Genomic DNA, 57,671 nt, shown 5'->3' with positions numbered 1-57,671 from the left:
AAAACTCGTTTTTATGGGCACAGGCGAAGCAGTTGTTATGCAAAATGGCGCATTTAACTTATTCTCGATGACAGGGGATCCCGATCCTAACTTTAAAGAATTCACGCTTGACGTTAATGGTGGCAAAGCAGTGCCGCTTGAAGTTGATGTAAGCAAGCTTAAAGGCAAAATTGGCGGCTTACTCGCTTTTAGAGATGACATATTAGTCCCTGCTCAAAACCAAATTGGTCAAATGGGCTTAGCGATAGCCGACGCATTTAACGAGCAAAACAAATTGGGTATGGATGCAACAGGTCAGCTAGGTGGTAATATTTTTAATATACCTACCGTTGGCGCTTATGCGTATCAAGCGAATACTGGTGATGCCGGTATGACTGCAACTGTAGAGCCTGGTAAGGGCAGTGAGCTTCCGGCAAGTGACTTTATTATTACTTATACGAGTGCGACATCGGTTTCTATTCAACCGGTAGATAATAAAGGCGAACCGCTAGGTGACCCATCAGTTGCAGATATCCCAGCTGATGGGATCATAAATGCAGACGATATTCGAAATGCAGTCCCTTATCAAGCGGCAACAGCTACAACACCAGAAGTATTAGCAACGGTAAAAGACTCCTTCGGACTACAATTAAATATAGATACAACCAAAACAGGTAACGTGGGAGATCAGTTTCAAATTAAGCTTAATTCTGACTCGGCTTCTAGCATTACGCTTGCAACAGGGCGCGCAGAAGATTTAGCACTAGCATCGCCTATTCGTACTGCTAACAGTATAGATAATATAGGCACCGCTACTATTTCAGTGGGAGAAGTAACAAGCGTGACATCGGGTGGTTTTACCACCGCTCCCGGTTTGACCAATGGCGGTATTACCCTAGTAAAAACAGGCACTGCAAACGAATATCAAATTTCTGATGAAAATAATACGGCAACAACAATTATTATTCCACCGCCAGGTAATAATGTTTTATCTCAAGCAGGAACGCCATACAGCGATTATGGTTTTGATTTTGACATAGAAGGCACTCCAGCAACAGGCGACACCTTTACACTTGAGTTTAACGAAGGCGGCTTTGATGATAACCGTAATGGTTTAAAATTAGCTGACTTACAGAATGGTGAGTTAGTCCGTTTAAATGTAGAAACAACAGCAACGGCCGACAATCATAAAACGTTCAACCAAGCTTATTCAGGGTTAGTGAGTGATATAGGCGTTATAACTGGTCAAGCAATAACAAGCGGTAGTGCGTTTAATGCATTAGCAGAGCAGTCTGAGGCATGGTACGAATCACTATCGGGTGTAAACCTTGATGAAGAGGCTGCAAATTTACTGCGTTTTCAGCAATCATATTCAGCATCAGCTCAAGTTTTAGCAGCAGCTCAAGAAATTTTTGACACCTTATTAAATGCGGCGAGGTAATTATGCGTTTATCAAATAATTTAATGTACCAAAACAACATAAATAAAATACTCGACAACCAACAAGGTGTTGCAAATGCTCAAGAGCGAGTAACAACTGGTGAAAAGTATTTAACCACCTCAGAAGCGCCAGCTGCTATTTCGCAAGCTATGCTGTATTCAAATAAAATACAAACGAATGAGCAATACACTAAAAATATCGACCAGCTTACCGGCAGGCTAGAAACTGAAGAAAGCGTATTACAAAGCATAAATAGTAATATACAACAAGCGCAAGAGCTCACTATTCAGGCTGGTAATGGTGTTTACACCAAAGACGATTTAAAATCGATTGCATCAGAGCTTAGTGGCATTCAACAAACGTTAGCTAATTTAATGAACACCCGCTCAGAAGACGGGAAATTCATATTTTCAGGCTACCAAGACAGCACGCAGCCTTATCAGCTCGAATCAGGTGAATATAACTATAAAGGCGATCAAGGCCAGCACCAAATAACTATAGCTGAAGGTGTATCAATTAAAGCGAGTGATAACGGCTTTGATACGTTTGAAAAAACAGATGCCAGATTAAATGTACTCGATAATAAAGCAGACATACCAACAACAACACCTACAAATAATATTACTAAAGGCACTGTTTATGTTGATGGCCAAGCCGAGTTCGATAAGTTCCATCAAGCTCAATACAATGCTGATCCAACGACTCCAGTTTCACCTACAGCAAATACTTTTAGTGTAGTCACAACCGCTGGTGCAACAACAAACGATCCAGATACATATGAAATTTTACAAGATGGTATGTCGCTTACCCCGCCTCAAACTGGTGAATTTACAGATGATACAATTGAATTTGCAGGTATGAAAATTCAATTTGAGGGTAATGCTCCAGGGCAACTCGATTTTAGACTTGAAAAACCATATAAAGAAAACGTACTTAATACATTGCAATCACTTATTACAGGTTTAAATGATGGCACACTTGAAGGTGATGACTTTCAGCAAGTACTTGCTGATGGCTTAGTGCAATTACAAAATGCGAGTGAGCAAGTGGTGTTTACCCAAGCAAGTTTAGGCGGGCGTATGAACGCGCTTGAAAGAGTAAGCGATTCAAACTTAGCACTCGATATTCAAAATAAAAGTAATCGCTCTAACTTAGTTGAAGTGGATATGGCAGAAGCTATTAGCGAACTGACTAAACAAGAAACGGCACTGCAAGCATCGCAAGCAACTTTTGGCCGTTTAACAAACCTTTCATTATTCGATTACTTATAAGCAAGTTATAAGTAGATTGTAAGAAGAAATACCTTGCCGCTTTACCCACTTTAAAGCGGCAATAACTATCTATAAAATCGCGGCAAAAACTGGCTACAAAACCGCGGCAAAAAAATGTCACCCCCTTCTAAATAACTTCACTAATTATTTATAATTCAGCAGTTCATGTTTTTACCCTTTAAAACAACAAGTTAAAAATAATTTAAAGTTGGCACAGTAAATGCTTTTCTTGTTGTAAGAAATTATCGAACAGTGGTTCCTGTTAAATCGTGTTGAACCACACTCTGTTTAAACCTAGGAGATGGTAAAATGGCATTAACAGTAAATACTAATGTGTCGTCACTAAACGCACAACGTAACCTTAATAAATCAGGTGAAGGCTTAGCAACTTCGATGGAGCGTTTATCATCAGGTATGCGTATCAATAGCGCAAAAGATGATGCCGCCGGCTTACAAATTTCAAACAGATTAACGTCGCAAATAAATGGCTTAGCCGTTGCTCAGCGTAATGCTAACGATGGTATTTCAATGGCGCAAACCGCTGAAGGCGCTATGCAAGAATCGACTAATATACTACAACGTATGCGAGAGCTTGCCCTGCAATCTGCTAATGGTTCAAATTCAAGTGAAGACCGTGATGCATTGCAAAAAGAAGTGTCTGCCTTACAAGAAGAATTAACTCGAATCTCTGACACTACATCGTTCGGTGGTCAGCAATTATTAGATGGCTCATATGGCACTCGAAATTTTCAGGTTGGCGCGAATGCCAACGAAACAATTTCACTTAGTTTAGCAAGCACAGCAGCAGAAGATATAGGTGGCTTTAAATCACAACTTGAAGGTGCTGTTAACACAGGTTTTGGTGGCGTGTTGCCTGGCGCTACTACACCTGCATCCGCTATAGCAGATTCAACGGTATCATTTACTACAGGTGAGCAAACTACATCGGTCAATATTACAGCTAGCTCGTCGGCACTAGATGCGGCAGCAGCAATAAACGATACAACTAGTGAGCATGGTGTTATAGCTAGAGCATCAACATCAGTAGTTGTGGGGATGGCCTCAACTGCAGGTGATATAGTAAGCTTTAACTTAAATGGCATTCCAATTTCAGGCACTACTGGTGCCACAAACCAATCAGAAATTGCAGATGCGATTAATGCTTCTACAGCTGAAACTGGAGTTGCAGCCTCTCATAATTCGACAACGGGGGCGATTACGTTAACGGATGAGACTGGCGCTGATATTATAATTGACTCATACGCTAATGCTACTGCTGGAAATGATACGGTAACATTAACTGCCGTGGACAGTAATGGTGATTTAAACACCCCTATAACCCTAACAGAAGGTGTTGATGTTGCAGCAAGAATAACTGGTACTTTAAAGTTAACGGCTTCTAAAGAGTTCTCAGTGGCATCGACAGATACAAAAAACTTAGCGGCTACAGCTACTGCTACAGCAAATAATGTCGATACGGTAAATTTAACAACAGAGCTAGGCTCTCAAGATGCAATATCGATAATTGATGGTGCACTTGCTCAAATTGATGAGCAGCGTGCGGGTTTAGGTGCGGTTCAAAACCGTTTTGGTCATACAATTAGTAACCTTGCTAATATTCAAGAAAATGTATCTGCGTCACGTAGTCGTATTCAAGATACAGATTTTGCGACCGAAACTGCACAAATGACTAAAAATCAAATACTCCAACAAGCGGGTACGTCAATACTTTCGCAAGCAAACCAAATACCACAAGCAGCAATTAGTTTATTAGGTGGCTAATTATTTAGTTTACTAGTAACTGTTTATATAAACGCACTTCAACTTGAAGTGCGTTTTTTTGTTTTTTGAGGTAATAAAAATTATTTAGAGCATAACCTTATGCGCTATAAAAATTAATAAGTAACTACTTTTCACTTTAAAACAGTTAGTTATGTTTTATTAAACAAATAAACTAATTTATTTTTAAAATACTCCTAAAGATAATTTACCTCCTGCCGTTAACTTAATCAGTACGGAGCTGAGCATACATTTGTGACAGCTCTTGGTTAAATTAAAATAGCAACATTACGAAAGTAATCAGGAGTTTTATTATGATTTCAGTAAACACAAATGTATCTTCACTAAATGCTCAACGTAACCTATCTCAATCAGGTTCTGACTTAGCAACTTCAATGGAACGTTTATCATCAGGTATGCGTATCAATAGCGCAAAAGATGACGCGGCAGGTATGCAAATCTCAAACCGTTTAACATCGCAAATTAATGGTTTGGGTGTAGCGCAACGTAACGCTAACGATGGTATTTCTATGACGCAAACAGCTGAAGGTGCGATGAGCGAGTCGACTAATATCTTGCAGCGCATGCGTGAACTAGCGCTACAATCAGCCAATGGTTCAAACTCTGACGATGATAGAGCTTCTCTACAAAAAGAAGTATCAGCTTTACAGTCTGAGTTAACCCGTATTTCCGATACAACTTCGTTTGGTGGCCAACAGCTATTAAATGGAGATTTTGGTACTAAACAATTCCAAGTAGGTTCTAATAGTAATGAAACTATTGGTGTCACCCTAAATTCAACCGCAGCTGAAGATATTGGCTTAACGGGTAAGGGTTTTACTTTGGCAGCAATTGCTGGTTTTTCAGGAGCTAGTGAAGCAGCTAAAACATTCGCAGATACTGATTCATTAAGCGTTACTGCTGGCGGTAAGACCAACACTATTGACTTGACTACAGGTATGAGTGCTGCTGATTTAGCTGGCCAATTTAATAGTACCGAAGGGGTGTTTGGTGTTGGTGCAACCACGCAAGTTGCGGTTGGTAATTTCGCAACGGATACCACTGGCGGCGATGTTGTTACTCTAAATGTTTCAGGTGTTGAAATCTCCGCAACAATGGCCGCAGGTGCTGATAATGATGCTCAGGTAACGGCATTAAATGGCGCAATTGATTCCGCAACAATTGAAGAATTGGCAGCGAAAGGCATAACAGCAAGTGTTGACCCGGATAGTGACCTGTTGGTCTTTACCAATACTAGTGGTGAAAACATAGATGTAACAATGGAAATAGCTGAGGGGGGGACTGATACTGGTGGTGCTTCAGGCACAGTTTCTGCCTACGATGGAGCAGATGCATTGGCACTCGGTGCAGTAACAACAGCACCCGCAACAGGTGCTACAGCAAGTAAGACAGCTATTGTAACCGGTCGTTTAGATTTTTCTGATGCAGTATTAGATGTCGATTTTTCTAGTTTGAGTGTTACTGGTGCAGGTACTTTAAATGGCGCTACAACAAGTAATGCAGCGCTTGATACCACCACTAGCTTAACATCAGTGGCAAACCTTGATATTTCAACCGCTGGTGGGTCTCAATCAGCAATTGATGTAATTGATGCTGCACTTAAGAGTATAGATAGCGAACGTGCCGATTTAGGTGCAGTTCAAAATCGCTTTGACCATACTATTAGTAATCTTGCAAATATATCTGAAAACGTATCAGCATCACGTAGCCGTATTCAAGATACCGATTTTGCTACAGAAACAGCGCAAATGACGAAGAATCAAATATTGCAACAAGCAGGTACGTCAATCTTGTCGCAAGCGAACCAGTTACCACAAGCAGCACTTAGCTTATTAGGTTAATAAGTTAAAGTAATAGCTTAATGGTTAGCTAGTACATAAAGTCAGTATTAGTTTTACAATAAAGGAGGTGGCTTTAGCTACCTCCTTTTGTGGTTTAAGGGTTTTAATTGAGCTATTGTTGGTTTAATTAAGTACAAATAGGAATCTGTTATGAATACCATTAATTCCAATGCAGAAGTTACATTACTAACCCCGCTAGCGGGTGAAGATAAAGTAGCTGGCCAAGCAGCTAGTTCGCTAACTGAACGCGCTGTTGACGATGTAAAGCAAGCTGATACACAAAATCAACAACGATTACAGCAAAACCAATACGAAAAAAATAATCAAGAAGTTACTGCTCAGCCGTTAGAGCGTGAACAGCTAGAACAAATGGCGCAACAATTGCAGGACTTTATGGGCGAAATGAACCGTAGTTTGCAATTTAAGGTTGATGAAGATTCAGGTCGTGATGTAATTAAAGTACTCGATAAAGACAGCGGTGAAGTTATCAAGCAGTATCCTTCTGAAGAAGTATTAAGTTTGGTTTCTAAATTGTCGGAATCGGCAGGTATTTTAATTGACCAAACAGTTTAATCGGTAGTTTGCATTACTAATATTGAGTTAGTTTATTTTTGAGTGTTTAAAGGGGTAAGGTATGTCTATTACGTTTAATGGTTTAGGCTCAGGGTTAGCGGTAGCAGACATTGTTGATGCGCTAGTTAATGCTGAACAAGCCCCTGCTGAAGCTCGTTTAAATACTACAGAAGGTAAATTAACAACGGATATTTCTGCTGTTGGTGCATTAAAGTCTGCGCTTGAAAAAGTACAAACATCAATGGAAGCACTGGGTGATAGTGATAACTATCAAAAACGAACTGCATCGGGTAATGATGATTTTATATCAATTAGTTCGGATAAAGACGCTCAGCCTGGTAGTTACAATATAAAAGTAGATGCATTAGCACAAGCTCATAAATTATCTTCCCTCGCATTTGCCGCTGATGAGGCAATTGGAGCTGGCGTAATTACAATCGGTTCTGGTGCAAATAGCTTCTCTACTGTTTTATCGGCTACAAATACATTAGAAGATTTACGCGACCAGATTAACAATGGCCCTTTTACTGGTAGCGATAGTAATGATTCGGTTGTCGCCACTATAATAACTAGTGATACTGGTCAGCATTTAGTACTTACAAGTAAAGAAACTGGCGAAGATAACGCAATTACAATAACCGTACAAGACGATGACGGTAATAATACTGATACAGGCGGGTTATCTCGACTAGCTTATGATGTATCAGACGCAGACCCTGCTAACCACACAACTAATTTAACACAAGTTAATGCTGCTCAAAATGCACAAATAACGATTGATGGCACGTTGACGGTATCAAGCAACACTAATGAATTTAGTAACGTGATTGATGGCGTGGATATAACAGCTAAAAAACCGCATGATACCGATGATGACATAAGCGACATATCAATTACCGAAAATAATAATAATATTAAAACAGGTTTAAATAACTTTATTACAAGTTATAACGAACTGTTAGAGCTCAGCAATAACTTGGGTGCGTCAAGTGAAGCTGGCGCAGGCGTTATGGCTGGTGATTCACTACTTCGTGGCGTTATGTCAAAGCTTCGTAGTGAAATCACTGAATCAGTTGATTTGGGTGATGGCAACTCACTATCGCTTTCGCAGTTAGGTGTAGAAACAGACCGCTACGGTGTTTTAACGCTAAATACAGAAACACTCAATGAAAAAATAGCAAGCGATGTAGATTTAGTGCAGCAGTTTTTTGTAGGTAATGATGACGATGGCTTTGCACAATCGTTTGACGAAAAATTAAGCTTTTACACCGATTCCGACGGTATTATTCAAAACCGTATAGACAGCAAAACAAACCAACTAGACGATTTAGATGACCAGCGCTTGAGTCTTGCCAGTAAAATGGAGTCGCTATCGTCAAGGTTGTATGCTCAATATAATGCGATGGATTTATTAGTGGCAAGCCTTAATAACACCAGTACATATGTTCAAGCTCAGCTGGAAAATATGCCTGGGGTTGTACGAGATAACTCTTAATATATAAATAGCATATAGTTTTAATAGCTAAACCAAAAACATAAAAAAACCGTTATTTATAACGGTTTTTTTATGTTTACTGCTTGAGGTGAATTTTATTTGGCTGCTCTATATGCCTTAATTGCCTTGCCAGATTTTTTTTGTTTAATAATGGCTTTAGATGACTCGTTTTTAGCGCTATTTGCTTTAACTAAAATAGTATTTATACGAAGCTGAATTAATTCTAATTGCTCTGCGCTTGGGCCTTCACTGTTTTCGCACCATTGTTTTAGTTTAGTGTTTAAAGTATCTAAAAAAGGCGGAGCTTCATCTGCATTATTATCATTTACTAATACTTCAATGTTACTAAGCAGTGTTTGTATTTGCTCTGCATGGCTTGTTAGTTGCTGCGAAGATGTTGGCGAGTCCATAATTTAAATTAAACCGCAGGGCTGCGTTGATCTAGCGGAATGTTATTCCAACCTTCTTTAATTTCTTTAACAATACTTGATACTTCAGTAATTGCTTCAATATCGTTGTGTAAGTTAGCTTGAGTTAAACGGCGTTGGCAGTAATCGTAAAGTGCCAATAAATTGTTAGAAATACTAGGGTCTTGCTCTACTTCTAAATTAAGTGCATCTTGCAGAGCACCAAGCAATAAAATGCAAGCTGAAATGTTCTCACCTTTTTTAGCTATTTCTTTGCGCTCAATAAACCCTTTTGTAGCTGCTAAACGGCCGATAATATTACTAAATATAAGGTTTATTTGTTCGTAAGGAGTCATTTCGGCAATACTACTAGCACGAACTTGACCGTATTTTTTTACTGAGATGTGAGCCATGGAAAATCCTAAAATTTAAAACAATAAAATTATGTGAAAGCTAATACAAAGCAATATTAATGCCAAGCATTTTCACTTATTTATGTATCGGCATTTGTAACTTCAACTTAAATTTATAATTGAGTTTATTTACTAACAATAGCATTTTTATTGCCGAGTAAATTAATTTTTAGGGCTAAGTTATAGTTAGGTAATAGTTAAGTAATGGCTAAGTAATAACTAAGTTAAAACTATAACCCATACTTAATGATTAACTATTAAGTATGATTGACTTAACTAGCCCGTCTGTTTTTTGGCGTTTATGTCAAAAAACTGCCGCTATCGCTTGCATCCATGCTGAACTGGCTTACAATTTAACTAATTATACAAATTAGTGAAAGTACGGCTCGCTAAATATGATCTTGATTTTAGATAATAATAACAACCGCGCAATAGGATTAAATGCTTCACTTAGCTTTATTGGTGAAGCTTCTGAGCTATTAAGCGAAGAAAGCTTTGAGCAAGAGTGCAAAAAATATCAGCAACAAGAATGCATGATTATTTTAGGAGCGTTGCAATCACTTGACCACGAAAGCTTAATTAAACGCTATCCAACTCTACCGTTTTTATTAATTGGCGAAACGCTAAAACCACTATTAAGTATAGCTAATGTGGTGGGGCTTATTTGCGAGCCATTTAATCACGAAGTGACAACTCAGTTACTTCATGATTGCCAGCAGTATCAACGTATGCTGCCTAATGAACATAAGCATACTAAACCACATAAAACCTTTGACGGGCTAGTTGGTGAAACAGAGGCCGTAAAAGATGTTCGCTTTTTAATTGAACAAGTGGCAAAAACCGACGCTAATGTTTTAATTTTAGGTGAATCAGGTACTGGTAAAGAAGTGGTTGCCCGTAATGTACACCTGCTTTCAAAGCGTATTAATGGACCGTTTGTACCGGTTAACTGTGGTGCTATTCCGGCTGAACTGCTCGAAAGTGAACTATTTGGCCACGAAAAAGGCGCGTTTACTGGTGCTATATCGGCTCGTAAAGGGCGGTTTGAACTAGCTCAAGGTGGAACGCTATTTTTAGATGAAATAGGTGATATGCCACTGCAAATGCAAGTTAAGTTGCTGCGAGTATTGCAAGAACGCAGCTATGAACGTGTTGGCGGGACAAAGGCTATTCAGGCTGATGTACGCGTTATTGCAGCCACGCATCGTAACCTAGAAACAATGATTGAAGAGGGGAGTTTTAGGGAAGATTTATATTACCGCTTAAATGTATTTCCTATCGAAAACCCATCGCTTAGTGAACGTGCTGATGATATTCCGCTGCTTTTAAAAGAGTTAATGCGCCGTGTTAACGACCAAACAGGTTCTACCGCTAAGTTTACCGAGCGCGCAGTTGAGAGCTTAAAAGAACATGCTTGGCCTGGTAATATTCGTGAGCTTGCTAATTTGGTGGAGCGTATGGTTATTATGTTCCCTGAAAAAGTGGTTGATATTCCTGATTTACCTAACAAATATCGTTACATTGAAGTTGAAGCCTACGAGCCAGAATACCCTGAAGAGTTAATGGAAAAAGATGCCTTTAACGACATATTTAGCACCGGTTTTAGCGATTACGAAAGTGAGCCAGACGCTGAGTTTAACCAAACGGGTAGTGGGCTATTGCCAGATGATGGTATTGAACTTAAAGATTATTTAGCCGAACTTGAAATTAGCTTAATTACCCAAGCGTTAGAGCGCTATGATTACGTTGTAGCTCGCGCTGCAGAGATATTAGGGGTTCGCAGAACAACACTCGTGGAGAAAATGAAAAAGTATAATCTTTCACGAGATTAAGGTTTAAAAGCAGCTGTCAGTGCTTAGTTATAAATTGGCCAAACACAGTAGATAAATAACCCCTCGTTTTGTAGGTGCGGTTTTATACCGCACTTTACTTAAAAAATATTAGCAAGAGCGCGAAGTAAATTCGCACCTACACGGTTTTTACTTTTGTTGTTACGCTAGACTTGCACGCGTGAAAAACAAGACTTTTAATCACTTCTTTTAATCACTTAATTAAAACGTTATTTTACAAAGAGAAAAAACGAGGGTAAATGAGAAGCCATAGTCAACTTACGCTTTACTTATCTAGAGCGCAGCGTCTCTTAACCTCTTTGTGAACAAATTACTTTTATAGCTATAAATCACTTACCCACTAAAAGCCTCAATAATTTCTTCTTTTCTAAAACAATCATTACTGTGATCGTTAACCATACCGCAGGCCTGCATATGAGCGTAAACAGTGGTTGGCCCTAAAAACTTAAATCCCCGTTTTTTTAAGTCTTTAGCAAATGCGGTTGATGCCTTTGTAATTGCTGGGTAGTCCTCAGCGTTATTTAAATTACTTATAATCGGTTTATTACCGACAAACTGCCATTGGTAGTTACTAAAACTTCCAAATTCATTTTGTATTTCTATAAAGCGCTTTGCGTTGTTAACAGTTGCCGCAATTTTTAAGCGATTGCGCACAATACCTTCATTAAGCATTAGTCTCTCAACGTCATCTTGTGTGAATTGGGCTACTTTTTTTACATCAAAATTAGCAAATGCTTTTTTATAACCGCTGCGCTTTTTTAAAATTGTGTACCAGCTTAAGCCTGCTTGCGCTGATTCTAGAGTGATAAATTCAAACAGCTTTGTATCATCATAAAGGGGGACGCCCCATTCTTCATCATGGTAAATAACGTAGTCGGGTTTAGTGGTGTCGAGCCACGGGCAACGGCACTTTATTTGCTCACTCATTATTATTCCTTTTTGCGTGCGTCATTTTTATGTCGCTCAAATTATTGATGTAACTTAATGATAAGTATGTAAATAAATTTTGGTATAAATCGTGCATTTAGACATGTATCTACATCAATTCGAGATTTGATTATGGCCCTTGCTAGCGTGCTAAAACCACAGTTTTTTTCTGCAAATCAGTATAACCCATGTTTACTTCAAGAGGAGTACATTGGTGAATTAAGCGATCTGCGCAAGCAAGCAAGTTGGCTTTCACATTTGGTTGATACCATGCCAGCAGGCGTGGTTGTACTTGATGGCAAAGGCTTGATTGCAAAAGCGAATCAAATAGCGATTGATATGCTTGGCGAGCCACTTGAAGGCGAACGCTGGTTTAATGTTATTCAGCGCTCTTTTAGGCCACATCAAGACGATGGTCACGAAGTGTCTTTAAAAGATGGGCGCTTAATAAAACTTGATATTACCGCTTTAGCCCCAGAGCCTGGGCAACTTATTTTAATGACGGATTTAACCGAAACTCGCCGTTTACAAAAACGTGTTGCACATATGCAGCGATTAAGCGCGCTGGGTAAAATGGTTGCATCATTAGCGCATCAAGTACGTACGCCGCTCTCAGCCGCTATGCTGTACGCTGCTAATTTAGGATCAAAGCGCTTACCCGAAGCATCTCGCGATAACTTTCAAACAAAGTTAATGTCGCGTTTAAAAGATTTAGAAACTCAAGTAAACGACATGCTGTTATTTGCCAAAAGTGGCGATCAGCAAGTTGTTGAGCAAGTTTCAATGCAGCAGCTTTTAACAGAAGTTAAAGCAGGTGCTGATGCGATGGTCGCACTTAATGAAAGTGAGCTGGATGTAAGCTTACCAGAGCCAGATATACAAATAGTCGGTAATAAAACGGCATTGGCCAGTGCTATCCAAAATCTTGTGCACAATAGTATTCAAGTTATTGGCGGCGGTGCAAAAGTAAAAATTAGCGCACAAAGAGATTTAAAAGATTTAGATATGGTTCGTATTAGCGTGAGCGACAATGGCCCAGGTGTTGATTTAAGCCAAAGCGATAAAATTTTTGAACCATTTTTTACTACCAAAAGTCAGGGCACAGGTTTAGGGCTTGCTGTAGTGAGTTCGGTGGCTAGTGCGCACCAAGGCCGTGTTGATGTGACCAATAATACGCAGGGTGGTGCCTGCTTTAGCTTGTTACTGCCTATTAAGGCAAAATCTAAACTAGAGGGTTCATTATGAGTAACACTATTTTAGTTGTTGAAGATGACGCCGGTCTTCGTGAAGCCTTAATAGATACCCTTGAAATGTCGGGTATTGAATGTGTTGCAGCTAACAGTGCTGAGCAAGCAATGTTACTGCTTAAAAAAGATCAATTTTCGCTTGTTGTAAGCGACGTGCAAATGGGCGCAATGAGTGGACTTGATTTACTACGCAGTATTAAATTAAACCACCCTGATTTACCTGTATTGATGATGACGGCGTACGCCACAATTGACGATGCGGTAGAAGCCATGCGCCTAGGTGCAATTGACTACATGGCTAAACCATTTGCACCTGAAGTGCTGTTAAATATGGTGAGCCGTTATTTGCCTGAAAAAGCAAAAGAAACCGACGGACCTATTGTTGCCGACCCAACTAGTATTCAATTATTGGAGCTTGCAAGTAAAGTAGCACGCTCTGATGCAAGTGTAATGGTACTTGGCCCAAGTGGTTCAGGTAAGGAGGTACTTGCTCGTTATATTCATGATAAGTCGAGCCGATGTAATGAGCCATTTGTGGCGATTAACTGCGCGGCTATTCCTGAAAATATGCTCGAAGCCACGTTATTTGGTTACGAAAAAGGGGCTTTTACGGGCGCGATTCAAGCATGTCCGGGTAAGTTTGAGCAAGCACAAGGCGGTACTATTTTACTTGATGAAATTACTGAGATGGACTTAGGGCTACAAGCTAAACTTTTACGCGTACTGCAAGAGCGTGAAGTAGAGCGTTTAGGGGGTCGTAAAACAATCCAGCTCGATGTACGTATTTTGGCAACCAGTAATCGTGATTTAAAAGAAGCTGTGTCTGAAAATCAGTTTAGAGAAGATTTATATTACAGGCTTAATGTTTTTCCACTTATGTGGCGACCATTGAGCCAACGCCCTGGCGATATTATTGTATTGGCTAAGCATTTAATTGAGCGCCATATAAGTAAAAGCAAAGAGCCCATGGCATATTTAGATAAAGCTGCCGAGCAAAAGTTACTGGCTCACGCGTGGCCTGGTAATGTGCGCGAGCTTGATAACGTTATACAACGTGCGCTTATACTGCGAAGTGGCGATACAATAAACGAGCATGCTATTTTTATCGAAAACTTAGTATCTAATAACTTTGTTATGGAGCCATCATTGGCACCAGCGCAAACAGTATCGCCAACAGAATTAGCTCACGCAGATAAAGGCGTTGATAAAAGCACGCTAAGCTCTGCATATTATGATGAAAAATTGCATGCCGAGGATGAGCCCAAACAAGGTTTACTTGCGGCAGATACCGGTAGCTATAAAGATGAGCTTAAAGACAAAGAGCATCGCATTATTTTAGAAACCCTTGCACGTTGCCAAGGCAAGCGTAAAGACGTTGCCGAAACGTTGGGCATAAGCCCACGCACTTTACGTTATAAACTAGCGCAAATGCGCGATTTAGGTATTTCACTTCCTGCATAACCTCCTATAAACCCTGAGTTTGCGCTGCGAACTTAGGGTTGTCAAAACTCTGACTAACACAAACTAAAGTTAACCTATTGTATTTTAATGATTAATTATTTGGCATGCTTTGTGCTTTATTACTTATAAGAGTTCACTGCGTGTCAGAGATAAATTATGAAAATTCAAAACAGTGCTGTATTTCAAGAAATGCAATCAATGGCTTTAGAAGCCGGCCGTAATAATCAAATAAATAAATTGCCGACTCAAGTTCAACCTACTTCTACTTCCCAGTTTGGCGACATGCTAAGTGATGCACTAAATTCAGTGCATGGATTACAACAAGATGCCGCTCAAAAAGTAACAGCAGTTGAGATGGGTGATCGAAGTGTATCGCTTGCTGAGGCGATGATTGCTTCTCAAAAATCGTCAGTTGCTTTTGAGGCTACAGTACAGGTTCGTAATAAACTTGTTGAAGCTTATAAAGAAATCATGAACATGCCTGTTTAATTAGGTAGTGGAGAATTATTGTGGCGCAATCTAACCAATCTACAGACCTAGCACTTGCTGGTGGCGGTATTGACCAAAGTGGTGGTGATGATCAACAAGAACAAAAGTCAGGCTACTTAAGTGCTTTAAATGGTGTTGATGTATTGCGCCAAGTAACATTGGTTATAGCATTGGCTATTTGTTTAGCTATCGCAATTTTCATTATTATTTGGGCTCGTCAGCCAGATATGCGCCCGTTAGGTAAAATGCAAACTGAAGAGCTTATTCAAACGCTCGACTTTTTAGATGCGCAACAAATTGAATATCAACTAGATGGCAACGTTGTATCGGTTGATGAAAGCGAATACCAAAACATTAAATTGTTAATGACCCGCGAAGGGTTAGAGCAAGGGCCAGCGTCGGGCTCTGATATAATTATGCAAGATATGGGCTTTGGTGTAAGCCAACGTTTGGAGCGTGAGCGCCTAAAACATGGTCGTGAACAGCAATTAGCACGCACAATTGAAGAGCTTAACAACATTACTCGCGCCAAAGTATTGTTAGCCATTCCTAAAGAAAACGTATTTGCGCGTAGAGAGAAAAAACCATCAGCAACTGTTGTATTAACGCTTAAGCGTGGTCGCTCACTCGACCGTGAAGAAGTAGATTCTGTTGTTGATATGATTGCCTCGGCAGTACAGGGTTTAGAGCCTATGCGAGTTACTGTTACCGATCAAAATGGTCGATTACTAAATTCAGGTTCGCAAAGCTCATTAGCAGCACGCTCTCGTAAAGAATACGACTTAGAACGTAAGCGCGAACAAGAGTACCTTGAAAAAATAGACAGTATTTTAATACCGGTTGTTGGGCTTGCAAACTATACAGCTCAAGTTGATTTGAGTATGGACTTTAGCTCGATTGAGGAAACTCAAAAGCGTTATAACCCAGACCTACCAGCGGTTAGAAGCGAAACCACATTTGAAGAAAATAACATTGGCGGCCTAGCTGTTGGTATTCCAGGTGCGCTTACAAATCAGCCACCGTTAAACTCGAACATTCCTGAGGTTGCGGGGCAAGGTGGTGCAGGCACTGCTACTTCTCCAACACGCAGCCACAAAGAAGCTACACGTAATTATGAACTCGATACAACCATTTCGCACAAGCGCCAGCAAAGTGGTGTAATACGTAGAATAAGTGTGTCTGTTGCTGTTGACTACATTGCTAAAGTGGGAGAAAACGGTGAAACAACCATGACTCCACGCTCGGTAGAGGCATTGTCAAATATTCGTCGCTTACTACAAGGTGGTGTAGGTTTTGATATGCAACGTGGTGATGCACTTGAAGTCGTAACAGTGCCGTTTGTACGTGAAGAAACAAATTTAGCAATAGAAGTGCCACTGTGGGAACAAGACTGGTTTATGAAAATGGCCCGCCTTGTATTAGGCGCCTTAGTTATCATTGTATTGATAATGGCAGTAGTAAAACCAATGCTTAAACGCTTAATTTACCCAGACGATACACTAGAAGAATACGACGAAGATGCATTAAGTTCGGGCGTAGATATTGGCGACAACACGCTTGATATGCTAAATAAAGACTTTGATTCTGCTTCGGTTGGTTTCTCAAGTGATGGTACACTGCAGTTACCGGATTTACATGGTGACGAAGATTTACTTAAAGCAATTCGTGCCCTTGTAGCTAACGAACCAGAACTATCATCACAAGTAGTCAAAGCGTGGTTAACAGAAGATGACTGATCAAGAACAAAAACAACTCCCGCCAGCCTTTGATGTTGATAAGCTAGATGGGGTAGATAAAGCCGCTATATTACTTTTGAGTTTATCAGAAGAAGATGCCGCGCAAATCCTTAAACACTTAGAACCTAAACAGGTGCAAAAAGTGGGTATGGCGATGGCTGGGTTACAGGACTTATCACAAGCCAAGATTAGCGCTGTACACAACTTGTTTATAGAACAAATTCAAAGCTTTAGTACCATTGGTTTTCAGTCAGAAGACTTTATTAAAAAAGCGCTTACAGCAGCACTTGGTGAAGACAAAGCCGCTAGCCTTATTGACCAAATTGTTATGGGCTCAGGCGCTAAAGGCTTGGATTCATTAAAATGGATGGACTCTAAACAGGTCGCTAGTATTATTCGCAATGAGCATCCACAAATTCAAACTATTGTATTATCGTACTTAGAGCCAGAACAGTCAGCTGAAATTATTTCTCAGTTTCCTGAAAAAGTACGCTTAGATTTAACCATGCGGATTGCAAACCTTGAAGAAGTTCAGCCTGCAGCACTGCAAGAGCTAAACGAAATAATGGAAAAACAATTTGCCGGCCAAGCAGGTGCGCAAGCTGCTAAAATGGGTGGTTTGAAGGCTGCAGCAGATATTTTAAATTACCTTGATACTAACGTTGAAGGGCAGTTAATGGACTCTATTCGTGAGCATGATGAAGAGATGTCGCAGCAAATTCAAGACTTAATGTTTGTGTTTGAAAACTTAATGGATGTTGAAGACCGTGGTATTCAAGCAATCCTACGAGAAGTACAACAAGACGTACTAATGAAAGCAATTAAGGGTGCTGATGATGCACTTAAAGATAAAATACTAGGTAATATGTCTAAGCGTGCAGCCGAAATGCTTGCTGATGATTTAGAAGCAATGGCACCGGTACGTATAAGCGAAGTAGAAGCGGCGCAAAAAGAGATTTTATCGACAGCGCGTCGTTTATCTGACTCGGGTGAAATTCAGCTGGGCGGCGGCGGTGGCGAGGAGTTCCTGTAAACCATGAGCAAACTCAAAGGACGCACACTTCGAGCTGATGAAGCAGATGAGCTACTAAAAAACTGGGCAATACCGGATGTAGCACCAGATGAGAGCAGCTTTGGCAATCGCTCTACAGCTTATGGCACACCGCTTAGTGAGCTGTACAAAAAAGAATTAGCTGAAGAAATGCCAATTGATGAGCCGCAAGAACCAGAACTCCCTGCGCTTACCATGGTTGAGCTTGAACGCATTAGACAAGACGCGTACGAAGAAGGGCTTAAGCAAGGTCATGAGCAAGGCTACATAGACGGTTTTGAAAAAGGCGTTGGCGAAGGTAAAGAAGCAGGCTACAAAGAAGGCTTAGAGCAAGGTAAAACACAAGGCCTTGAAGATGTAAAACCATTAATTGAAGAGCAGTTAACAAGTTTAAAAACCATTTTAGAGGGGTTAACTGCACCGCTAGATAAAGTGGACGAACAAGCCGAGAAGCAATTAGTACAACTTGCTAGCATGTTGGCGGAAGCTGTTATTTATCAAGAAGTAAAAACATCGCCTGATGTAATTTTACATACGTTAAAGCAAAGTATTGATTCACTTAATGCGGAGCAAGAAAAAGTACGAATCCATTTAAACCCCGAAGACTTAGAACTCATAAAAGAGAGCTACGGCGAACAAACCATTATTGATAATAACTGGCAATTAATGGCAGAGCCCACTCTTGAGCGCGGTGGCTGTGAAGTTAAAACAGCGCAATCATCACTCGATATGACCCTTAAAACACGTGTCAAAGAAACGTTGGATAGTTTTTTGCATAATAGTGGTATCTAACTATTTTATTGGCGTGTTATGTCAACTCAACGTGCACCTTTAAGCGAACGCTTATCTCAATATCAACAACATATTAAAACCCCGGCGCCTGCTGTGGCAGGTATTTTAACGCGTGTTGTTGGCCTTACCCTTGAGGCAAGAGGTTTACGTGCACCCGTTGGTAGCCAATGTAAAATAGAAACTATGAACGGCTTTGTAGACGCCGAAATAGTCGGTTTTAACGATCAAACTTTGTACTTAATGCCTAACGACCACATCTCTGGTGTATTACCTGGTGCGCGTGTTATTCCTCAAGTTAATAATTTAGGTTTGCCTGTAGGGATGAGTTTATTAGGCCGCGTGGTGGATGGTTTAGGGCGACCGCTAGATGGCTTAGGTAAAATTAATGCTGAGCATCATTTAAAGTTTGCGCAAAATACTATAAACCCGCTTTCAAGAAGACCAATCACTAAGCCTATGGATGTAGGTGTGCGTGCTATTAACTCGGTTATCACAGTAGGGCAAGGCCAGCGTATGGGCTTATTTGCAGGCTCTGGTGTGGGTAAATCAGTACTTCTCGGTATGATGACCCGAGGTAGCGAAGCCGATGTAATTGTTGTTGGCTTAGTGGGGGAGCGTGGCCGCGAAGTAAAAGAATTTATTGAAGAAATACTCGGTGTAGAAGGGCGTAAACGTTCAGTTGTTGTCGCAGCGCCTGCTGATTCATCACCACTTATGCGTTTAAAAGGCTGTGAGAGCGCCGTAACTATTGCAGAGTATTTTAGAGATCAGGGTTTAAACGTATTATTGTTACTCGATTCGGTAACACGTTATGCAATGGCACAACGTGAAATTGCACTTGCTGTTGGCGAGCCGCCCGCTACAAAGGGTTATCCGCCTTCAGTGTTTGCTAAATTACCTGCGCTGGTGGAGCGTGCTGGTAATGGCGGTGAAGGGCAAGGTTCAATTACTGGCTTTTTTACGGTGTTGAGTGAAGGCGATGATATGCAAGATCCTATTGCTGATGCAGCGCGAGCTATATTAGATGGCCACATTGTACTATCGCGTGATTTAGCTGACAGTGGGCACTATCCCGCTATAGATATTGAAAAGTCGATTTCGCGTGTTATGCCTCAAGTTGTTTCTGAGCCGCATATGCAACAAGCCCGAGTGCTTAAACAAGTGTATTCAATGTATCAACAAAACAAAGACATGATTACTTTAGGCGCTTATCAAAAAGGGACCGATCAAATGCTCGACCAAGCTATAAATATGATGCCAAGAGTGAATGCATTTTTACAACAAGGTATGCGAGATGTCATTAGTTACGATGATGGTCTGCAAGGTCTTGCTCAGTTACTAGGACAAGCATAATGGCCAAAAACAAACTCGATTTATTGCTCAAAATTGAAAATGATAAAGAAGAAAATTTGCGCATGAGTTACTTACAAGCTAATCAAAACTTGCAATCGAATCAACAAAAGCTACAAGGTTTAAACAATTTTAGACTTGAATACTCTCAGCAGTTACACCTAAAAGGTAAGTCGGGTTTATCTAGTGCGGGGTTTGGTCAGTACCATGCTTTTATAGCTAAAATTGAAGAGGCAATTCGCCAACAAGCAAGTACCGTAAATACCGCTAAGCAAGTTGTTACTCAACGTAAAACTCTATGGCTTAAGCAGCAAATTAAAGCTAAAGCAGTTGCCAAACTAATCGAAAATCAAAAACTCAAAGCAAATGCGTTAATAGCTAAAAATGAGCAAAAAATGTTAGATGAATTTTCAGCTAATCAGTTTTTTCAACGTCGTAAAGCTTTGTAATTCAGGCACGTTAATTGCTTTGTTACTTAGTGGAATTCAACTTTTGGCGGTATGCGGTGGCATATTGCCGTAATGGTATTAGGTGATTTATGGCGATGAATAACATTTCGTTTTTAGTTTCTTCTGAAAAAGATTCACTGTTAGCTTTTAAAGACAATAGCTTAGCTAATGGCGGAGAAAATTTAGGCGATGAATTTTTAAGTCAGCTAAACGAAGCGCATAACTCTATGGAGCCTTTGCTTAAAGGCAATAAAAATCCCGATGCCGAAAACTCTATTGCCATACCTAAGCATAAACAGCCAGAAGAAAATGAAAATCTGAGCGTAAAGCTAGATGAAGTAACAACAGACGAAGTTACTTTTGTGTCTGTTGAGATGCTTGATCAAATTAATTCAGCACAAGCAATGAGCACTTCGGTCAATAAGCCGTCCGATGCAACTAACAGTTTAGAATCAGAAAATGCAGAGCTAGAAGCTACACAAGCAGAGAATACCAAAATAGAAAACACAGAAATAGAGAATACACAATTACAAAGCACACCAATAATTGCATCCACTAATACAAGTGATGAAGTATCGGCTGAAGAAGCGAATACAGCCAGTGTAGTGAAAAATCCAATTGCCACTAATGTAGACTCTAAAACGGCTAAATTAACTGATTCAAAAAGCGATAGCTTAAGCTCACTACCTTTAAATTCATTACCATTAAATGAAGGCAAGCATCGTAAAAGTGGTGTTGCTGAAGCTATTGAAGGGCCATTAAATTCTATAAATAAAAAGCCCGATGACAGCATTGGGCCCATAGTTGATGATGCTGAATTAGTTTCAATGGATTTAAAGGAGCAGTTAGCTCAAGGGAAACCCGTTGATAAAAACTTAAAAAATATAGTGTTGCCAACACCAGTACCTACGCCAGCAGCTGCATCTGTAGAGACACCTCCTTTAACTGAATCAGAAACGATACAAGTAAGTTCACAGACATCTGAGATTGAAAAAGGCGCAGCAATAGATACGTTAATTGCTAAAGATGCAAGCTTAATTAAAGCTAATAATGTTATTGCTAGTTTAACGCCTGAACAGCGCTCACAACTTAACGCGCAAGTTAAAGTATTAGAAAATACTGATTCAGCCAGTAACGCAACTAGTAACACTTCAAATCTTAAGCAAATGCTTGCGCAATTTATTACTGATAACGAAAAAACGCAGAGCACGAGCACGGTAACAAAACACTCTTTTAGCGCAGAAATCAATTCACTTAATACAACTGAAAAACAAAGCTTATTAACGCAATTAAACGCTTATATTAAAACAGAGCAACCTAGAGACGAGCAATTGGCAGTGCTTCAGCAAACTGTTAATGAATTAAAAGCCTCAATTGAAATAGGGCTTGTCGATACCGCTAAGACCGACTCAAAAACGTTTGTAGCGTCAGAGACTCCTAATACAGTATATAATCCACAAAAGTTAAGCTTAAAGACATCGACAAACGAAGGGGCTGATTTAAATAAAGTCGTAACAACCTCAACTAAGGGTGATGATTTATTAAAATCACTTGAAGAATTACAAAAAGATGGCCTTAAAAAAATAACTGCAGAACAAACCCCTGCACGCGTAGCACAAGTATTTACGCAAATTACAGCTGCTTTAAATACTCAGCAAGTGAGCACATTAAGCCAATACGACTCATTAAGTTACGAGCAGAGCTTACTTGATACCCAAATAATACAAACTCAACAATTACAAAGAACATCGCAAGTTAAGCAAATAAGTATTGATCCTGGTGTAATGCAAGCAATTAATATTGTTAAAAGTGATGCAGCTAAATTATTGCAAGAGCGCGTTAGCTCAATGTTAAGCATTAATAATAAAGAAGCAGAAATTCGCCTAGATCCTCCCGAAATGGGCAGTATGCAAATACGTATTCGTAGCGATGCAGAACAAGCACATATAAACTTTGTAGTACAAAACCAGCAAGCCAAAGAAGCACTTGAACAATCAATGCCGCGCTTACGTGAAATGTTAGCGCAACAAGGGTTAGAGCTTGGTGAAAGTACTATTTCTTATGGGCAATCAGGTGGCGAAACTGCTGAGCAAAGTGAGAGTGGACCCCAAGGTAATATGGCTAATAATAAGTCAGTTAATGATGAAAACGACGAGCAAGCAAATAACACTGCACAAAGTTCTCGACAACAAACTTCATCATCAATAGATTACTATGCCTAAGTGCTGCTATTATAATAACTAAAACAAGCAAGTACCTTTGCGATTAAAGGAATCATGATGGCTGAAGAAACAAGTTTAGAAATTGAAGAAACCGGTAAAAGTAAAAAGAAACTAATAATAATCATAGTAGCTGTACTACTTATTGTAGTTGGTGCTGCGGGTTACTTTTTTATGTCGGGTTCGGATGCGTCAGTTGAAACCTTAGATGAAGAAGCGGGAATCTCTGCAGAACTGTCAACCGGATTTGGTGATTCAGCTGAGATAGGCAGTGCTTTATATGTGTCAATGCCACGCCCATTTGTATTTAACGTGCCTGGCTCAAGTCGCGACAGGATTGTGCAAATTAAAGTACAGTTACTGGTACGTGGCGAAGTAAATGAAGAAACAGCTAAAAAACACATTCCATTAATAGAAGGTACGCTATTAAGTGTGTTTTCTACTACAACAGCCGATGAGTTAAGTACGAGTACGGGCAAAGAAACACTTCGTTTTTCTGCACTTGAAAAGGTACAGGAAGCTTTAATGGATGTTGAAGGCAGCAAAGTAATTGAGCGGGTATTGTTTACCGGCTTTGTAATGCAATAAGGGGTTAGCGTGAGCGATTTATTATCCCAAGACGAAATTGATGCGCTATTACATGGCGTTGATGACGTTGAAGAGGAAGATATACACGACGGTGAAGATGGCGGGGGAGGTACGCTTCAGTACGATTTTTCTTCGCAAGATCGGATCGTGCGTGGTCGTATGCCGACGCTGGAAATTGTTAATGAACGCTTTGCTCGTCATATGCGAATTAGCCTATTTAACATGATGCGCCGCACCGCAGAGGTGTCTATTAACGGCGTGCAAATGATTAAGTTTGGCGAGTATATTCATACTTTATTTGTTCCAACCAGCTTAAATATGGTGCGTTTTAGACCTTTAAAAGGCACTGGCCTGATTACCATGGAAGCACGACTTGTGTTTATTTTGGTAGATAACTTTTTTGGTGGTGACGGGCGTTATCATGCAAAAATAGAAGGCCGAGAATTTACCCCAACAGAGCGCCGAATTGTACAAATGCTCCTTAAAATAATCTTTGAAGATTATAAAGAAGCTTGGGCACCGGTTATGGATGTATCGTTTGAATATCTCGATTCTGAAGTAAACCCAGCTATGGCTAATATTGTAAGCCCAACTGAGGTTGTGGTTATTAGTTCTTTCCATATTGAGCTCGATGGCGGCGGTGGCGATTTTCATATTGCACTTCCGTATTCAATGCTTGAGCCAATTCGAGAGCTGTTAGATGCGGGTGTTCAGTCTGATACTGAAGATACTGATTTACGTTGGAGCAAAGCGCTTCGCGATGAAATAATGGATGTAGAGGTTGAAATATCAACTCAGTTACTTGAAGTTGATTTAACCTTAAAACAAATTATGGAACTCAAAGCCGGTGATATTATTCCGGTTGAAATGCCTGAGCATATAACCGTGTTTGTTGAAGAACTACCTACATTTAGAGCTAAAATGGGTCGCTCTCGCGATAATGTTGCGCTTCAAATTAGTGAAAAAATTAAACGACCTGATTCAGTTAAATCTGAGCTGCATGTATTTACCAAAGGCGGCAAGAAAATTGACTCAGATGCAGAATTAGCAGAACTAGAAGATGATTTACACCTCTCTGACGGTGTAGACTTAGACTGGTAATTGATTAAAAGGTTAAAAGTATGAGCGATGATCAAGACACAATGGATGAATGGGCTGCAGCATTAGCAGAAGCCGAAGCTCCAGATGATAGTAGCGAAGCACATGTTGCAGAGCTTGATGAGTTAAGTGATTCAAAACACGAAATGAGTGGCGATGAAAAACGAAAACTCGACACTATTTTAGATATCCCCGTTACTATTTCAATGGAAGTAGGACGCTCTAAAATTAATATTCGTAACTTATTGCAACTTAACCAAGGCTCTGTTGTTGAGCTTGACCGTGTTGCGGGCGAGCCGCTAGACGTGCTAGTTAACGGTACTTTGATAGCCCATGGTGAAGTAGTTGTAGTAAACGACAAGTTTGGTATTCGCTTAACTGACGTGATAAGCCAAGTAGAGCGGATCAAAAAACTACGATGAGCTTATTAGTTGCTTTAACGAGTTCCGTTTTTTCAAAAGCAGATGTGGCAACACCAACTGGAGATATACTCTCTATGGTGCTGTCGCTTGTAATGGTGCTAGTACTAATTATTGTGCTGGCATTTTTTGTTAAAAAGCTTAATCCAAATTTAGCAAACAGCGATGAATTTAAAGTAGTCAGAAGTCTACCTTTGGGTTCTCGCGAGCGTTTAATGGTTGTTGAGATAGATAATGCTCAGCATTTACTTGGTGTAACTCCCCACAGTATTAATTATTTACACAAGTTAGAAACCCCATTAAGTGAAAAAGAACTACCTGAACTCGCTAAACGATTTGGTAAACTTTTAAACCCGCAATCAAACCAAAATAAAAAGAATTAAACCTATGACAAAGTGGCTGCTTATTATTTTTGCCATGGTGTTTGTACCAAATGTAAGCGCAGAAGGAATTGATGCGCTTACTATTACAACAAACGCTGATGGCACACAAGATTACTCAGTAACGTTACAAGTTTTAGCAATTATGACGGCGCTGAGTTTTATACCGGCTGCCATAATTATGATGACCTCCTTTACACGAATAATTGTTGTACTCGCCATTTTGCGCCAAGCGATTGGTTTGCAGCAAACACCGTCGAACCAAGTGTTATTAGGGATGTCGCTTTTTCTAAGTATTTTTATAATGTCGCCTATTTATCAGCAGGTAAACGAGCGAGCTATAGAACCTTACTTAAATGAGCAGGTTACTTCAGTACAAGCTTTAGAGCTGGCTAAAGAGCCAATGAAAGCCTTTATGCTTTCTCAAGTGCGTCTCAAAGACTTAGAAACGTTTGCTAAAATTGCCGGTTATGATCAGCTAGATTCGCCGCAAGACACACCGTTAATAGTGCTTATACCCGCCTTTGTAACCAGCGAATTGCAAACCGCATTTATAATAGGGTTTATGTTTTTTATCCCATTTTTAATTGTTGATTTAGTGGTCGCCTCGGTATTAATGGCGATGGGTATGATGATGCTTTCACCCATGATTGTGTCCTTACCGTTTAAAATTATGTTATTTGTACTTGTAGACGGCTGGAGCTTAGTGATGGGTACCTTAGCCAAAAGCTTTGGTTTAGGGACTTAGTATGCAAAGCATTAACATGACCCAACAATAGGAGTACAACATGGAACCGGAAATTTTTGTTGATATCCTAAGTGACGCTCTTTTTTTAGTTATTAAGCTGGTGTCTGCAATTGTAGTCCCAGGCTTAATTATTGGTTTAGTTGTTGCCGTGTTTCAGGCTGCAACGTCTATCAATGAACAAACATTGAGCTTTTTACCTCGTTTATTAATTACCATTAGTGCGCTTATTGTGGGTGGGCATTGGCTTACTCAAGAGCTAATGGACTTTTTTACTCGCCTAGTATTACTTATTCCTGAAATTGCAGGTTAAACGTGGAATACCCCTTTGCTGTCGTTATTCAATGGTTGAGCGATTTTTTGTTGCCGCTGGTACGCATTAGCTCAATGATTATGATTATGGCTGGTTTGGGGGCTAAAAATGTTCCTACACGTATAAAAATGGGTTTATCGGTTGTTGTAACTTTTGTTGTAGTTCCTGTTCTGCCGCCAGCTACATTCACTAATTTATTTTCGTTTGAGATGATTTTAGTCGTTATTCAACAAATGCTGATTGGTGTTGCTATTGGTTTTGCATCTATACTTTTACTAAATACTTTTGTGTTAGCAGGGCAAATACTCGCGATGCAAACCGGTTTAGGTTTTGCTTCGGTTATTGACCCTTCTAATGGTGCGAGTGTGCCTGCTGTGGGCCAGTTTTTCCTTATTTTGGCGACGCTATTATTTTTTGCTTTTAACGGTCATTTAATGATGATTCAAATGGTGGTGCATAGTTTTCAAGTGCTACCCATTGATGGCACATGGTGGTCTGTAGATCATTACTGGGACATAGTGACCTGGGGTGGCTGGATGTTTACTACAGCACTGGTACTCTCACTTGCACCGCTTACCGCGATGCTCGTTATTAATATGTCGTTTGGTATTATGACGCGTGCAGCACCGCAATTAAATATTTTCTCTATTGGTTTTCCGTTTACCTTGGTAGCGGGACTTATTATTATTTGGGCGACACTAGGTAACTTTGTTACTCAGTTTGAGTTTCAATGGTTAAAAATGGTTGAGCTAATGTGTACTTTAGTTGGTTGCTCACCTTAGGAGAAAGTCATGTCTGAAGACTCAGGACAAGAAAAAACAGAAGAACCCACATCCAAAAAGCTTGAAGAATCTAAAAAGAAAGGCCAAATAGCGCGCTCAAAAGAGCTAGGTACCATGTTTGTACTTATTTTTTCGGCTATATCGCTTTTGATGTATGGGCCAGAAATTGGCAAAGGTTTATACAATGTCATGGGCCGAACCCTTAGCTTAAATCGCAACGAAGCCTTTGATACTACTAAAATGTTTGCCGTATGGGGAGAGGTTGCAGACGCGTTAATGTTTCCTATGGCTATGTTTGTATTAATTATAGTTTTGGCTGCATTTATTGGTAATACGTTACTAGGTGGTTTTAACTTTAGCTGGGAAGCTGCTGCACCTAAAGCAAGTAAAATGTCGCCAATGAAAGGTTTTAAACGTATGTTTGGCCCGCAAGCGGCTATTGAGCTTGTAAAGTCACTTTTAAAATTTGGCTTGGTTGCAAGTTTTGCTATATTTTTAATTAATACCTATTTTGATGAAATACTGCATTTAAGTTTAGAAAGTGCACCGGGTAATATTATCCATGCCTTAGAGATTTTAGGCTGGATGTTTTTAGGTCTTTCGTGCACTTTAATTATTATTGCGGCTATTGATGCACCATTTCAAAGTTATAACCATAACAAACAACTTAAAATGACAATGCAAGAGATTAAAGATGAGTATAAAAACTCTGAAGGTGATCCACAAATAAAAGCGCGTATTAGGCAAACTCAAAGGCAAATGTCGCAAAACCGTATGATGCAAGATGTCCCTGACGCTGATGTTATTGTTACCAACCCAACTCACTACTCAGTGGCATTAAAATACGATACAGAGCGCGCAGGAGCGCCAATAGTGCTTGCTAAAGGTATTGATGAAATGGCGATGCAAATTAGAAAAGTAGCAATAGGGAATGAAGTACCTATTTTAGAATCCCCTATGTTGACCCGAGCGCTTTATCATACGGCTGAAGTAGGAGAGCAAATACCCGATCAGCTATTTACTGCAGTAGCGCAAGTTTTAGCGTATGTATTTCAGCTTAAGCGCTTTAATAAAGGGCGCGGAAAACGCCCAACTAAGCTCAATAACAAGCTCCCAATCCCCGATGCCTACAAGTATTAAACCGTTAACTTAGTAACTTGGAATAGTTATTGCTAATTCTACGTAGTGTCAATTTTTTGAAATTGTAGAATTATGAGTTTTAAAGCGGTATTACAACAACTTAACAGAGACAAAAAAGACTATGCCAAAGGGGTAGGTACTCCTTTGCTTGTGCTTGCAGCCTTGGGAATGGTGATCTTACCGTTACCGCCATTTTTACTCGATATCCTTTTCTCGTTTAATATTGCCCTCGCATTAGTGGTTTTACTCGTGACTGTTTACACGATGAAGCCGGTTGAGTTTGGTATATTCCCCTCTGTATTACTAATTGCTACGATTATGCGCTTAGCGCTTAACGTTGCCAGCACTCGAGTTGTATTACTTGAAGGTCATAATGGTGGTGATTCTGCCGGTAAAGTAATTGAAGCGTTTGGCTCCGTGGTTATTGGTGGTAACTACGCAGTTGGTTTGGTCGTATTTTTAATTCTGATCATTATTAACTTTGTGGTAATTACTAAAGGTGCTGGGCGTATTTCTGAGGTATCTGCACGTTTCACCCTTGATGCAATGCCGGGTAAACAAATGGCAATTGACGCCGATTTAAACGCTGGTTTTATCAGTGCTGAGCAAGCGCGTGACCGCCGCGAGGAAGTAACTCGCGAAGCCGATTTTTACGGCTCAATGGATGGTGCGAGTAAATTTGTAAAAGGCGATGCCATTGCAGGTATTGTTATATTAATCATCAATATTGTTGGTGGTTTATTTGTCGGTATGATTCAACATAATTTGAGTTTTGGCAACGCAATGGAAGTATATACATTACTTACCATTGGTGATGGCTTAGTTGCTCAACTCCCTTCTTTACTGCTTTCAATTGGTACCGCGATTGTTGTAACACGTCAAAATGAGTCGCTCAATATGGGTGACCAATTTAAGAAACAACTAGGTAACGAAAAATCACTCTTTATTGCTTCAGGTATTTTGATCATCATGGGTTTAGTGCCTGGTATGCCGCATTTTGCTTTTTTAAGTTTAGGTGCGTTATTGGGTTATTTAGCTTACTACACACAGCAAACTAAGTTAAAAGCCGCTGCAGCAGAAGCCGAAGAAGCCGCCAGTGGCGGAAGCGCTGCAACAGGTATTGCCAATAAACAAGAACAAAAAGAACTTGGTTGGGATGATGTTCAGCAGGTTGACGTAATTGGCCTAGAAGTAGGTTACAGATTAATTCCGTTGGTAGATCAATCTCAAGGTGGTGAGCTACTTAATCGTATTAAAGGTGTACGTAAAAAGCTTTCTCAAGAACTTGGTTTTTTAGTACCACCTGTTCATATTCGCGATAATTTAGAGCTTGATCCAAATGCTTACAGAATAACGCTAATGGGTGTTTCAACCGGTGAAAGCGAACTTAAACATGGCGACGAGCTAGCGATTAACCCAGGGCAAGTATTTGGTCCTATTAAAGGGGTTGAAACTAAAGATCCTGCGTTTGGCCTTGATGCAGTATGGATCAAGCCTGATCAAAAAGATGAAGCGCAATCACTAGGTTATACCGTTGTAGATTCAGCCACGGTAGTCGCCACTCATATTAGCCAGTTATTAACTAACAGTGCGGCGTTGCTACTAGGGCATGAAGAAGTTCAAAACCTGCTTGATATGCTTGCTAAAAGCCATCCTCGCTTAGTAGAAGGACTAGTACCTGATGTGTTGCCATTAACTGCAATTGTAAAAGTACTGCAAAATTTATTGAATGAAGGTGTAGCTATTCGCGATATGCGCTCAATTGTTCAAACCCTTGTTGAGTATGGTCCGCGTAGCCAAGACCCTGATGTATTAACGGCTGCAGTGCGTATTTCTCTGCGTAGGTTAATTGTTCAAGATGCGGTTGGTATGTCATCAGAAATCCCTGTCATAACCTTGGCACCTGAGTTGGAACAGATGTTGCATCAGTCATTACAAAATGCAGGCGATGAAGGTGCCGGTATTGAGCCTGGACTTGCAGAGCGACTTCAAGTGTCATTGACACAAGCGCATCAAAATCAAGAAATGGCCGGTGAACCTTCTATATTGCTAACGTCAGGAATGTTACGCACTGTGTTATCTCGTTTTGTTAAGTACACCATTCCAGGATTGAGAGTGATGTCTTATCAAGAGGTACCAGACGAAAGACAGATCAAGATTGTTAGCTCTGTAGGCCAACAATAAGATTTTAACAGGGGTTGAATCATGAAAATTAAACGTTTTTTTGCTAAAGATATGCGCACAGCACTTAAAGAAGTTAAAGATGAGTTAGGTGTTGATGCGGTTATTATGTCAAATAAGAAGCTGGCTAACGGTGTAGAAATTGTAGCGGCAGTTGATTATGACAAAGCAGCCCCTAAAGTAGCAGCGCAACCACAACGTACTGCAGAGCCGCGTGCTCAAGTACCACACCAAAGTATGCATAATTTTGTAAAACCAGAGCCTCAGCGTGCCAAACCAGAGCCGCAGGCAAAAGTGGCTGACAGCCTACAAGCTTTATTAGAGCGCCAATCACCGCGTCCTCGCTCCCCTGAACTTGCATCAATGTTTTCACAATCAGGTATTGATACTACCGATAACTATCAAGAACCAGTTATGGAACAGCGTACTAAAAATATGTTTGCTCCTGAAAATGCAGCGCCAGTTCGTTCACAAACTCAAGCGGATAGCTTAGGTTTTGATGATTTAGACAGCGACTTTGATGATTTAGATAGTCCAGTAACTGCTCGCCAACAAACACCCAATAATGAAAGCGAAGAAATGACAACAATGCGTGAAGAAATGAACGCAATTCGTCAATTACTTGAGCATCAAGTATCAGGCTTAATGCAGCAAGATATGGCGCGTCGCGATCCAACACGCGCTTGCATGGTTGACCGCTTAGTCGGTATGGGTATTGATAAAGAAGTAGCGCAACAAATGGCATGTTTTGTACCTGATGATGTATCTCGTAAGCAAGGCTGGAAAGCGTTGTTAACGATGGTCGAAGATCAAATGCAAACAACCAATAATGAAATACTTCGCCAAGGTGGTGTATATGCGTTAGTGGGTCCAACAGGTGTTGGTAAAACAACAACAGTTGCTAAGCTTGCAGCTTTAGGCGCACAAAAATATGGCGCTGATAAAGTGGCCTTAATAACCACTGATACATACAGAATTGGTGCATATGAACAGCTTGCTACTTACGGCCGTATTATTGGTTGTGGTGTAAAGCAAGTTAAAGATGCTAATGAATTAGCTGAAGTTTTATATCATTTACGAAATAAACGTCTAGTATTAATTGATACAGCAGGTATGAGTCAGCGAGATTTACGTTTAACTGAGCAGTTAAACACGTTAATGCGTAACCAACGTGTGGATATTCGCAGCTACTTAGTACTAAGCGCAACGGCACAAATTAATGTATTACAAGAAACAGTACGTCACTTTAAAAAAGTACAGTTAAGTGGTTGTATTTTCACTAAGTTAGATGAATCATTAAGTTTGGGTGAGATTATTAGTATTGCGATTCAAAATCGCCTCCCAATAGGGTATCTTACTAACGGTCAACGAGTGCCAGAAGATATTCGTGTTGCAAATGCTGAAAAACTAGTGAAAAAGGCTGAGCAGTTATATTTAAAAAGAACAAAAGCACAACATTCAAGGCACCAAGCAGTGGCGCCAAGTACAGTAGGGATGTATGATTAACACAGTATTAGATCAAGCAAGCGGCCTGCGCAAAATGAGTCAAAACAATAACAACGGCGTAAAAGTTATCGCTGTAACCGGTGGTAAAGGTGGGGTGGGGAAAACAAATGTTTCTCTAAATACCGCTATTGCACTAGGGCAACAAGGTAATAGAGTATTAGTGCTGGATGCTGACTTAGGTTTAGCAAACTGTGATGTGATGCTTGGTTTACGTGTAGAGCGCAATTTATCACACGTTTTGTCAGGTGAATGTGAGCTTGACGAGATTTTAGTTGAAGGGCCTGCTGGTATTAAAATTGTACCCGCTACATCGGGCTCGCAAAGTATGGTTGAACTATCGCCATCTGAGCATGCCGGGCTAATTCGTGCATTTAGCGAATTGAATACCGAATTTGATATTTTAATTGTAGATACAGCCGCTGGTATTTCAGACATGGTGCTAAGCTTCTCACGAGCAGCACAAGATGTAATGGTTGTAGTGTGCGATGAACCAACATCAATAACCGATGCTTACGCACTTATTAAAGTATTAAGCCGCGAGCACGGTGTTTATAAGTTCAAAATTGTTGCCAATATGGTCCGCAGCATGCGTGAAGGCACTGAATTGTTTGCAAAACTATCTAAAGTTACCGATCGCTTTTTAGATGTTTCAATGGAGCTAGTAGCAACGGTTCCTTATGACGAAAATATGCGTAAAGCAACACGTCGCCAAAAGGTGATTGTTGAGCTCTTTCCAAGTTCGCCAGCCGCTCTCGCGTTTAAAGCGCTGGCGACAAAAGCAGTTAAATGGCCAATACCAAATCAACCATCTGGGCATTTAGAGTTTTTCATTGAGAAACTAGTAAACGGCTAATTATGACAACATTGGTGAATAGAGCTATGGGATATCAATCAACACAAAACTTAAATGTGATTGTTGAGAAACATGCATCGCTTGTTAAAAAAGTGGCATGTCATCTAATTGCTCGATTACCACCTAGCGTTCAGCTTGATGATTTAATTCAATCAGGAATGATAGGTTTAATAGAAGCTTCAAAAAACTTTGATGCAACAAAAGGCGCAAGCTTTGAAACCTTCGCCGGTATTCGTATTCGCGGGGCTATGCTTGATGAAATGCGCCGTGGTGATTGGGCTCCTCGTTCAGTACACCGTAAAAGCCGACAAGTTGCAGAAGCAATTACTGGGCTCGAAAGCAGTCTGAATCGCGAACCAACAGATACAGAAGTTGCTGAAAAACTTGAAATTTCACTCAATGAGTACCATCATATTTTAAATGATGTTAATACCAGTAAAGTATTAGGCATAGAAGACCTTGGTGTAGATGAGGATGTTATTACTCCCGTAGGCCAAGATTTAGCGCTAGACAAACCTTTTAATAATGTTAAAAATGATCGGTTTAATGAGTCTTTGCTAAATGCAATAAAGTCATTACCAGAGCGTGATGCAATGGTACTTTCTTTATACTATAACGATGAAATGAATTTAAAAGAAATAGGACATATACTCGATGTAAGCGAATCGCGTGTAAGTCAGATACATGGTCAGGCGATGATTAAGCTTAAAGCTAAAATCAATGACTGGATAAACTAGTAGTAAGTAAACTAAGGTTAATACCTCACTGGGGGATGTTTTGGATAAAAACATGAAAATTCTTGTAGTTGATGATTTTTCAACGATGAGACGAATTATAAAAAACCTATTACGTGACTTAGGTTTCACTAATGTTCAAGAAGCTGATGACGGGTCTACAGCTTTGCCTATGTTACAAAATCAAGTATTTGATTTTGTGGTTACAGATTGGAATATGCCGGGAATGCAAGGTATTGACCTTTTAAGAGCAATTCGTGCAGATGATAAGTTAAAACATATCCCTGTATTGATGGTAACGGCAGAAGCTAAAAAAGAACAAATAATTGCTGCAGCGCAAGCTGGCGTTAATGGTTATATTGTTAAGCCATTTACAGCTGGAACATTAAAAACTAAATTAGAAAAAGTATTTGAACGCTTAGGCTAATGATGGGGGAGAGGCTTATGTCAGCACCAGCTGCGCCTCAAATAACGTTAGAACAAGCTCGTCAACTCGTCATTTATTTAGAAAACGATGAGCAAGATAAAGCTAATCAGTTGATTTTAGAGACAGCTTCGCAAGAGCAGTCTAAATTATTTGCTGAAGTTGGGAAGTTGACTCGTCAACTGCACGAAGCACTTAAAAGCTTTGAGCTTGATACTCGCTTAACTAACATAACGACAGATGCGATTCCAGATGCTAAAAAGCGGCTTAATTATGTTATAGAAATGACAGAAAATGCGGCTAATAAAACAATGGATGCTGTTGAGGCTAGTTTACCTATAGCTCAGCAACTTGCAGATGAAATATCTCATATCAAACCGACATGGGATCGTTTAATGAGCCGGGAGATTGAGCTTGGTGAGTTTAAACAACTTTGCCATAGTATCGATAAGTTTATGAATAACTCTCATCATAAAACGGATGAGCTTCAAAGCTTAATGACAAATGTACTAATGGCTCAAGACTATCAAGACTTAACAGGTCAAGTTATTCGCCGTGTTATAGAACTTGTTAGAGAAGTAGAAGAAAGCTTACTTCATCTTTTAACAGCGTTTGCTGAACAAGATGACAGTGACAACACAGCGAATAAAGTAGAACAACAAAAAATAAAAGAACCAGTTGCCACACAAACTTTAGCAGGTCCTGAAGGCCCTATTATTGATAAAGAATCGCGTAATGATGTTGTGTCTGATCAAGATGAAGTCGATGATCTTTTATCAAGTTTGGGCTTCTAAGAGGAGAGTAACTGCATGTTTGAAGTCGATGAAGATATTTTACAAGACTTTCTTGTAGAGGCAGGAGAAATCCTAGAGCTTTTATCTGAACAGTTAGTTGAACTGGAAAATAATCCAGAAGATACCGAGTTACTAAATGCCATATTTAGAGGCTTTCACACTGTAAAAGGTGGTGCAGGCTTTTTAGCTATGACAGAACTTGTTGATGCTTGCCACGGCGCTGAAAACGTATTTGATTTACTACGTCAAGGCGTGCGAACGGTCAATTCAGAGTTAATGGATGTTATTTTACAAGCGCTCGACACCATTAATGAAATGTTCGCGACTATCCAAAATAGGGATAAGCCAGAACCAGCAGATCCTGAGTTACTTCAAACCCTCCACATTTTGGGCCTACCTCCAACAGAAGCCGAGCTTAACGGAGTCGCTTCAGAAACTGACGTTGAACAACCTCTTGATGAAGTAGTTGATACGCCAATAGCTGATGAGGAAGATCCATTTGCATTTGATGAAATGTTTAGCGGAACTCCTTCGGTTAGTGATGCTGAAATAAACGAAATCACTGAAGATGAATTTGAAAACTTACTTGATGAACTACACGGTAAAGGACAAGGTCCTGCAGTTGAAAAGCCAGTAGCAAGTAGTAGTGATTTTAATGGTGATATTACTGATGATGAATTTGACAGCTTATTAGACGAGTTACATGGAGTTGGCAGTTTTGGTGAGGTTGCGAGTAAAGCACCTGAGCAAAGTAGTGCAGTTAAAGCACCTGTAGAACCAGCTAAACCAGCGTCAAATACTGCTAATTCATCAGATGATGAAATTAGTGATGATGAATTTGAAGCGCTTCTTGATGAACTTCATGGTAAAGGCACTGCACCTAAATCAATAGAAAGCACTCCTGCTGTGAAACAGCCCAATATTCCAGCTAAACCAGCTGCAAAAGCGAGTGTGCCTGTAAAAAAACCAGAACCTGTAAAAGCACCCGTTTCTAAACCGGTAGAAAAACCGGTTGCTAAAGCAGCGCCAGCAACGCCTAAAAAATCAGCGCCACCAGCAGCAGAGACGACAGTTCGCGTAGATACAAAACGACTTGACCAAATTATGAATATGGTTGGTGAGTTAGTACTTGTGCGAAATCGTTTGGTTAGTTTAGCGACCAACTCAGACAGTGAGGCAATGGGTAAAGCAATCTCTAACTTAGATGTAGTGACTGCTGATATTCAAGGCGCGGTTATGCAAACACGAATGCAACCAATTAAAAAGGTATTTGGTCGTTTCCCTCGCGTAGTACGCGATTTAGCACGCAGCTTAAACAAAGACATTGACTTACAACTTGTAGGTGAAGAAACCGATTTAGATAAAAACTTAGTGGAAGCACTAGCTGATCCGCTTGTGCATTTAGTTCGAAACTCAGTTGACCACGGTATTGAAATGCCAGCTGTTCGTGAGGCTGCAGGTAAACCTAGAACAGGTAATGTTACTTTATCAGCGTCTCAGGAAGGCGACCATATTTTGTTGACCATTAAAGATGATGGCGCTGGTATGGATGCTGAGAAACTGAAAAAAATAGCAATTAGTAAAGGCGTACTCGATCACGATCAAGCGAGTCGACTTTCTGACACTGAAGCATATAACCTCATTTTTGCACCTGGCTTTTCTACAAAAGAAGAGATATCTGATATTTCAGGTCGTGGTGTTGGAATGGATGTGGTGAAAACTAAAATCACCCAATTAAACGGCTCTGTAAGTATTCAATCTGAGTTAGGTGTAGGTACTATTTTAGAGATAAAAGTACCACTTACCTTAGCCATATTACCGACCTTAATGGTAATTGTTGGCGCACAAACATTTGCGTTACCACTTGCAGGTGTTAGTGAAATATTCAACTTAGATTTAACGAAAACAAATGTGGTTGATGGGCAATTAACAATTATTGTGCGTAAAAAGGCAATACCGTTATTCTACCTCGAGCACTGGTTAGTTAAAGGCTCAGATCGTTCACAGCGAAAAGCAAAAGGCCATGTAGTTATTGTGCAAATTGGTACGCAGCAAATTGGTTTTGTTGTTGACTCATTAATTGGCCAAGAAGAAGTTGTGATTAAGCCGCTTGATGCGTTACTTCAAGGAACACCAGGTATGGCAGGTGCTACAATAACTTCGGATGGTGGCATTGCACTGATTTTAGACGTTCCAAACATGTTAAAACATTACGCAGGCTAATAATAAAGTAGGTATATATTTAATATATACCTACGCATAAATTTAATAAGAGAGCTAAATGGCCGTTAAAGTTTTAGTTGTTGATGATTCAAGCTTTTTTCGCCGCAGGGTAAGCGAAATTCTTGAGCAAGATAGCGACATACAAGTTATAGGCTTTGCTGTGAATGGCAGAGAAGCTGTTGAAAAAGCAGCTCAGCTACGTCCAGATATGATCACTATGGATGTCGAAATGCCTGTGCTTGATGGTATTAGCGCAGTTAAAGAGATAATGGCGAGTAATCCAACGCCTATCTTAATGTTTTCATCACTAACACGTGATGGCGCAACAGCAACGTTTGATGCGCTAGATGCTGGAGCAATGGATTTTTTACCGAAAAAATTTGAAGACATCGCTCGCAATAATGAAGACGCTATAAAGCTTTTACAAAATAAAGTGAAAGATATAGGGCGAAGACGTTTACCGCGAACGTTTAAAGCTGCAACACCACCTAAGCCAGTAATATCAAGTAAACCGATAACAAGCTCACTTTCGCAAAGAACAAACACACTAACGCCTTCGATAAAACAACCCGATAGAAGCTTTCAAAGAGCAGCCCCTACAACACCGTCAGATTCTAATGTTGCCTCAATGCGAGCAAGTGGAAAGCAATACCAGCTTGTAGCTATTGGCACTTCTACAGGTGGCCCTGTTGCACTACAAACTATACTGACTCAATTGCCAGCTAATTTCCCTCACCCTATTTTGCTTATTCAGCATATGCCTGCGGCTTTTACACCTGCATTTGCGGCACGTTTAAATGGTCTGTGCCAAATAAAAGTGAAAGAAGCGCAACAAGGTGACCGCTTACAACCAGGAACTGCTTATCTAGCGCCTGGCGGACAGCAGATGATGGTAGAAGGGCGTGGTGCAAATAGAACTCTGCGCGTATTTGAAGATCATAGCGAGAGAATAAGTTATAAACCGAGTGTAGATGTAACTTTTGCCAGTGCAGCAAAAACGTATCAAGGCGATGTGCTTGCTATCGTTTTAACAGGCATGGGCGCTGATGGACGTGACGGTGCAAGAATGTTAAAACAAACGGGTGCAACCATTTGGGCACAGGATGAAAAAAGCTGTGTTGTTTATGGAATGCCTCAAGCCATTGCTAATGCGGGGCTTTCGAGTGAAAGTTTAGCATTAAGCGATGTTGCAGCACGTATCAAGAGAGAGGTAGGTTGTGGATAAACTCTCAATATTTGGACTATTTGTAGCACTGGGTGCAATAGGTTTAGGTTACTCTTTAGAAGGCGGCGTTGTTTCTGCTTTATTTAATGGTCCTGCCCTTATTATTGTATTAGGCGGCACGCTTGGTGCTGTTATGTTGCAAACATCAGCAAGTACCTTTAAAAAAATGCTAAATATGAGCTCTTGGGTCTTTGTTGCGCCACAATATGATATTGAAGATGCAATAGAGCAAGTTAAGCGATGGTCTCATAAGGCACGTCAAGAAGGTTACTTAGCGCTTGAAAACGAAGCGCTAGCTCACCCAGATGCATATGCAGCAAAAGGTTTAAGCTTGCTTGTAGATGGCTGCTCAGAGCAAAAACTACGTGACACGCTTGAAATTGATTTACTGCTAGAACGCGATCGCTTGCTTGAAGCCGCACGTGTTTATGAAGCGATGGGGGGCTACAGTCCTACCATTGGTATTTTAGGTGCTGTGCTTGGTTTAATACAGGCAATGTCGTTTATTACCGATCCACAAATGCTTGGTGCAGGCGTTGCAACGGCATTTATCGCGACCATTTATGGTGTTGGTTTAGCTAATTTATTGTTTTTACCTATGGCAAATAAGTTAAAACAGCGTGTAGAGCAAAAAATGCTTTACCATGAAATGCTTGCCGAAGGTGTGATTGCGATAAGCGTTGGCGAAAGCCCAGTAAATATAGAATTAAAGCTTGAAGCCTACCGTGTAGAGCGTCCTAATTTAGTGGACGAATAACATGCTACGCCGACGACTTCGTCACTCTGCTCCTAAAAGTCAACATACAGAGCGTTGGCTTGTATCGTATGCCGATTACATGACCATTATGTTTGCTTTTTTTGTGGTGCTGTATGCGATAGCGATCAACAAAGAAGAACAATTTCAAATATTGTCAGACTCCCTTGAACACGTTTTTGATAAATCTGCCCGCCAGCACTCCCAGCAAGGTGAGGGCGTCAATGGTAATGGAATATTGACTGATAGAGTGACACCTGAACAAGAAGTTCTTTATGGTGAAAGTATTTTAAAAGAAGAACAAGGTCCAGAGTTACTCGACGGTCAAAGTGATACAAGTAACATACAACAAAAATATTTAGGAAAACCACTCGATAGCTTACTTGCTAAGCTGCAGTCAGCGCTCATTGATGAAATTCGTGATGGAGAAGCCAGTTTAGAGCTTAATCAAGATTGGCTGATTATAGAGCTAAGCTCAGGTATGTTATTTTCAAGTGGTAGCTCAGTTGCACACTCTAGGGCAAAGCAAGTCGTCAAAATTGTTAAAGATATTATTGCTCCAGTAGATAACTATATTAGGGTGCGTGGCTATACTGATGATGAAAGTATTCGCAATGAAATATTTCGCTCAAATTGGGAACTCTCGGTTGCTAGAGCAACATCTATTTTAGTAGAGTTGGAAGCATTAGGTATTAATTCTGCCAGAATGGCGATAGAAGGTTATGGTCAATATTCACCTTTTGTAAGTAACGATACAGAACAAGGGCGAGCAGAAAATCGTAAAGTTGTTATTGCACTTTCTAAGTATGGTTTACCGCCAATACAAGACATTAAAGGTGATGAACAAGCTGTTAAGCCAGTAGCGGAAGAGCCTGAAATTGAGCTCCCTTCAGATGACGATACAATAAAAATAATTCGTTTGCCTCATGGTGGTATTCGCATAACAACGCGCAATGAACAGTAATTAGGATGTAATGTGAAGATTTGGACTGTCGCAAATCAAAAAGGTGGTGTTGGTAAAACAACAACAGCAGTGAGCCTTGCTGGTATTTTAGCTTTGCAGGGTAAGCGTGTGTTGCTTATTGATACAGACCCTCATGCATCACTCACTTATTACTTTGGCATTGACTCAGAAGATTTGGAAGTCAGCGTATATGATATTTTTGCGCGTGGCACGAGCATGCAAAGTGAAGAGATACTGCAAGCTTTATGCCCATCAACACTTGAAAACCTAGATATTTTACCCGCAACAATGGCGATAGCCACGCTTGATAGAAGCATGGGTAATAAAACAGGTATGGGATTAATACTAAAAAAAGCGCTTGCAAAAATCAGTGAACATTACGATTATGCCATTTTAGATTGCCCCCCAGTTTTAGGGGTGTTAATGGTTAATGCGCTTGCAGCAAGTGAGCGAATTTTAGTGCCAGTGCAAACGGAATTTTTAGCACTGAAAGGGCTTGATAGAATGATGCGCACTATGGAATTAATGCAAACCTCTCAAGCGAAAGATTATCAATATACTATAATCCCTACTATGTATGATAAACGTACTAAAGCATCGTTAGAAGCATATAAAACACTGCAAAGTACGTATGGTGATAAAGTCTGGCCAGGTGTGATACCGGTAGATACTAAATTTAGAGATGCAAGCTTTGCGCAAAAAGTGCCTGTAGAGTATTGTCCTCGTTCGCGTGGTGTATACGCATATAAAGCACTGCTAGAATATTTAATTGAACAAGGTTAATGAATGAGTAAGCAATTATTTGCTAATGAAAAAGTAATGAAACAATACCTAGGGGCTTTGTTATGTGAAGACGAGCCTGTAGATAACCTTGAGCCAGTCGCAAAATTACTTGAGCAAATGCCACATGACTCGCAGCAAGAACATATTCATTTAAAACCAAAAGAACAGATAAAAGCGGCAGAAAAAATATTTGATCAAGACTTACTTAATTCTGAAATTAAGCCAATAGTTGAACCTATTTTTGAAGCCGAAAAAGTTAATAAAGCCATTGACGATGAAGTAATAGAGCCGATAAGTACGATTACAGAAGAACCAGAACCACAGATTATAACCACTAGCCAATCTGACTATTTTGATGGTGAATTTCAGGCATTATTTTTTGAAGTTGCTGGTTTAACATTGGCTGTGCCATTAAAAGCATTAGGCGGTATACATCAACTAGGTGAAGTAAATCATTTATTTGGTAAGCCAAAGTGGTTTAAAGGCGTTATGCTCAACAGAGAAGAAAAGCTTAATGTTGTTGATACTGCTCGTTGGGTAATGCCAGAAAAGTATGATGATAAATTAGAGGCGTCTTTAGATTATCAGTATTTAATTACCTTAGGTGATAGCCAGTGGGGCTTATTAGCTGAAAAGTTGATAAATAACATTACATTGAGTAAAGAAGATGTAAAATGGCGTACAAATAAAAGTAAGCGCCCATGGCTTGCTGGTGTTATAAAAGAAAAAATGTGTGCTTTAATAGATGTAGATAATTTAAATATATTATTAGAGAAAGGCTTAGATAGCCGTCAGTAGTAATGACCATTACGGGGTAATAGCATGAATCAAGATAAATTACTGTCAGCAAATAAAAACGCAGATAATAATGATGAAATTTTACAGTGGGTTACGTTTAAGCTAGAGGAAGAAACCTACGGCGTAAATGTAATGCAAGTACAAGAAATACTTCGTTATACAGAGATAGCCCCTGTACCAGGTGCACCTTCTTACGTTATTGGTATTATTAACTTACGCGGTAACGTTGTAACTGTTATTGATACTCGTGCACGTTTTGGTTTGTTAGCTGCTGATGCAACCGATAATTCTCGTATATTAATTATTGAAGCTGAAGAGCAAGTTATCGGCATTTTAGCCGACAGCGTATCTGAAGTCGTTTATTTACGCAGCTCTGAGATCGATAGTGCACCAAATGTTGGTACTGAAGAAAGTGCTAAGTTTATTCAAGGCGTTTGTAATCGTGATAATGAGCTACTGATTTTAGTCGATTTAAACAAGTTACTCAGCGATGATGAATGGGATGAGTTAAGCGATATATAAGCTTTACCAAATAAATTATGCTGTTACTTAGTATAGCCATATCAGCGTTAGCGGTAGGACTTATATCGCTTGCGCTAATAATTGCATTAAAAAACAAACAAGTGAATGAAGTTAATGCTGTATTACAGCAGCTTAAAGATAGCTCAGAGCAAACTCATATTTTGCGAAGTGAAATTTCAGAGCTTAGAACAGGGCTTTTAAGTATTGGTAAGCGAGTGCTTGAGGTTGAGCAACAAAATCAAGATTTAATACAACAACAAGCTGCGCAGAAATACGATGACCCTGATGCTAAAATTTACTCCCGTGCAGTAAAAATGGTTGAGTTAGGTGCGGACCTCGATGAGGTGATACGCGAATGCGAATTACCGCGAGCAGAAGCCGAATTACTATTTTCACTACATAAACAAAAAGGCGCTTAGCGCCTTTTTAGTTATAAGCGTGTAAATAATCTCACGCTTTAATATTTAACTTACCTTGAAAGTCTTGCCAGCCTGGCGGAAATTGACCTCTTAATACATACGAAAACGCAATAAGCTCTGCAATTACATAATAAAGCTCTTTAGGGATTTCTTCCCCTAAGCTTAAATGCGACAACGTTTTAGCAAGCGCTGCATCTTCGTGGATCATAATTCCTTTTAATTTTGCCGCTGCAATTATTTCGTCAGCTAACTCACCAAACCCTTTTACGCTTACAGTGGGGGTGTTGCCAGCTTCGTATAAAAGCCCAATGGCTGACTTATTAATAGGTGTATCACTCATTACTAAACCTTAATATTAATAATTGCATGAGATTTATAAAATGCCTGATTATTTGCATCGCCTCGCTTTAAGTTGAGCTCTCCAACCTGTAAACCATGCTTAGCTAGTTTGGATCTTAAATTATCTAAGTGAGGGTGAGCAATTGCGCTTACTTCTTGGCTTGAGGCTAATAGCTGGCAATCGAGTGCTTTATCCATTAACTCAGCGGTAATCTGTAACTGCCCAATCTGTGCATAATCAAAGTTTAACCTGACAAACCATACATTTTTATCTTCTAATTTATCTGCGCTTGGCTTTTTATACTGCCCCAATGTTATTTCTGTTTGGGCGGCCTCAGGCGGCAATTTCATTGGTAATAAAAATTGTGCAAGCGGGTTTGTGTCTGGTTGTTGATTTGGTGTTGAAACACTTACTTGGGTAAGTGTGTTTTTAACTTGTACGATTTCGCTAGCCAATGCTTGAACTTGAGCTTGCTGCAGTTGCTCAAGTATTTTTGCTCCCGCGTTTCCTGTTTTAAAAGTAGGTATGAGTACTTGTAAAAGTGCATCTAAGCCAGTTTGGTTATTAAAGTTTATCGGTGTTACTGATTGGCTAATTATAGGGGCTGCTAAAATACTCACTGCAACTTGTTCAAGTCCTTTAGTGAAGCTACTTTGTAGTATATCACCCGTTAATTGAGATGGTTGTAAGGTGGCTAATACTTCACGCCGTATGGTCGCAGGGTTAATATTATTACTTGAGACCATGCGATTAAATGCTTGGTTAATTAAGCGAGTTAAATCGGGCGTTTCTTTTGTTGCTCTATTTGTAATGTCAGTAATTTGACTACTTAAAAGCTGTTTGTTACCAGCTACTCTATCCGTAGGGATTGTGGTATCAGGAAGCTTTAATAGTGTGCTTAATAGCTTTGCTTCTATTGGTTGTAGCATTTGACTACGAGAGGCAATATTAGATAACGGCTCTGCTAATGGGAGCATGTTTTTAATCGAGGCTGAGTTTGCACTGTTTTGATTGTTGCCGTTTATTACTGGTTGCACTGAAGAGGTTATTTGCCCTTTAGTAACAATTTCACTTGTAGGCTTAATTAACGTATCAACTTTACTGTTAGTACTAATATTCAGAGCACTCAATTGACTCGCGTTTAAATTACTTGGCTTAGCGCTCGCCACTCCATTTTGAGTAATATTATTTGGCGTTGGCGTTGGCGTTGGCGTGTTAGCTGTTGTTATATTTGTAGATGATTGCCAAACACTAACACTTCCTTTTATTTGCTGAGTTAATTGTACAAGTGGCGGAAGTCTTGAAAAGTGCTCTGGTAAAGTATTGCTCGTATTACTATTTAACGCAGTACTTACATTTTGGGTAATGTTCACTCTATTTAACGGTGATACTGTTAATTGCATAACTAAGCTCGGCCTTTGTATCACAGATGATCCAGACGGCGGCATTAACTCAGATTTATTTGCTGCTGCAAAGGGCTTACTTTCAAAATATTTAACTGCATCATTAATTCGCGTTTTTAAATCACTAAAGCTATTTTGTAGCCACGACTTTATTGGGCTATCAGGTGTAAGCAGTGGGCTTGCTTTAATAGTGGATGCAGAAAAAGGTATTTCAGGAACACTGCTTTTTTGAGCTAAAAGTAACTCGTTAAACGGTTTAGAAAATGAGTTATTAAGCGTCACTTTTATATTATTAGTATCGGTTTTAATAAGTAATTTATCAGCCTGATTTATTAAATTTACCTTAATGGGCGTGCTAGGTAGCTCACTAACTTGTTGATTAGTAATAGGCGTCGTAAACGAACCTGTCTTTTGAGGATGAGTCAAAATAGCTAGTTTAGGTGTTGCTTGAAGTTGCGCACTAGGTAATAAGGCCACGAGTAATTTAGTAAGTTTAGTTTGGCTAAGTGGTTGCGTATGAATTGTATCTGCAAAGCGATTAATAACATTAAGCTGTGCGCCTTTGTTAGTCGTGCTAACAACTACTTTTAAAGGCTGCTCGGTTAAAAGTAACTGCGCTACGTCTTTATTTATGGCAATACTGGCGTTAAGTTTATCAATTACTAATTTTGGGGTAGGGGACATAACCACTTGTAAATCCATTGGTTTGCTTTGTACCTCAGTGCCCGTGCTTACATAATTTAATAAACGCTGTAATTGTACTGGTTGATTTAAAGTAAGGGTTGTAGTGTTTGGCGTGATGTTGAGCTGTTTGCCATCGGGACTAAGTTGTATGTTAGCACTGGCTATCTTTTGTAAATTTTGAGGTGCGCTTGTAGTGCCAAGTCTTAATGTTTGCCAATGTTTATCAATAAATACATCAAGCGTAATCGAGTCTTTCGAAAATTGAATGTTTTTAGCCGCAAGTACCTCATTAGGTAATTGCGATAACTCATTGGTTTGAGGGTTTGTCGATTGATTGATAACCAATGAATTAGATAATGTTATTTGCGTTGGCGTATTCATTATTTTAAATCAAGTTTTCTCTATTTTAAGTGAATCGATTTTAAAGCAATATTCGTATTACCCTATCATTATGGTAGACTAACGCCTAATTTTTGGCAGAGAGAATCGTCATCTTGTTACACATTAAGTCCGTCACCTGCATCAAGCAAGATCGTTGTTTGTTTGCGGATCTTAATTTTAGCCTTAATAGCGGTCAAATCATGCAATTAGCGGGTCCTAATGGGGCTGGTAAAACATCGCTATTGCGTATTATCGCAGGCTTTTCTGTGCCTGATGAAGGAGCTGTTTTATTTCAAGAACAGCCTATATCTAAGTATTACGAAGAGTATGCCAGAGAACTACTCTTTATAGGCCACAAAACAGGTGTAAATACTCAGCTTAGTGCAGTTGAAAATGTTCGTCATTGGTTACAAATTAATGGCTACATAAACCAGCCTGACTTGTATCCCATTTTAGCGCAACTTGGCCTTGTCGGACTTGAAGATGTACCGGTTAGAATGTTATCTGCTGGACAACAAAGACGTGTAGCTTTGGTCAGGCTTTGGTTAAGTGATGCTAAATTATGGGTACTTGATGAGCCATTTACCGCGCTTGATAAAAGCGGTGTTGCCTTTTTACAGCAGCGATTTACCGAGCACTTACTAAACGGTGGAGCTATTTTGTTAACGACCCACCAAGATTTAACGACCCATTTTAGTAACTTGCAAACGGTTACACTGGAGTATCGTCACTAATGACTCGTCAACATTCTTATTGGTTGCTATTTAGTGCGGTATTTACCAAAGATGTAAAACTTGCGTTTCGCCAGCGCGCTGAAATTGTAAATCCTATTTTGTTCTTCTTAATTGTAATTTCATTATTTCCGTTAGCAATCGGGCCTGAGCCTGGTTTACTAGCGAGAATGGCACCGGGAATTATTTGGGTTGCCGCATTACTCTCTACCATGTTGGGCTTGGATAAGCTGTTTAGAGATGATTTTAATGATGGCTCATTGGAGCAGTTAATTGCATCGTCTTACCCGTTATCGTTAACCGTACTTGCTAAAGTGGCTGCTCACTGGGTGGTAACAGGTTTGCCGCTTGTATTAATGACGCCGCTGTTTGCATTGTTGTTAAACCTAGAAAGTACGGCGTTAACAGCGACTGTTTTGACATTATTATTAGGCACTCCACTATTGAGCTTTATTGGCGCAATAGGCGCAGGGCTTACTGTGGGATTACAAAAAGGGGGGATTTTGATGAGTTTACTCGTATTGCCTTTGTATATTCCTGTTTTGATTTTTGCAACGTCGGCTATCGATACCAGCACCATGTCGCTGGATTATAGTGGGCAGCTTGCCATCCTTGGTGCAATGTTACTTATTGCTATTATTAGCGCACCAATTGCCATATCGTCAGCTTTAAAAGTGAGTGTAAGTTAATGTGGAAGTGGTTACATCCCTATGCTAAAGCAGAGCGTGCATACCAGTTATGCAATACGTTACTGCCTTATTTTGCCGTAGTTACTGTAGTTAGTATGATTGTTGGATGGGTATGGGGGCTTGGTTTTGCACCTGCCGATTACCAACAAAAAGACAGCTACCGTATCATTTTTATTCATGTTCCTTCTGCCATTTTGTCTATGGGGGCTTACTCATCAATGGCTATTGCAGCTGTTGTTGCGCTTGTATGGCAACTACGAAATGCCGAACTTGCCGTTATTGCTATAGCGCCTGTTGGTGCTTGTATTACTGCTATAGCGCTTATTACTGGCGCTGCATGGGGTAAACCTATGTGGGGGGCTTGGTGGGTATGGGATGCGCGTTTAACGTCTGAACTTATTTTATTATTTTTATATCTTGGCGTGCTTTCGCTTTACCATGCATTTGAAGATAAGAAGTCAGCAGGGCGTGCGGCTTCTATTTTAGCTATTGTGGGCGTAATCAATTTACCTATTATTCATTACTCAGTTGAGTGGTGGAATACGCTACACCAAGGCGCAAGCATTACAAAACTAGACACTAAAGCAATAGACCCAAGTATGTTTTGGCCACTTATGGTTAATATTTTAGCCTTTGCTGCTTTTGTAGGAACAGTGACTTTAATTCGTCTTAAAAATGAAATTTTACAACGCGAAAAGCACCGACCGTGGGTGCGTTTGTTGTTAAATAAGGGGTAATTATGCAGTTTGACTCTTTTTCTGATTTTATTGCAATGGGAGGCTATGGGTTTTATATCTGGCTTTCTTTTGGTACATGCGCTCTTATTTTACTCGGTATTTTAGTGAACTCTTTAAGAGATACCAAACGTATTATGGCTTCAGTTGAGCAACAAATAATACGTGAAGCGCGAATTAAAAAAGCTAAACAGGAACAAGCCTCATGAATCCAAGACGTAAAAAGCGCCTATTGGTAATTATTGCCGTACTGTTTGGTATTGGTGGATCAATTGGTTTAGTGCTTTATGCACTTCAAGAAAATATTAATCTTTTTTATACACCAAGCGAACTTATTGATGGCAAAGGGCCTAATAAAGAAAAACCATTCATTGGCCAAAAGCTACGTATTGGTGGCATGGTTGTACCAGGCACGGTTGAGCGTAATGAACAGAGCTTACAAGTAAGCTTTAAGCTAATTGATACAGGTCCATTAGTGACCGTGCGTTATCAAGGCATATTGCCAGACTTGTTTCGTGAGGGGCAAGGCATTGTAGCGCAGGGCGTATTAATCGAACCTAATGTTATTGAAGCATTTGAAGTGCTTGCAAAGCATGACGAAGAATATATGCCAGCAGAAGTTGCTGAGGCAGTTAAAGGTATTAAGCACGAAAAACCAAAATACAACTTAGATAGTGGTAATTAGCTATGATCCCAGAAATTGGTTATTTTTCTTTAACGCTTGCCATGGTGCTAAGCGTTTTACTGTGTATTTTTCCTCTTTGGGGCGCGCATACCGGTAATCTTCGATTAATGCGTGCAGCTCCCTCTTTAGCAATTGGGCAATTCGCTTTTGTTTTAATCTCTTTTGCAGCACTTATTTACGCCAGTGTAACGGATGATTTTACCGTATCGTATGTGGCATATCATTCAAGTAGTACGCTACCTTGGTATTACAAAATCACCTCTACATGGGGCGGCCATGAAGGCGCTATTTTACTGTGGTTAGTAATGCAAGCTGGTTGGACTGCCGTTGTTGCTGCGCGTTCTAAATCACTCCCTTGGGTGCTACGTGCTCGCGTATTGGGCGTACTTGGTTTTTTAGGTGTAGGTTTTATGATGTACACCTTACTACTTTCAAGCCCGTTTGAGCGCCTACTTCCTTATTTCCCGGTAGAAGGGCGTGATTTAAATCCGTTGCTTCAAGATCCGGGCATGATTATTCACCCGCCATTACTGTACATGGGTTATGTAGGGCTATCAGTTGCTTTCTCTTTTGCTATTGCTGCGCTATTAACTGGCAAGCTTGATAACACGTGGGCTAAATGGTCACGTCCGTGGACAATGACTGCGTGGGGCTTTTTAACACTAGGTATTACAATTGGTAGCTGGTGGGCATACTCAGAACTTGGCTGGGGTGGCTGGTGGTTTTGGGATCCAGTAGAAAACGCATCATTAATGCCATGGCTTGTTGCGACCGCATTACTGCACTCGTTAAGCGTAACTGAAAAACGCGGTGTGTTTAAATCGTGGACCGTATTACTTGCTATAGCAGCATTTTCATTGAGCTTATTAGGCACATTTATTGTGCGCTCGGGTATTATTGTATCGGTACATGCTTTTGCAACAGACCCTGATAGAGGCTTATTTATACTCGCCTTTTTAGGCATAGTTGTAGGTGGTGGCTTAGCGTTATATGCACTGCGTGTATCGCAAGTACATAGTGAAGGTCGATACAAGTTTGTATCACGCGAAGTGGCGTTATGGCTCAATAATATATTTTTAGTAGTTGCTACATTAATCGTATTGCTGGGTACTTTATTACCTATGGTTCATAAAGAAATGGGCTTGGGCAGTATTTCTATTGGCGAACCGTTTTTTAATAAGATGTTTGCAATAATTTTAGTGCCGTTTGCTATTTTGATGGGGATAGGGCCATTTTTACGCTGGAAGCAAAATAAATGGGCTTTCTTACAAAACAAAATATTAATGGGCGTATTAGCCAGTGTAGTGATTACCTGTGCTTGGTTGTTTTCAAGTTACGATTTAGTAAAACCACTTACGCTACTAGCCACTACGCTTGCGGTTTGGATTGCAATATCAACTGGGATCGACATTTATACTAAATCTGCTGTACACGGCACCTTAAAAGAAGGTTTAAAACGCTTAGGTGTAAGTTACTGGGCTATGGTGCTTGGGCATATTGGTATTTCGTTTGTTATTGCGGGTGTAACGCTTACATCGGCGTATTCAGTTGAGCGTGACGTATCGATGAAGCAAGGCGATACAGTTCAACTTAACGAGTATGAATACCGTTTTGATGGTGTTAAAACTATTCGCGGGCCGAACTACAGTGGTCATGCTGGTGTTGTATCGGTGCTTAAAAACAATGAGCTAGTAACACGCTTACATGCCGAAAAACGTAAGTATGATATTGGTATGCAGTTTATGACCGAGGCGGCCATAGATGCAGGCTTTACACGTGATTTATACTTAGCGTTAGGTGAGCAGTTGAGCCAAGGTGCATGGTCACTTCGCATTTATCATAAACCGTTTGTTCGTTGGATGTGGATTGGTGGTGTGCTTATTTCCCTAGCTGGATTTATGATTTTATTTGATAAACGCTACCGCACATCAACTAAAACAGCGCGTAGAGCTGCATCGGAGAATGTTTTATGAACCGTAAAATTTTAGCTATTGCGCCGCTTTTAGTATTTGCTTTTGTATGTGTATTTTTATACCAAGGCCTTTTTGCTAATCCTCGTGAAATTCAAACGGGTCGGTTAGGTCAAGAAATGCCAGCATTTAATCTACCTGATTTAATGCAAGACAATAAGCCGTGGACTAACGAGTCTTTAAAAGGCGAAGTTTACTTACTAAATGTATGGGGTACTTGGTGCCCAACATGTTTAGTTGAACTTGGTTATTTAACTAAGTTACGTGAGCAAGGCGTTAAAATTATTGGGCTTTATTACGTACAAGGTTACGACGCCGACTTTGATGGCCCTTTTGATATGCAATCACTTCGCACCGAAGTGAGCGATATGCTGCAACGTGCGGGTGACCCATATCAATTTAATATCTTGGATTTACATCGTACTTTGTCGTTGGATTTAGGTGTTTCGGGTGCGCCTGAAACATTTTTAGTCGATAAAAACGGCACTATTTTGTTGCATCACACGGGCGATATAAACCCGCGAGTATGGCGAGCTAAATTTGCGCCAATTATGCAGGAGCTTAAATAATGAAATGGTTACTACTTACGCTTAGCCTTTTTGTAAGCATCAGTGCGTTTGCAGAGCAAGATCGCTATCAATTTGATAACAACAAACAAGCGATATTGTTTGAAGAGCTAACTAAAGAGCTGCGCTGTCCTAAGTGTCAAAATCAAAACATTGCGGACTCTGACGCTGTTGTTGCTAAAGACTTGCGCGATAAAGTACTCGTATTGGTTAAAGAAGGTAAGAGCAAAGACGAAGTGATTGATTACATGATTGACCGCTTTGGCTATTTTGTTCATTACGACCCACCAGTTACACCAGCGACTTTAGTACTTTGGGTATTACCTGTATTAATTGTCATAGTCGGCTTTGGTTTTATTGTTATTCGCCAGCGAAAAGCATCAGTAAAACAAACGTGGAGCAGTGACGACGAAATGCTGTTAGCTAAGCTAATTGAACAAAATAAACGTCAGGAGCAAAGTTAAATGATTTTAATGTGGGCGTGTTTTGCTTTACTCACACTGGTTGCTCTTGGGTTTGTGATGTTGCCTTTTTTAAAAAAAGAGCGCGTTCAAACAATTACTCATAACGCCAATGCTGAGCTAATTAGCATTTATGAGCAGCGTTTAGTTGATTTACAAACCGATTTAGATAATCAGCGTATTGATACCGTAAATCATGCAGAATCAATTATTGAATTAAAACGCCGCTTATTGAATGAGTTATCACCAGAAAAATCACTAAACAGCAAAGGTAATAATCGTATTTTTGCTTTAACTGGTGGCGCATTTGTTCTTGCTCTAACAGGTGTTTTTTATGGTTTAACGGGTAGTCAGCAGCAAATTTCGGCTTGGCATGATGCAATGGATAATTTAGCTGATTACGGCGAGCGTGCTGTAATGCAAAAAGGTGAGCCGCTTAGCCAAAATGAGCTGCAGGCTTTTGCATTGGCACTTCGTACAAAGCTTAGCCGCTCAGGTGATGATGAAGTCGCTTGGATGCTACTTGGACGAGTTGCTATGTCGCTTAATGAATTTGACATGGCGCAGCAGTCATTTGATAAAGCACTACGTATGAATCCTGATAATATGCAGGTACTTATTAGTTATAGCCAAGTTTTATTATTAGAAGGCAGCGAAGCTAATATGACCCGTGCGGCAGGTATGCTCTCAAAAGTACTAAAAGTTGAGCCTACCAATTTAGATGCAATTTCGTTATTAGCACTCATTGCTTATGAACGTAAAGATTGGCCTCAAGCCAAAGCTGCATTTGAAGTTTTACTTGCTAGTATGGAAAAAAATGATTCTCGTTATAGCATGATCTCTGAGCGTATCGCTGATATAGAGAAGCAAATGCAAACGGAAGGCTCTGTTATGCCAGTTACTACAACGGGTGCTATTGCAGTTACAGTCGACATTGCAAAAGAGCTTATAGATAAACAGCCAAAAGACGGTATCTTGTTTATATTTGCAAAAGCAGCAAGTGGTTCGCCAATGCCATTAGCTGCTGTTAAACTCGCTAAATATTCATTTCCAATTACAGTTGAGTTGAGTGATAGTAGTGCAATGGTTGCAGGGCTTAACTTATCTAGTGCAGAAAATATTATTATTTCGGCGCGTATTTCTATAGATGACTCGGTTATGCCAAGTTCTGGTGAGCTAGAAGGTCATTCAGAGTCGTTAAAGCGTGAAAGTGTAAGTGACTACCAACTTCAAATTGATACATTAATACCTTAAGGACGTTAGATGTTAAAACACCGTTTTACTTTTTTATGTTTATTGATACTAGCCGGGTGTGCTCAAGTACCACAAAGCAAAGTAGATGACAGAGATCCGCTGCAAAGTATTAATCGTCCGTTATACGACTTTAATATGGATGTACTGGATGCTTATTTATTGCGCCCAGTTGCTGTAGGTTATGTTGAAGTAACGCCTGTACCGGTAAGAAACGGTATTGTTAATTTCACAGGTAATATTACGGCACCTGTGGATATGATTAATGCGGGTTTGCAAGGTAAGCCGGGTAATGCAAGTGTGAGCTTAGCGCGTTTTTTAGTTAACTCTACGGTTGGTATTTTTGGTATTTTTGATGTTGCCAGTTCACTTGGTCTTGAAATTGTAGATGAAGACTTTGGACAAACGTTGGGTGTCTGGGGCGTGGGTGATGGCGCTTATTTAATGCTACCTGGCATGGGTCCTACAACAGCACGTAACCTGACCGGTGATGTAGTCGACAACTTTGTATTGCCTGAAGTTGCGCTAACGACTCCACAAACTATTCTAGTGTTTGTTTTAAAAGCGGTAGAAGCTCGTGCATCATTAATACCTCAAGAAGGGCTATTAAATGATTCACTTGATCCGTACTTATTTGTAAAAGATATTTACTTTCAGCGTCAAATTTATGAGCTGTACGATGGCAACCCACCTATAAAAGAAGAGCCAGCTGATTTTGATGAAGACTTTTTAGAAAGTTTATAATTGAAAAGCCACTCACAAAAACGCCAGCTAAATGCTGGCGTTTTTATTTGCTGTTCATATATTTAACCTGAACTCTGGTTAATAAATCTATCTCGAGCAGTTATTTTCAGCGCTAACTACGTTGAATTTACTTGCAATAGGCCAACTATTGACGTGTAAGTTCGCCTTGTTTTCACTGAAAATCTCTGGCTAGAGAAAAATAAATTTAAATATCATTATGATTTAATATATTAGTAAATATCTTAACCAGAGTTCAGGTAGTTTATTTTTCGTTCACTACTAACTGCATTTGTTCATTAACCCAAGCTAGCGCTTCATGATAGGCATCGGGAACTTTTTCACCTAGATTTAGCTCTTTCGTTAGCTCGTTTGCAGCTGACCAGTTTGCTTGTTCGTAGTATTTAACTAAGTTTAAATATTTTGCTAGCAAGCCTTCATCGTTTAATAGCGCTGCTTTTATATCATTAGAAAGTGGAAGCTTTTTCATGACGCTTTCCATACTCTCATCTAAAATAGCATCCATTAGGGACATCATACCGGTTAAAAATGCCATGCCGGTATCTTTAAACTGCCCATGGGATATAGCGAGCAATTCAGCAAATCGAGCGCGCGTAAGCGATAGCCTAATTAGCTCTACAGGTTTATCTGCTGATACTTGTGCTGCAAACAGTAGTGACAATAGCTTTTTAATTTCATTGGCGCCAAGCACTATAAGAGCTTGCTTAATGGTACTTATTTCTGCGCGTCTTGCAAATGCGGCAGAATTTGAATACCTAAGTAATTTATAAGATAGGTTTACATCACGTTCAAACACATCAGTGATTTTCTTAAGATCCATATCAACACTTGATGTTTCGTAAAGTAATTCAGCTAATGCCATTTCTGATGGTGGTAGAGCCTTACTTTGTACCATTTCAGGTTTTGAGAAGAAAAATCCTTGGAAATAATCAAACCCAAGCTCTAAAGCTTGTTGGTAAATTTCATAGGTTTCTACTTTTTCGGCAAGTAACTTAATATGTGAGTGCGGTTTTAAATCGTTTAGAACCGTTTTTATTGTATCTATATCGGATGCTAAAAAGTCTATTTTAATAATATCAATAAATGGGTAAAAATGACGCCATACAGGTTGATGAATATAGTCATCAAGAGCAATAGTGTAACCTTTATCTTTTAAATCTTTAACGATAGCTAATAAACGCTTACCAGGCTGGATAGTTTCAAGTATTTCTACAACTATAGTGTCTTTACCTAGTAGTGTAGGGTAACCCTTTGATAGTGTTTCTAGGGTGAAGTTTATATAGGCAGGTTTATTGTCGGTTAAATCTTCTAAACCAAAATTAAACTGGCTACCCTCTATAAGTCGTGTTGTTGCTTCGTCACCATCTATATCGGGAAATACGTTATCAACGCCATCACGAAATAAAAGCTCATAACCGATAAGTTTTTTATCTCTATCTAAAATCGGTTGACGTGCAGCGTAAAAATACATAAACAGTTCCGTAAGAGTGATGTAATTGGGTATTGTATTAATATATGGCAAAAGATTCAAAATAGCATTACGTATATTTGCATGATTAATAAATTATCATTATAAATTAAGGTGTTTCTTCTATTTAATTTATTATATTTTACCAATTCGCTTTAAAATTATTCAACATGAGTATTTTTGTATCAGCTGGAAGCAACAAGTTGGAGATTTTATTGTTAGGCATGATATAGTCAGCGAGAATGGTTTTTATCCTAATAGTGTCTTTATTATAATATTTTAAGAGTCAATATTCGGATCAAGAGCCTGTTATTAATAATTATGCGGAGGCTAATTTGGAAACAGGAATGATTATTTCACTAGCATTATATTTTGTTGTAATGTTGGGTATCGGACTATATGCATATAAGCAATCTACTGGCGATGTATCAGGTTACATGTTAGGTGGACGAAATCTATCACCAAGTGTTGCTGCACTATCTGCAGGTGCATCTGACATGAGTGGCTGGATTTTAATGGGCCTACCTGGTGCGATGTTTGTTACTGGTTTTAGTAGTACATGGATAGCAATTGGTTTGGTGATTGGTGCTTGGTTAAATTACCTGTTAGTTGCACCTAGATTACGTGTGTACACTGAAAAAGCAAATGACTCTATAACAATCCCAGATTACTTCTCAAATCGCTTCAATGATAAGTCAAACTTATTACGTGTTGTATCAGCTGTTGTGATTATAGTCTTCTTTACTCTTTACACGTCATCTGGTGTTGTAGCCGGCGGAAAATTGTTTGAAAGCTCATTTGGTCTAAGTTATGAAGTGGGTTTATACATTACAACGGGTGTCGTTGTTTTATACACTTTGTTTGGTGGTTTTTTAGCGGTTAGCTTAACTGATTTCGTGCAAGGTTGTATTATGTTCATCGCACTGATTCTAGTGCCTACTGTTGCATACTCTTTACTTGAACAACCTCTGGAATCTACTTTACATAGTGTAAATCCAGATATGCTTAACTGGATTGGAGCAGGCTCTGCATTAGGTATTATTTCTGCAATGGCATGGGGTTTAGGTTATTTTGGTCAACCACATATCATCGTTCGTTTTATGTCGGTACGTAGTGTTAAGGATATGCCTAAAGCTCGCCGTATTGGTATGACATGGATGATTGTTGCTGCCCTTGGTGCTGTTGGTACTGGTATATTTGGTGCTGCTTATACTTATGAGAATAATATTGTAGTTGAAGATCCTGAAACGATTTTCCTAATTCTTTCTGAGTTATTGTTCCATCCACTTATTGCTGGCTTTTTACTAGCTGCAATTTTGGCTGCTATCATGAGTACTATCTCATCGCAATTGCTAGTAAGCTCAAGTTCATTGACTGAAGATTTATATAAAACATTTTTACGTAAAGATGCTAGCGACTTTGAATTAGTTACTGTTGGTCGAATTAGCGTTGCATTTGTTGCCCTGTTTGCAATTTATTTAGCGTACGATAGAGATAGCTCTATTTTAGACCTAGTAAGTAATGCATGGGCAGGCTTTGGTGCTGCTTTTGGACCACTTGTATTGTTTAGCCTTTATTGGAAACGTATGAATTTTGCTGGCGCCTTATCTGGTATGTTAGTAGGTGCGTTTACAGTGCTTGTTTGGATTTATGGTCCGTTTACTATTAATGGTGAAAGTTTAAGTAGCTTCATGTATGAAATAGTACCTGGCTTTATTTTAGCGAGTATCGCAATTGTTGTTGTTAGCTTAGTAACAAAAGAGCCAGAGCAAAATATCACTGCTTTATTTGATGAAGTAGAAAAAGAGCTTTAAATAGCAATTACTATTCATTTTAAAATGAGTAGTAAGTAATACCAATCCGCGATAATACTTAATCATTTTGCGGTGCTAAACGTGTTGCTACCGGCGTTAAAAAATTATCATTTAGAACAACTAAATATCAAATTTTTTGCCTAGCTATCAACACGTTTTTCCACCCTCAAAATAGATCACTTAATTAAGCGAATTGGTATAATAAAAAAGGGAGCAACTAAGTTGCTCCCTTTTTTATTTAGTTTGTCCCGTCCGAGGAGAGGACAATCTACGAGTTAACTTGCTTTTTTATCGTTGTTATCTTCAATTGACGCAACGTTATCTGACTTTTTACTTTTTGCTGGCGCTTTGGTAACAACTGGATCTTTGCCGCCCTTTAATATGGTCATAAAGTCATCTTTGCTTTTCGCTATTTCTAAAGCAAGTGATTCAATTTGTTGCTCACTAAGCGGTACGTCTACCTTTTCTAGCATTAGCTCAAGTGATTCTGCTATATCGAGCATCTTGTCATAAGCATCAGCTTCTTTTTTGGTAGTAAACGTCATACGCTCGACTCCGTTTCGTTCTACAACATATTTAACAACAACAGCCATGATTTCTCCTGCAAAATTGCTTGGCACCGTGGTTTGTAAAAACCATTAGATTACTGTTTTTATGTACAGTAATGGTTTGGGCGTGAATTTGCAAGCGCGAAGTATTAATTTTAGGTGTCTTAAATTTGACAAAAAACGGTAACTTTACTTTAGTTAAGCAATCACTTTGTTGTACCAGCTGCATTTTCAGGATTTCGGATCATAGTGATAATGCGTTTAGGTACACTTTAAGTGATGAGCATTTCAGTTCCTTACTTTTTGGTTTTCCTGAGCAACATTCAAAATTAAGAAAAGAAGAATAGGGACAAGTTTGATGAAAACGTTAAAAAATTTATTCATAATAAGCTTATTATGCTTACTACCTGCAACTACCGTATATGCACAACTATCGGAAGTAACTAAGCAAATGCCTCAAGTTGAGACAATTAGTATAAATAATGCTGATGCAGATATGCTTGCTAAGCTACCGGGTATAGGTAAGAAAAAAGCGCAGGCAATTGTGGATTATCGTGAAGAAAACGGCGAATTTAAAAGTGTCAGTGATTTATCGCAAGTTAAAGGAATTGGCAGGGCAAGAGCATGAAAAAACACTATAAATTCAATACCTTTTCAAGATAAGCTATACTGCGCATCGCTTTCTTCTGCTTTGCTGGCATACCTTTACTAAAACTGGTTTCTGCCTTTAATTGATTAAAGGCGATAT

Annotated in this window: 57 protein-coding genes and 1 pseudogene (1 of these 58 running past the window's edge); 51 read left to right on the top strand and 7 right to left on the bottom strand. The window is 39.7% G+C overall.

Annotated elements, in window-relative coordinates:
* From flgK to fliD, 7 genes and pseudogenes are all read left to right on the top strand, one after another.
* Positions 1-1,420, top strand: the 3' portion of a protein-coding gene (gene flgK / locus I6F44_RS14515) for a flagellar hook-associated protein FlgK (RefSeq protein WP_197174039.1). 647 nt of this gene lie to the left of the window's left edge; only the last 1,420 of its 2,067 coding nucleotides appear in the window; its start codon lies beyond the left edge, outside the window; it ends in the stop codon at positions 1,418-1,420.
* A gap of 2 nt (positions 1,421-1,422) precedes the next feature.
* The gene (gene flgL / locus I6F44_RS14510; RefSeq protein WP_197174038.1) at positions 1,423-2,691 is read left to right on the top strand and encodes a flagellar hook-associated protein FlgL; all 1,269 of its coding nucleotides are present in this window, start codon (positions 1,423-1,425) and stop codon (positions 2,689-2,691) included.
* Positions 2,692-3,000: 309 nt separating this feature from the next.
* Complete coding sequence (locus I6F44_RS19685) at positions 3,001-4,473, top strand: flagellin (RefSeq protein WP_197174037.1); 1,473 nt, start codon at positions 3,001-3,003, stop codon at positions 4,471-4,473.
* Positions 4,474-4,784: 311 nt separating this feature from the next.
* Positions 4,785-5,192, top strand: a pseudogene (locus tag I6F44_RS19785) (flagellin N-terminal helical domain-containing protein); the annotation flags it as partial.
* A gap of 237 nt (positions 5,193-5,429) precedes the next feature.
* Positions 5,430-6,332 (top strand): flagellin, encoded by a 903-nt coding sequence (locus I6F44_RS19780; RefSeq protein WP_442960267.1) that lies wholly within the window; start codon positions 5,430-5,432, stop codon positions 6,330-6,332.
* Positions 6,333-6,482: 150 nt separating this feature from the next.
* Complete coding sequence (locus tag I6F44_RS14495; protein ID WP_197174036.1) at positions 6,483-6,905, top strand: flagellar protein FlaG; 423 nt, start codon at positions 6,483-6,485, stop codon at positions 6,903-6,905.
* Positions 6,906-6,966: 61 nt separating this feature from the next.
* Entirely contained in the window at positions 6,967-8,400 is a 1,434-nt protein-coding gene (fliD, locus tag I6F44_RS14490; protein WP_197174035.1) for a flagellar filament capping protein FliD, read from the top strand.
* A gap of 95 nt (positions 8,401-8,495) precedes the next feature.
* On the opposite strand, the gene I6F44_RS14485 is transcribed toward fliD, so the two are convergent.
* Both I6F44_RS14485 and fliS read right to left on the bottom strand, forming a co-directional pair.
* Complete coding sequence (locus I6F44_RS14485; protein WP_197174034.1) at positions 8,496-8,810, bottom strand: hypothetical protein; 315 nt, start codon at positions 8,808-8,810, stop codon at positions 8,496-8,498.
* Positions 8,811-8,818: 8 nt separating this feature from the next.
* Positions 8,819-9,220 carry a flagellar export chaperone FliS gene (gene fliS / locus I6F44_RS14480; protein WP_121953973.1) on the bottom strand — a complete coding sequence of 134 codons (402 nt, stop codon included), beginning with the start codon at positions 9,218-9,220 and terminating at the stop codon, positions 8,819-8,821.
* Positions 9,221-9,615: 395 nt separating this feature from the next.
* Between fliS and I6F44_RS14475 the strand changes: the two genes are divergently transcribed.
* The gene (locus I6F44_RS14475) at positions 9,616-11,052 is read left to right on the top strand and encodes a sigma-54 dependent transcriptional regulator (RefSeq protein ID WP_197174033.1); all 1,437 of its coding nucleotides are present in this window, start codon (positions 9,616-9,618) and stop codon (positions 11,050-11,052) included.
* 351 nt (positions 11,053-11,403) lie between these two features.
* Here I6F44_RS14475 and I6F44_RS14470 read toward each other — a convergent pair whose 3' ends face one another.
* Positions 11,404-11,997: a DNA-3-methyladenine glycosylase I gene (locus I6F44_RS14470; RefSeq protein ID WP_197174032.1), complete on the bottom strand. Its 594-nt coding sequence runs from the start codon at positions 11,995-11,997 to the stop codon at positions 11,404-11,406.
* A gap of 132 nt (positions 11,998-12,129) precedes the next feature.
* Here I6F44_RS14470 and I6F44_RS14465 point away from each other — a divergent pair, with 132 nt between their 5' ends.
* The 31 genes from I6F44_RS14465 to I6F44_RS14315 all read left to right on the top strand — a co-directional run bounded on the left by I6F44_RS14465 (position 12,130) and on the right by I6F44_RS14315 (position 42,436).
* Complete coding sequence (locus I6F44_RS14465) at positions 12,130-13,242, top strand: sensor histidine kinase (RefSeq protein WP_121953971.1); 1,113 nt, start codon at positions 12,130-12,132, stop codon at positions 13,240-13,242.
* Positions 13,239-14,705, top strand: coding sequence for a sigma-54-dependent transcriptional regulator (locus tag I6F44_RS14460; protein ID WP_121953970.1), 1,467 nt, complete (start codon positions 13,239-13,241; stop codon positions 14,703-14,705). The genes I6F44_RS14465 and I6F44_RS14460 overlap by 4 nt, the downstream gene beginning before the upstream one ends.
* A 156-nt stretch (positions 14,706-14,861) precedes the next feature.
* Positions 14,862-15,194 carry a flagellar hook-basal body complex protein FliE gene (fliE, locus tag I6F44_RS14455; RefSeq protein ID WP_007581879.1) on the top strand — a complete coding sequence of 111 codons (333 nt, stop codon included), beginning with the start codon at positions 14,862-14,864 and terminating at the stop codon, positions 15,192-15,194.
* A gap of 20 nt (positions 15,195-15,214) precedes the next feature.
* Entirely contained in the window at positions 15,215-16,930 is a 1,716-nt protein-coding gene (gene fliF, locus I6F44_RS14450) for a flagellar basal-body MS-ring/collar protein FliF (protein ID WP_121953969.1), read from the top strand.
* Complete coding sequence (gene fliG, locus I6F44_RS14445) at positions 16,923-17,963, top strand: flagellar motor switch protein FliG (RefSeq protein WP_010553910.1); 1,041 nt, start codon at positions 16,923-16,925, stop codon at positions 17,961-17,963. Before fliF ends, fliG begins: the two co-directional genes overlap by 8 nt.
* A 3-nt stretch (positions 17,964-17,966) precedes the next feature.
* Entirely contained in the window at positions 17,967-18,773 is an 807-nt protein-coding gene (gene fliH, locus I6F44_RS14440) for a flagellar assembly protein FliH (RefSeq protein ID WP_165721589.1), read from the top strand.
* 18 nt (positions 18,774-18,791) lie between these two features.
* Positions 18,792-20,126, top strand: a complete 1,335-nt coding sequence (gene fliI, locus I6F44_RS14435) for a flagellar protein export ATPase FliI (protein ID WP_024589949.1) — start codon at positions 18,792-18,794, stop codon at positions 20,124-20,126.
* Entirely contained in the window at positions 20,126-20,572 is a 447-nt protein-coding gene (gene fliJ / locus I6F44_RS14430) for a flagellar export protein FliJ (protein ID WP_197174031.1), read from the top strand. Before fliI ends, fliJ begins: the two co-directional genes overlap by 1 nt.
* 89 nt (positions 20,573-20,661) lie before the next feature.
* A complete protein-coding gene (locus tag I6F44_RS14425) occupies positions 20,662-22,794 on the top strand; it encodes a flagellar hook-length control protein FliK (protein ID WP_197174030.1) in 2,133 nt (710 codons plus the stop codon).
* A 57-nt stretch (positions 22,795-22,851) separates the two neighbouring features.
* A complete protein-coding gene (gene fliL, locus I6F44_RS14420; RefSeq protein WP_024592742.1) occupies positions 22,852-23,379 on the top strand; it encodes a flagellar basal body-associated protein FliL in 528 nt (175 codons plus the stop codon).
* A 9-nt stretch (positions 23,380-23,388) separates the two neighbouring features.
* Positions 23,389-24,480 carry a flagellar motor switch protein FliM gene (gene fliM / locus I6F44_RS14415; protein WP_024592743.1) on the top strand — a complete coding sequence of 364 codons (1,092 nt, stop codon included), beginning with the start codon at positions 23,389-23,391 and terminating at the stop codon, positions 24,478-24,480.
* Positions 24,481-24,500: 20 nt separating this feature from the next.
* Positions 24,501-24,899 (top strand): flagellar motor switch protein FliN, encoded by a 399-nt coding sequence (gene fliN, locus I6F44_RS14410; protein ID WP_007585803.1) that lies wholly within the window; start codon positions 24,501-24,503, stop codon positions 24,897-24,899.
* Positions 24,896-25,279, top strand: coding sequence for a flagellar biosynthetic protein FliO (gene fliO / locus I6F44_RS14405; protein WP_007377952.1), 384 nt, complete (start codon positions 24,896-24,898; stop codon positions 25,277-25,279). Before fliN ends, fliO begins: the two co-directional genes overlap by 4 nt.
* Before the next feature lie 4 nt (positions 25,280-25,283).
* On the top strand, positions 25,284-26,024 hold the full coding sequence (fliP, locus tag I6F44_RS14400) for a flagellar type III secretion system pore protein FliP (protein ID WP_165725378.1): 741 nt from the start codon (positions 25,284-25,286) through the stop codon (positions 26,022-26,024).
* A 40-nt stretch (positions 26,025-26,064) separates the two neighbouring features.
* Entirely contained in the window at positions 26,065-26,334 is a 270-nt protein-coding gene (gene fliQ, locus I6F44_RS14395) for a flagellar biosynthesis protein FliQ (protein ID WP_002959325.1), read from the top strand.
* Between the two features lie 2 nt (positions 26,335-26,336).
* Positions 26,337-27,116, top strand: a complete 780-nt coding sequence (gene fliR, locus I6F44_RS14390) for a flagellar biosynthetic protein FliR (protein ID WP_007585805.1) — start codon at positions 26,337-26,339, stop codon at positions 27,114-27,116.
* Positions 27,117-27,125: 9 nt separating this feature from the next.
* Complete coding sequence (gene flhB / locus I6F44_RS14385; protein WP_007585806.1) at positions 27,126-28,256, top strand: flagellar biosynthesis protein FlhB; 1,131 nt, start codon at positions 27,126-27,128, stop codon at positions 28,254-28,256.
* Between the two features lie 72 nt (positions 28,257-28,328).
* Positions 28,329-30,440 carry a flagellar biosynthesis protein FlhA gene (gene flhA / locus I6F44_RS14380; RefSeq protein WP_010553901.1) on the top strand — a complete coding sequence of 704 codons (2,112 nt, stop codon included), beginning with the start codon at positions 28,329-28,331 and terminating at the stop codon, positions 30,438-30,440.
* A 21-nt stretch (positions 30,441-30,461) separates the two neighbouring features.
* Positions 30,462-31,943, top strand: coding sequence for a flagellar biosynthesis protein FlhF (flhF, locus tag I6F44_RS14375; RefSeq protein WP_197174029.1), 1,482 nt, complete (start codon positions 30,462-30,464; stop codon positions 31,941-31,943).
* Positions 31,936-32,796, top strand: a complete 861-nt coding sequence (locus I6F44_RS14370) for a MinD/ParA family ATP-binding protein (protein WP_007585809.1) — start codon at positions 31,936-31,938, stop codon at positions 32,794-32,796. Before flhF ends, I6F44_RS14370 begins: the two co-directional genes overlap by 8 nt.
* 26 nt (positions 32,797-32,822) lie before the next feature.
* Positions 32,823-33,533 carry an RNA polymerase sigma factor FliA gene (locus tag I6F44_RS14365; RefSeq protein ID WP_007585810.1) on the top strand — a complete coding sequence of 237 codons (711 nt, stop codon included), beginning with the start codon at positions 32,823-32,825 and terminating at the stop codon, positions 33,531-33,533.
* Positions 33,534-33,573: 40 nt separating this feature from the next.
* On the top strand, positions 33,574-33,957 hold the full coding sequence (gene cheY, locus I6F44_RS14360) for a chemotaxis response regulator CheY (protein ID WP_008132609.1): 384 nt from the start codon (positions 33,574-33,576) through the stop codon (positions 33,955-33,957).
* A gap of 17 nt (positions 33,958-33,974) precedes the next feature.
* Positions 33,975-34,748: a protein phosphatase CheZ gene (locus tag I6F44_RS14355; protein ID WP_007585814.1), complete on the top strand. Its 774-nt coding sequence runs from the start codon at positions 33,975-33,977 to the stop codon at positions 34,746-34,748.
* 15 nt (positions 34,749-34,763) lie between these two features.
* Positions 34,764-36,971, top strand: coding sequence for a chemotaxis protein CheA (locus I6F44_RS14350; RefSeq protein ID WP_007585817.1), 2,208 nt, complete (start codon positions 34,764-34,766; stop codon positions 36,969-36,971).
* A gap of 58 nt (positions 36,972-37,029) precedes the next feature.
* Positions 37,030-38,196: a protein-glutamate methylesterase/protein-glutamine glutaminase gene (locus I6F44_RS14345; protein WP_121953963.1), complete on the top strand. Its 1,167-nt coding sequence runs from the start codon at positions 37,030-37,032 to the stop codon at positions 38,194-38,196.
* Complete coding sequence (locus I6F44_RS14340; RefSeq protein WP_007585825.1) at positions 38,189-38,953, top strand: flagellar motor protein; 765 nt, start codon at positions 38,189-38,191, stop codon at positions 38,951-38,953. The genes I6F44_RS14345 and I6F44_RS14340 overlap by 8 nt, the downstream gene beginning before the upstream one ends.
* Before the next feature lies 1 nt (position 38,954).
* Positions 38,955-39,914, top strand: coding sequence for a flagellar motor protein MotB (locus tag I6F44_RS14335; protein WP_007585826.1), 960 nt, complete (start codon positions 38,955-38,957; stop codon positions 39,912-39,914).
* Positions 39,915-39,926: 12 nt separating this feature from the next.
* Positions 39,927-40,697, top strand: coding sequence for a ParA family protein (locus tag I6F44_RS14330; protein WP_007585827.1), 771 nt, complete (start codon positions 39,927-39,929; stop codon positions 40,695-40,697).
* Between the two features lie 3 nt (positions 40,698-40,700).
* Positions 40,701-41,495 carry a chemotaxis protein CheW gene (locus I6F44_RS14325; RefSeq protein WP_007585828.1) on the top strand — a complete coding sequence of 265 codons (795 nt, stop codon included), beginning with the start codon at positions 40,701-40,703 and terminating at the stop codon, positions 41,493-41,495.
* 24 nt (positions 41,496-41,519) lie between these two features.
* Positions 41,520-42,017 carry a chemotaxis protein CheW gene (locus tag I6F44_RS14320; protein ID WP_002959294.1) on the top strand — a complete coding sequence of 166 codons (498 nt, stop codon included), beginning with the start codon at positions 41,520-41,522 and terminating at the stop codon, positions 42,015-42,017.
* Between the two features lie 17 nt (positions 42,018-42,034).
* Complete coding sequence (locus I6F44_RS14315) at positions 42,035-42,436, top strand: DUF2802 domain-containing protein (protein WP_024589935.1); 402 nt, start codon at positions 42,035-42,037, stop codon at positions 42,434-42,436.
* A gap of 31 nt (positions 42,437-42,467) precedes the next feature.
* On the opposite strand, the gene I6F44_RS14310 is transcribed toward I6F44_RS14315, so the two are convergent.
* Positions 42,468-42,776, bottom strand: coding sequence for an EscU/YscU/HrcU family type III secretion system export apparatus switch protein (locus I6F44_RS14310; RefSeq protein WP_024589934.1), 309 nt, complete (start codon positions 42,774-42,776; stop codon positions 42,468-42,470).
* A 2-nt stretch (positions 42,777-42,778) separates the two neighbouring features.
* Positions 42,779-45,244, bottom strand: a complete 2,466-nt coding sequence (fliK, locus tag I6F44_RS14305; RefSeq protein ID WP_197174028.1) for a flagellar hook-length control protein FliK — start codon at positions 45,242-45,244, stop codon at positions 42,779-42,781.
* 113 nt (positions 45,245-45,357) lie between these two features.
* Here fliK and ccmA point away from each other — a divergent pair, with 113 nt between their 5' ends.
* The 10 genes from ccmA to I6F44_RS14255 are packed head-to-tail and all read left to right on the top strand — an operon-like array spanning position 45,358 to position 53,075.
* Positions 45,358-45,978, top strand: coding sequence for a cytochrome c biogenesis heme-transporting ATPase CcmA (gene ccmA, locus I6F44_RS14300; protein WP_096058052.1), 621 nt, complete (start codon positions 45,358-45,360; stop codon positions 45,976-45,978).
* Positions 45,978-46,664 carry a heme exporter protein CcmB gene (ccmB, locus tag I6F44_RS14295; protein WP_002959286.1) on the top strand — a complete coding sequence of 229 codons (687 nt, stop codon included), beginning with the start codon at positions 45,978-45,980 and terminating at the stop codon, positions 46,662-46,664. The genes ccmA and ccmB overlap by 1 nt, the downstream gene beginning before the upstream one ends.
* Complete coding sequence (locus I6F44_RS14290; RefSeq protein WP_007585844.1) at positions 46,664-47,401, top strand: heme ABC transporter permease; 738 nt, start codon at positions 46,664-46,666, stop codon at positions 47,399-47,401. The genes ccmB and I6F44_RS14290 overlap by 1 nt, the downstream gene beginning before the upstream one ends.
* Positions 47,402-47,403: 2 nt before the next feature.
* Positions 47,404-47,607 carry a heme exporter protein CcmD gene (ccmD, locus tag I6F44_RS14285; protein ID WP_007585846.1) on the top strand — a complete coding sequence of 68 codons (204 nt, stop codon included), beginning with the start codon at positions 47,404-47,406 and terminating at the stop codon, positions 47,605-47,607.
* On the top strand, positions 47,604-48,083 hold the full coding sequence (ccmE, locus tag I6F44_RS14280; RefSeq protein ID WP_007585848.1) for a cytochrome c maturation protein CcmE: 480 nt from the start codon (positions 47,604-47,606) through the stop codon (positions 48,081-48,083). The genes ccmD and ccmE overlap by 4 nt, the downstream gene beginning before the upstream one ends.
* A gap of 2 nt (positions 48,084-48,085) precedes the next feature.
* Positions 48,086-50,056, top strand: coding sequence for a heme lyase CcmF/NrfE family subunit (locus I6F44_RS14275; RefSeq protein ID WP_010553889.1), 1,971 nt, complete (start codon positions 48,086-48,088; stop codon positions 50,054-50,056).
* Positions 50,053-50,622 carry a redoxin family protein gene (locus I6F44_RS14270; protein ID WP_007585852.1) on the top strand — a complete coding sequence of 190 codons (570 nt, stop codon included), beginning with the start codon at positions 50,053-50,055 and terminating at the stop codon, positions 50,620-50,622. The genes I6F44_RS14275 and I6F44_RS14270 overlap by 4 nt, the downstream gene beginning before the upstream one ends.
* Positions 50,622-51,083: a cytochrome c-type biogenesis protein gene (locus tag I6F44_RS14265; RefSeq protein WP_007585854.1), complete on the top strand. Its 462-nt coding sequence runs from the start codon at positions 50,622-50,624 to the stop codon at positions 51,081-51,083. Before I6F44_RS14270 ends, I6F44_RS14265 begins: the two co-directional genes overlap by 1 nt.
* A complete protein-coding gene (ccmI, locus tag I6F44_RS14260) occupies positions 51,084-52,334 on the top strand; it encodes a c-type cytochrome biogenesis protein CcmI (protein WP_010553888.1) in 1,251 nt (416 codons plus the stop codon).
* A 9-nt stretch (positions 52,335-52,343) separates the two neighbouring features.
* A complete protein-coding gene (locus tag I6F44_RS14255; protein ID WP_197174027.1) occupies positions 52,344-53,075 on the top strand; it encodes an MlaA family lipoprotein in 732 nt (243 codons plus the stop codon).
* 262 nt (positions 53,076-53,337) lie between these two features.
* On the opposite strand, the gene I6F44_RS14250 is transcribed toward I6F44_RS14255, so the two are convergent.
* Positions 53,338-54,564, bottom strand: a complete 1,227-nt coding sequence (locus I6F44_RS14250; protein WP_007584100.1) for an EAL and HDOD domain-containing protein — start codon at positions 54,562-54,564, stop codon at positions 53,338-53,340.
* Between the two features lie 332 nt (positions 54,565-54,896).
* Here I6F44_RS14250 and putP point away from each other — a divergent pair, with 332 nt between their 5' ends.
* A complete protein-coding gene (gene putP / locus I6F44_RS14245) occupies positions 54,897-56,375 on the top strand; it encodes a sodium/proline symporter PutP (protein WP_101217622.1) in 1,479 nt (492 codons plus the stop codon).
* A 275-nt stretch (positions 56,376-56,650) separates the two neighbouring features.
* Here putP and I6F44_RS14240 read toward each other — a convergent pair whose 3' ends face one another.
* Positions 56,651-56,968: a YebG family protein gene (locus I6F44_RS14240; RefSeq protein WP_007584105.1), complete on the bottom strand. Its 318-nt coding sequence runs from the start codon at positions 56,966-56,968 to the stop codon at positions 56,651-56,653.
* A 313-nt stretch (positions 56,969-57,281) separates the two neighbouring features.
* Between I6F44_RS14240 and I6F44_RS14235 the strand changes: the two genes are divergently transcribed.
* The gene (locus I6F44_RS14235) at positions 57,282-57,551 is read left to right on the top strand and encodes a ComEA family DNA-binding protein (RefSeq protein WP_197174026.1); all 270 of its coding nucleotides are present in this window, start codon (positions 57,282-57,284) and stop codon (positions 57,549-57,551) included.
* Positions 57,552-57,671 lie beyond the last annotated feature (120 nt).

This window comes from Pseudoalteromonas sp. NZS11_1 (assembly GCF_015864275.1).
Taxonomy (GTDB): domain Bacteria; phylum Pseudomonadota; class Gammaproteobacteria; order Enterobacterales; family Alteromonadaceae; genus Pseudoalteromonas; species Pseudoalteromonas arctica.
This window is presented reverse-complemented; position numbering and strand designations above follow the sequence as displayed.

What these genes read in the sequence shown, in the direction of transcription:
- flgL (WP_197174038.1), top strand. Translation starts at nt 1,423, where the DNA reads ATGCGTTTATCAAATAATTTAATGTACCAAAACAACATAAATAAAATA.
- I6F44_RS19685 (WP_197174037.1), top strand. Translation starts at nt 3,001, where the DNA reads ATGGCATTAACAGTAAATACTAATGTGTCGTCACTAAACGCACAACGT.
- I6F44_RS19780 (WP_442960267.1), top strand. Translation starts at nt 5,430, where the DNA reads ATGAGTGCTGCTGATTTAGCTGGCCAATTTAATAGTACCGAAGGGGTG.
- I6F44_RS14495 (WP_197174036.1), top strand. Translation starts at nt 6,483, where the DNA reads ATGAATACCATTAATTCCAATGCAGAAGTTACATTACTAACCCCGCTA.
- fliD (WP_197174035.1), top strand. Translation starts at nt 6,967, where the DNA reads ATGTCTATTACGTTTAATGGTTTAGGCTCAGGGTTAGCGGTAGCAGAC.
- I6F44_RS14485 (WP_197174034.1), bottom strand. Translation starts at nt 8,810, where the DNA reads ATGGACTCGCCAACATCTTCGCAGCAACTAACAAGCCATGCAGAGCAA.
- fliS (WP_121953973.1), bottom strand. Translation starts at nt 9,220, where the DNA reads ATGGCTCACATCTCAGTAAAAAAATACGGTCAAGTTCGTGCTAGTAGT.
- I6F44_RS14475 (WP_197174033.1), top strand. Translation starts at nt 9,616, where the DNA reads ATGATCTTGATTTTAGATAATAATAACAACCGCGCAATAGGATTAAAT.
- I6F44_RS14470 (WP_197174032.1), bottom strand. Translation starts at nt 11,997, where the DNA reads ATGAGTGAGCAAATAAAGTGCCGTTGCCCGTGGCTCGACACCACTAAA.
- I6F44_RS14465 (WP_121953971.1), top strand. Translation starts at nt 12,130, where the DNA reads ATGGCCCTTGCTAGCGTGCTAAAACCACAGTTTTTTTCTGCAAATCAG.
- I6F44_RS14460 (WP_121953970.1), top strand. Translation starts at nt 13,239, where the DNA reads ATGAGTAACACTATTTTAGTTGTTGAAGATGACGCCGGTCTTCGTGAA.
- fliE (WP_007581879.1), top strand. Translation starts at nt 14,862, where the DNA reads ATGAAAATTCAAAACAGTGCTGTATTTCAAGAAATGCAATCAATGGCT.
- fliG (WP_010553910.1), top strand. Translation starts at nt 16,923, where the DNA reads ATGACTGATCAAGAACAAAAACAACTCCCGCCAGCCTTTGATGTTGAT.
- fliH (WP_165721589.1), top strand. Translation starts at nt 17,967, where the DNA reads ATGAGCAAACTCAAAGGACGCACACTTCGAGCTGATGAAGCAGATGAG.
- fliI (WP_024589949.1), top strand. Translation starts at nt 18,792, where the DNA reads ATGTCAACTCAACGTGCACCTTTAAGCGAACGCTTATCTCAATATCAA.
- fliJ (WP_197174031.1), top strand. Translation starts at nt 20,126, where the DNA reads ATGGCCAAAAACAAACTCGATTTATTGCTCAAAATTGAAAATGATAAA.
- I6F44_RS14425 (WP_197174030.1), top strand. Translation starts at nt 20,662, where the DNA reads ATGGCGATGAATAACATTTCGTTTTTAGTTTCTTCTGAAAAAGATTCA.
- fliL (WP_024592742.1), top strand. Translation starts at nt 22,852, where the DNA reads ATGGCTGAAGAAACAAGTTTAGAAATTGAAGAAACCGGTAAAAGTAAA.
- fliN (WP_007585803.1), top strand. Translation starts at nt 24,501, where the DNA reads ATGAGCGATGATCAAGACACAATGGATGAATGGGCTGCAGCATTAGCA.
- fliO (WP_007377952.1), top strand. Translation starts at nt 24,896, where the DNA reads ATGAGCTTATTAGTTGCTTTAACGAGTTCCGTTTTTTCAAAAGCAGAT.
- fliP (WP_165725378.1), top strand. Translation starts at nt 25,284, where the DNA reads ATGACAAAGTGGCTGCTTATTATTTTTGCCATGGTGTTTGTACCAAAT.
- fliQ (WP_002959325.1), top strand. Translation starts at nt 26,065, where the DNA reads ATGGAACCGGAAATTTTTGTTGATATCCTAAGTGACGCTCTTTTTTTA.
- flhB (WP_007585806.1), top strand. Translation starts at nt 27,126, where the DNA reads ATGTCTGAAGACTCAGGACAAGAAAAAACAGAAGAACCCACATCCAAA.
- flhA (WP_010553901.1), top strand. Translation starts at nt 28,329, where the DNA reads ATGAGTTTTAAAGCGGTATTACAACAACTTAACAGAGACAAAAAAGAC.
- flhF (WP_197174029.1), top strand. Translation starts at nt 30,462, where the DNA reads ATGAAAATTAAACGTTTTTTTGCTAAAGATATGCGCACAGCACTTAAA.
- I6F44_RS14370 (WP_007585809.1), top strand. Translation starts at nt 31,936, where the DNA reads ATGATTAACACAGTATTAGATCAAGCAAGCGGCCTGCGCAAAATGAGT.
- I6F44_RS14365 (WP_007585810.1), top strand. Translation starts at nt 32,823, where the DNA reads ATGGGATATCAATCAACACAAAACTTAAATGTGATTGTTGAGAAACAT.
- I6F44_RS14355 (WP_007585814.1), top strand. Translation starts at nt 33,975, where the DNA reads ATGTCAGCACCAGCTGCGCCTCAAATAACGTTAGAACAAGCTCGTCAA.
- I6F44_RS14350 (WP_007585817.1), top strand. Translation starts at nt 34,764, where the DNA reads ATGTTTGAAGTCGATGAAGATATTTTACAAGACTTTCTTGTAGAGGCA.
- I6F44_RS14345 (WP_121953963.1), top strand. Translation starts at nt 37,030, where the DNA reads ATGGCCGTTAAAGTTTTAGTTGTTGATGATTCAAGCTTTTTTCGCCGC.
- I6F44_RS14335 (WP_007585826.1), top strand. Translation starts at nt 38,955, where the DNA reads ATGCTACGCCGACGACTTCGTCACTCTGCTCCTAAAAGTCAACATACA.
- I6F44_RS14325 (WP_007585828.1), top strand. Translation starts at nt 40,701, where the DNA reads ATGAGTAAGCAATTATTTGCTAATGAAAAAGTAATGAAACAATACCTA.
- I6F44_RS14320 (WP_002959294.1), top strand. Translation starts at nt 41,520, where the DNA reads ATGAATCAAGATAAATTACTGTCAGCAAATAAAAACGCAGATAATAAT.
- I6F44_RS14315 (WP_024589935.1), top strand. Translation starts at nt 42,035, where the DNA reads ATGCTGTTACTTAGTATAGCCATATCAGCGTTAGCGGTAGGACTTATA.
- I6F44_RS14310 (WP_024589934.1), bottom strand. Translation starts at nt 42,776, where the DNA reads ATGAGTGATACACCTATTAATAAGTCAGCCATTGGGCTTTTATACGAA.
- fliK (WP_197174028.1), bottom strand. Translation starts at nt 45,244, where the DNA reads ATGAATACGCCAACGCAAATAACATTATCTAATTCATTGGTTATCAAT.
- ccmB (WP_002959286.1), top strand. Translation starts at nt 45,978, where the DNA reads ATGACTCGTCAACATTCTTATTGGTTGCTATTTAGTGCGGTATTTACC.
- I6F44_RS14290 (WP_007585844.1), top strand. Translation starts at nt 46,664, where the DNA reads ATGTGGAAGTGGTTACATCCCTATGCTAAAGCAGAGCGTGCATACCAG.
- ccmD (WP_007585846.1), top strand. Translation starts at nt 47,404, where the DNA reads ATGCAGTTTGACTCTTTTTCTGATTTTATTGCAATGGGAGGCTATGGG.
- ccmE (WP_007585848.1), top strand. Translation starts at nt 47,604, where the DNA reads ATGAATCCAAGACGTAAAAAGCGCCTATTGGTAATTATTGCCGTACTG.
- I6F44_RS14275 (WP_010553889.1), top strand. Translation starts at nt 48,086, where the DNA reads ATGATCCCAGAAATTGGTTATTTTTCTTTAACGCTTGCCATGGTGCTA.
- I6F44_RS14270 (WP_007585852.1), top strand. Translation starts at nt 50,053, where the DNA reads ATGAACCGTAAAATTTTAGCTATTGCGCCGCTTTTAGTATTTGCTTTT.
- I6F44_RS14265 (WP_007585854.1), top strand. Translation starts at nt 50,622, where the DNA reads ATGAAATGGTTACTACTTACGCTTAGCCTTTTTGTAAGCATCAGTGCG.
- ccmI (WP_010553888.1), top strand. Translation starts at nt 51,084, where the DNA reads ATGATTTTAATGTGGGCGTGTTTTGCTTTACTCACACTGGTTGCTCTT.
- I6F44_RS14255 (WP_197174027.1), top strand. Translation starts at nt 52,344, where the DNA reads ATGTTAAAACACCGTTTTACTTTTTTATGTTTATTGATACTAGCCGGG.
- I6F44_RS14250 (WP_007584100.1), bottom strand. Translation starts at nt 54,564, where the DNA reads ATGTATTTTTACGCTGCACGTCAACCGATTTTAGATAGAGATAAAAAA.
- I6F44_RS14240 (WP_007584105.1), bottom strand. Translation starts at nt 56,968, where the DNA reads ATGGCTGTTGTTGTTAAATATGTTGTAGAACGAAACGGAGTCGAGCGT.
- I6F44_RS14235 (WP_197174026.1), top strand. Translation starts at nt 57,282, where the DNA reads ATGAAAACGTTAAAAAATTTATTCATAATAAGCTTATTATGCTTACTA.